Origin of the sequence: Achromobacter marplatensis (genome assembly GCF_002209535.1) — a bacterium.
Lineage (GTDB): Bacteria > Pseudomonadota > Gammaproteobacteria > Burkholderiales > Burkholderiaceae_B > Achromobacter > Achromobacter marplatensis.
In genome coordinates, this window is the sequence record NZ_NJIG01000007.1 from 1 (window position 1) to 57,454 (window position 57,454).

49 protein-coding genes and 1 pseudogene (1 of these 50 cut by a window edge) are annotated in these 57,454 nt (G+C 66.9%); 19 read left to right on the forward strand and 31 right to left on the reverse strand.

The window, feature by feature from the left end; all coding sequences use genetic code 11:
* Positions 1-285: 285 nt before the first annotated feature.
* The 3 genes from CEY09_RS17455 to CEY09_RS17465 are packed head-to-tail and all read right to left on the reverse strand — an operon-like array spanning position 286 to position 4,140.
* Positions 286-1,656, reverse strand: a complete 1,371-nt coding sequence (locus tag CEY09_RS17455) for an LLM class flavin-dependent oxidoreductase (RefSeq protein ID WP_088589638.1) — start codon at positions 1,654-1,656, stop codon at positions 286-288.
* A gap of 20 nt (positions 1,657-1,676) precedes the next feature.
* Positions 1,677-2,894 carry an SfnB family sulfur acquisition oxidoreductase gene (locus CEY09_RS17460; protein ID WP_088589639.1) on the reverse strand — a complete coding sequence of 406 codons (1,218 nt, stop codon included), beginning with the start codon at positions 2,892-2,894 and terminating at the stop codon, positions 1,677-1,679.
* A 4-nt stretch (positions 2,895-2,898) separates the two neighbouring features.
* Positions 2,899-4,140 carry an SfnB family sulfur acquisition oxidoreductase gene (locus CEY09_RS17465; protein ID WP_088589913.1) on the reverse strand — a complete coding sequence of 414 codons (1,242 nt, stop codon included), beginning with the start codon at positions 4,138-4,140 and terminating at the stop codon, positions 2,899-2,901.
* A gap of 222 nt (positions 4,141-4,362) precedes the next feature.
* Between CEY09_RS17465 and CEY09_RS17470 the strand changes: the two genes are divergently transcribed.
* The 6 genes from CEY09_RS17470 (at position 4,363) to CEY09_RS17495 (ending at position 11,055) form a co-directional block, all read left to right on the forward strand.
* Positions 4,363-5,199 (forward strand): hypothetical protein, encoded by an 837-nt coding sequence (locus CEY09_RS17470; protein ID WP_088589640.1) that lies wholly within the window; start codon positions 4,363-4,365, stop codon positions 5,197-5,199.
* 40 nt (positions 5,200-5,239) lie between these two features.
* Complete coding sequence (locus tag CEY09_RS17475; RefSeq protein WP_088589641.1) at positions 5,240-6,928, forward strand: ABC transporter substrate-binding protein; 1,689 nt, start codon at positions 5,240-5,242, stop codon at positions 6,926-6,928.
* Between the two features lie 19 nt (positions 6,929-6,947).
* Positions 6,948-7,919, forward strand: a complete 972-nt coding sequence (locus CEY09_RS17480; protein ID WP_088589642.1) for an ABC transporter permease — start codon at positions 6,948-6,950, stop codon at positions 7,917-7,919.
* Positions 7,916-8,788: an ABC transporter permease gene (locus CEY09_RS17485; protein ID WP_006226816.1), complete on the forward strand. Its 873-nt coding sequence runs from the start codon at positions 7,916-7,918 to the stop codon at positions 8,786-8,788. Before CEY09_RS17480 ends, CEY09_RS17485 begins: the two co-directional genes overlap by 4 nt.
* Positions 8,789-8,794: 6 nt before the next feature.
* The gene (locus CEY09_RS17490) at positions 8,795-10,501 is read left to right on the forward strand and encodes an ABC transporter ATP-binding protein (protein WP_088589643.1); all 1,707 of its coding nucleotides are present in this window, start codon (positions 8,795-8,797) and stop codon (positions 10,499-10,501) included.
* 116 nt (positions 10,502-10,617) lie between these two features.
* Entirely contained in the window at positions 10,618-11,055 is a 438-nt protein-coding gene (locus CEY09_RS17495) for a universal stress protein (RefSeq protein WP_006226814.1), read from the forward strand.
* Between the two features lie 34 nt (positions 11,056-11,089).
* Here CEY09_RS17495 and CEY09_RS17500 read toward each other — a convergent pair whose 3' ends face one another.
* From CEY09_RS17500 to CEY09_RS17515, 4 genes are all read right to left on the reverse strand, one after another.
* The gene (locus CEY09_RS17500) at positions 11,090-12,100 is read right to left on the reverse strand and encodes a 2Fe-2S iron-sulfur cluster-binding protein (RefSeq protein WP_088589644.1); all 1,011 of its coding nucleotides are present in this window, start codon (positions 12,098-12,100) and stop codon (positions 11,090-11,092) included.
* Positions 12,101-12,112: 12 nt separating this feature from the next.
* Positions 12,113-12,592, reverse strand: coding sequence for a GlcG/HbpS family heme-binding protein (locus tag CEY09_RS17505; protein ID WP_006226812.1), 480 nt, complete (start codon positions 12,590-12,592; stop codon positions 12,113-12,115).
* Positions 12,593-12,621: 29 nt separating this feature from the next.
* Positions 12,622-14,055, reverse strand: a complete 1,434-nt coding sequence (locus CEY09_RS17510) for an aldehyde dehydrogenase family protein (RefSeq protein ID WP_006226811.1) — start codon at positions 14,053-14,055, stop codon at positions 12,622-12,624.
* A gap of 197 nt (positions 14,056-14,252) precedes the next feature.
* On the reverse strand, positions 14,253-15,785 hold the full coding sequence (locus tag CEY09_RS17515; RefSeq protein WP_088589645.1) for a hypothetical protein: 1,533 nt from the start codon (positions 15,783-15,785) through the stop codon (positions 14,253-14,255).
* Positions 15,786-16,013: 228 nt separating this feature from the next.
* On the opposite strand from CEY09_RS17515, the gene CEY09_RS17520 reads away from it, so the two are divergent.
* Positions 16,014-16,757, forward strand: a complete 744-nt coding sequence (locus CEY09_RS17520; protein WP_006226809.1) for a sulfite exporter TauE/SafE family protein — start codon at positions 16,014-16,016, stop codon at positions 16,755-16,757.
* A 79-nt stretch (positions 16,758-16,836) separates the two neighbouring features.
* Complete coding sequence (locus CEY09_RS17525; protein WP_035213942.1) at positions 16,837-17,550, forward strand: GntR family transcriptional regulator; 714 nt, start codon at positions 16,837-16,839, stop codon at positions 17,548-17,550.
* A 36-nt stretch (positions 17,551-17,586) separates the two neighbouring features.
* Here the strand turns inward: CEY09_RS17525 and CEY09_RS17530 are convergent, their stop codons facing one another.
* From CEY09_RS17530 to CEY09_RS17545, 4 genes are all read right to left on the reverse strand, one after another.
* Positions 17,587-17,937: a 2Fe-2S iron-sulfur cluster-binding protein gene (locus CEY09_RS17530; RefSeq protein ID WP_006226807.1), complete on the reverse strand. Its 351-nt coding sequence runs from the start codon at positions 17,935-17,937 to the stop codon at positions 17,587-17,589.
* Positions 17,934-18,260, reverse strand: coding sequence for a hypothetical protein (locus CEY09_RS17535; protein ID WP_006226806.1), 327 nt, complete (start codon positions 18,258-18,260; stop codon positions 17,934-17,936). The genes CEY09_RS17530 and CEY09_RS17535 overlap by 4 nt, the downstream gene beginning before the upstream one ends.
* A gap of 5 nt (positions 18,261-18,265) precedes the next feature.
* Entirely contained in the window at positions 18,266-18,565 is a 300-nt protein-coding gene (locus CEY09_RS17540) for a 2Fe-2S iron-sulfur cluster-binding protein (protein WP_088589646.1), read from the reverse strand.
* Positions 18,566-18,636: 71 nt separating this feature from the next.
* Positions 18,637-19,368: an iron-containing redox enzyme family protein gene (locus CEY09_RS17545; protein ID WP_006226804.1), complete on the reverse strand. Its 732-nt coding sequence runs from the start codon at positions 19,366-19,368 to the stop codon at positions 18,637-18,639.
* A 247-nt stretch (positions 19,369-19,615) separates the two neighbouring features.
* Between CEY09_RS17545 and CEY09_RS17550 the strand changes: the two genes are divergently transcribed.
* Positions 19,616-19,828: a hypothetical protein gene (locus CEY09_RS17550; RefSeq protein WP_006226803.1), complete on the forward strand. Its 213-nt coding sequence runs from the start codon at positions 19,616-19,618 to the stop codon at positions 19,826-19,828.
* Positions 19,829-19,877: 49 nt separating this feature from the next.
* Here the strand turns inward: CEY09_RS17550 and CEY09_RS17555 are convergent, their stop codons facing one another.
* Positions 19,878-20,309 carry a ribosomal maturation YjgA family protein gene (locus CEY09_RS17555; RefSeq protein WP_052017925.1) on the reverse strand — a complete coding sequence of 144 codons (432 nt, stop codon included), beginning with the start codon at positions 20,307-20,309 and terminating at the stop codon, positions 19,878-19,880.
* 755 nt (positions 20,310-21,064) lie between these two features.
* Here CEY09_RS17555 and CEY09_RS17560 point away from each other — a divergent pair.
* Together CEY09_RS17560 and CEY09_RS17565 are read left to right on the forward strand one after the other, a co-directional pair.
* Positions 21,065-22,756, forward strand: a complete 1,692-nt coding sequence (locus CEY09_RS17560) for an MFS transporter (protein ID WP_035213917.1) — start codon at positions 21,065-21,067, stop codon at positions 22,754-22,756.
* 16 nt (positions 22,757-22,772) lie between these two features.
* Positions 22,773-24,878: a site-specific recombinase gene (locus CEY09_RS17565; RefSeq protein ID WP_088589647.1), complete on the forward strand. Its 2,106-nt coding sequence runs from the start codon at positions 22,773-22,775 to the stop codon at positions 24,876-24,878.
* Here CEY09_RS17565 and CEY09_RS17570 read toward each other — a convergent pair.
* From CEY09_RS17570 to CEY09_RS17580, 3 genes are read right to left on the reverse strand one after another with little or no spacing between them, the layout of a single operon-like run.
* Complete coding sequence (locus CEY09_RS17570; protein ID WP_088589648.1) at positions 24,875-25,612, reverse strand: phosphoribosyltransferase; 738 nt, start codon at positions 25,610-25,612, stop codon at positions 24,875-24,877. The genes CEY09_RS17565 and CEY09_RS17570 overlap by 4 nt on opposite strands.
* A gap of 19 nt (positions 25,613-25,631) precedes the next feature.
* Positions 25,632-26,831, reverse strand: coding sequence for a M20 aminoacylase family protein (locus CEY09_RS17575; RefSeq protein WP_234818336.1), 1,200 nt, complete (start codon positions 26,829-26,831; stop codon positions 25,632-25,634).
* 29 nt (positions 26,832-26,860) lie between these two features.
* Positions 26,861-27,844, reverse strand: coding sequence for a Bug family tripartite tricarboxylate transporter substrate binding protein (locus CEY09_RS17580; RefSeq protein WP_088589650.1), 984 nt, complete (start codon positions 27,842-27,844; stop codon positions 26,861-26,863).
* 125 nt (positions 27,845-27,969) lie between these two features.
* Here CEY09_RS17580 and CEY09_RS17585 point away from each other — a divergent pair, with 125 nt between their 5' ends.
* The 3 genes and pseudogenes from CEY09_RS17585 (at position 27,970) to CEY09_RS17595 (ending at position 32,125) form a co-directional block, all read left to right on the forward strand.
* Positions 27,970-28,911, forward strand: coding sequence for a LysR family transcriptional regulator (locus tag CEY09_RS17585; protein ID WP_088589651.1), 942 nt, complete (start codon positions 27,970-27,972; stop codon positions 28,909-28,911).
* An 85-nt stretch (positions 28,912-28,996) separates the two neighbouring features.
* Positions 28,997-30,375 (forward strand): annotated as a pseudogene (locus CEY09_RS17590) (MFS transporter).
* Between the two features lie 151 nt (positions 30,376-30,526).
* Positions 30,527-32,125 (forward strand): methyl-accepting chemotaxis protein, encoded by a 1,599-nt coding sequence (locus CEY09_RS17595; protein ID WP_088589652.1) that lies wholly within the window; start codon positions 30,527-30,529, stop codon positions 32,123-32,125.
* Between the two features lie 6 nt (positions 32,126-32,131).
* Here CEY09_RS17595 and CEY09_RS17600 read toward each other — a convergent pair whose 3' ends face one another.
* The 8 genes from CEY09_RS17600 to hutC all read right to left on the reverse strand — a co-directional run bounded on the left by CEY09_RS17600 (position 32,132) and on the right by hutC (position 42,169).
* Entirely contained in the window at positions 32,132-32,896 is a 765-nt protein-coding gene (locus tag CEY09_RS17600) for a carbon-nitrogen hydrolase family protein (protein WP_088589653.1), read from the reverse strand.
* A gap of 141 nt (positions 32,897-33,037) precedes the next feature.
* Positions 33,038-34,255: an imidazolonepropionase gene (hutI, locus tag CEY09_RS17605; RefSeq protein ID WP_006226787.1), complete on the reverse strand. Its 1,218-nt coding sequence runs from the start codon at positions 34,253-34,255 to the stop codon at positions 33,038-33,040.
* A gap of 22 nt (positions 34,256-34,277) precedes the next feature.
* Positions 34,278-35,708, reverse strand: a complete 1,431-nt coding sequence (locus CEY09_RS17610) for an amino acid permease (protein ID WP_088589654.1) — start codon at positions 35,706-35,708, stop codon at positions 34,278-34,280.
* Between the two features lie 121 nt (positions 35,709-35,829).
* Entirely contained in the window at positions 35,830-37,359 is a 1,530-nt protein-coding gene (gene hutH, locus CEY09_RS17615; RefSeq protein WP_088589655.1) for a histidine ammonia-lyase, read from the reverse strand.
* 44 nt (positions 37,360-37,403) lie between these two features.
* Positions 37,404-38,816: a purine-cytosine permease family protein gene (locus CEY09_RS17620; RefSeq protein ID WP_088589656.1), complete on the reverse strand. Its 1,413-nt coding sequence runs from the start codon at positions 38,814-38,816 to the stop codon at positions 37,404-37,406.
* Positions 38,817-38,934: 118 nt separating this feature from the next.
* Entirely contained in the window at positions 38,935-40,614 is a 1,680-nt protein-coding gene (hutU, locus tag CEY09_RS17625) for a urocanate hydratase (protein ID WP_088589657.1), read from the reverse strand.
* Between the two features lie 212 nt (positions 40,615-40,826).
* Entirely contained in the window at positions 40,827-41,429 is a 603-nt protein-coding gene (locus CEY09_RS17630; protein WP_088589658.1) for a HutD/Ves family protein, read from the reverse strand.
* Positions 41,426-42,169, reverse strand: coding sequence for a histidine utilization repressor (gene hutC, locus CEY09_RS17635; RefSeq protein ID WP_175216767.1), 744 nt, complete (start codon positions 42,167-42,169; stop codon positions 41,426-41,428). The genes CEY09_RS17630 and hutC overlap by 4 nt, the downstream gene beginning before the upstream one ends.
* A 162-nt stretch (positions 42,170-42,331) precedes the next feature.
* Here hutC and CEY09_RS17640 point away from each other — a divergent pair, with 162 nt between their 5' ends.
* The 4 genes from CEY09_RS17640 to CEY09_RS17655 all read left to right on the forward strand — a co-directional run bounded on the left by CEY09_RS17640 (position 42,332) and on the right by CEY09_RS17655 (position 46,451).
* Positions 42,332-42,622: a metal/formaldehyde-sensitive transcriptional repressor gene (locus CEY09_RS17640; protein WP_006226778.1), complete on the forward strand. Its 291-nt coding sequence runs from the start codon at positions 42,332-42,334 to the stop codon at positions 42,620-42,622.
* Between the two features lie 28 nt (positions 42,623-42,650).
* Entirely contained in the window at positions 42,651-43,760 is a 1,110-nt protein-coding gene (locus CEY09_RS17645; RefSeq protein ID WP_006226777.1) for an S-(hydroxymethyl)glutathione dehydrogenase/class III alcohol dehydrogenase, read from the forward strand.
* A gap of 172 nt (positions 43,761-43,932) precedes the next feature.
* Positions 43,933-45,870 carry a bifunctional metallophosphatase/5'-nucleotidase gene (locus CEY09_RS17650; protein WP_088589659.1) on the forward strand — a complete coding sequence of 646 codons (1,938 nt, stop codon included), beginning with the start codon at positions 43,933-43,935 and terminating at the stop codon, positions 45,868-45,870.
* Between the two features lie 98 nt (positions 45,871-45,968).
* Positions 45,969-46,451 carry a DUF2165 family protein gene (locus tag CEY09_RS17655; protein WP_088589660.1) on the forward strand — a complete coding sequence of 161 codons (483 nt, stop codon included), beginning with the start codon at positions 45,969-45,971 and terminating at the stop codon, positions 46,449-46,451.
* Positions 46,452-46,482: 31 nt separating this feature from the next.
* Here the strand turns inward: CEY09_RS17655 and CEY09_RS17660 are convergent, their stop codons facing one another.
* The 4 genes from CEY09_RS17660 to CEY09_RS17675 form a co-directional block, all read right to left on the reverse strand.
* Entirely contained in the window at positions 46,483-47,628 is a 1,146-nt protein-coding gene (locus tag CEY09_RS17660) for a glycosyltransferase (protein ID WP_088589661.1), read from the reverse strand.
* A complete protein-coding gene (locus tag CEY09_RS17665; protein WP_088589662.1) occupies positions 47,625-48,638 on the reverse strand; it encodes a hypothetical protein in 1,014 nt (337 codons plus the stop codon). The genes CEY09_RS17660 and CEY09_RS17665 overlap by 4 nt, the downstream gene beginning before the upstream one ends.
* A gap of 316 nt (positions 48,639-48,954) precedes the next feature.
* The gene (locus CEY09_RS17670; protein ID WP_088589663.1) at positions 48,955-49,788 is read right to left on the reverse strand and encodes a phytanoyl-CoA dioxygenase family protein; all 834 of its coding nucleotides are present in this window, start codon (positions 49,786-49,788) and stop codon (positions 48,955-48,957) included.
* A gap of 17 nt (positions 49,789-49,805) precedes the next feature.
* Entirely contained in the window at positions 49,806-51,209 is a 1,404-nt protein-coding gene (locus CEY09_RS17675) for an amino acid permease (protein ID WP_088589664.1), read from the reverse strand.
* A gap of 152 nt (positions 51,210-51,361) precedes the next feature.
* Here CEY09_RS17675 and CEY09_RS17680 point away from each other — a divergent pair, with 152 nt between their 5' ends.
* Entirely contained in the window at positions 51,362-52,471 is a 1,110-nt protein-coding gene (locus CEY09_RS17680) for a YcjF family protein (protein WP_006226770.1), read from the forward strand.
* Positions 52,472-52,484: 13 nt separating this feature from the next.
* Here the strand turns inward: CEY09_RS17680 and CEY09_RS17685 are convergent, their stop codons facing one another.
* The 4 genes in view from CEY09_RS17685 to CEY09_RS17700 are tightly spaced (at most 55 nt apart) and all read right to left on the reverse strand, a layout consistent with a single transcriptional unit that may run on beyond the window.
* Complete coding sequence (locus tag CEY09_RS17685) at positions 52,485-53,618, reverse strand: serine hydrolase domain-containing protein (protein ID WP_158218676.1); 1,134 nt, start codon at positions 53,616-53,618, stop codon at positions 52,485-52,487.
* 55 nt (positions 53,619-53,673) lie between these two features.
* The gene (locus CEY09_RS17690; RefSeq protein ID WP_337360719.1) at positions 53,674-55,485 is read right to left on the reverse strand and encodes an ABC transporter ATP-binding protein; all 1,812 of its coding nucleotides are present in this window, start codon (positions 55,483-55,485) and stop codon (positions 53,674-53,676) included.
* Positions 55,482-57,011 carry an aldehyde dehydrogenase family protein gene (locus CEY09_RS17695; protein ID WP_088589666.1) on the reverse strand — a complete coding sequence of 510 codons (1,530 nt, stop codon included), beginning with the start codon at positions 57,009-57,011 and terminating at the stop codon, positions 55,482-55,484. Before CEY09_RS17695 ends, CEY09_RS17690 begins: the two co-directional genes overlap by 4 nt.
* Before the next feature lie 14 nt (positions 57,012-57,025).
* Positions 57,026-57,454, reverse strand: partial view of an NAD(P)/FAD-dependent oxidoreductase gene (locus tag CEY09_RS17700; RefSeq protein ID WP_158218677.1) — the 3' end only. The gene runs 927 nt beyond the window's last position; the window shows 429 of its 1,356 coding nt (coding positions 928-1,356); its start codon lies beyond the right edge, outside the window — the gene reads right to left on this strand; the stop codon is at positions 57,026-57,028.

A 57,454-nucleotide genomic window follows, 5' to 3' on the forward strand; every position in this document is an offset into this window, starting at 1 on the left:
GGGATGCTCTCGTTGTGGCAGTCCGGCGCCTACCGGCTGATGGATGACGACGTCCCATACCCCAGCGCCCTCCCCACTGCAGAGGGCGCACCCTCACCATACAAGGATGACGACGGGGAAGTCCGGAGCGAAGGCTCCGGACCGCAATCGTGGGCGCGCGCCGTCACGCCGACAGCGCCGACGGGCGACCTACGAAGATCTGACAACGGCTAACCAACAAAGCCCTGCCCACTGCAAACCCACGAATACCAGCCGACGAACCCGCACAAAATCCCACCCGCACCGTTACAACGCACTAAGCACCCCTCTCCTCCCCACATGTTCCACCGGCAATTCCGCCCTCCCCGCCCCAAACAGCTTCTCCCGTAACGGGCCGTCGGCGTAGGCCGTCTTATAAGACCCGCGGCTCTGCAACTCCGGAATCACCAGGTCGATGAAGTCGCCATAGCATTCCGGCGTCACCGTCCTTGCCAGGTTGAAGCCGTCGATATCCGTTTCGGCCACCCACGACTCCAGCTCGTCCGCCACTTGCGCGGCGCTGCCCACCAGGGCGGGGTATCTGCCGCCCAGCGCCATGTCCGCCAGCAGGTCCGTCACGGTGCGATCCGTTCGTGACACCGTCAGGTTCTTCACCGCCGACTCGATCGCATTGTTCTTCACGTACCGGATCGGCTCGTTCGAGCCGTAGCGCGAAAAATCGATGCCGGTTGAGCTTGCGTAGTGCGCCAGCCCCGCTTCCGGGTTCGCGTAGCGCAAGTACTCCGCATGCTTGTCGCGCGCCTCGGCCTCCGTCCTGCCTACCACCGCCGTCACGCCCATGAAGAACTTGATGTCGCGTGGATTCCTGCCCTCGCGGGCGACGGACTCGCGCACCTCTGCCACCAGTTTGCGCAAGCCCTCTTTGGTCTGGCTCGACACGAACACGCATTCGGCGTGCCGCGCCGCGAAGGCCTGGCCGCGGCCCGACGAGCCGGCCTGGTACAGCACCGGTGTGCGCTGTGGCGACGGTTCCGACAGGTGGAAGCCCTGCACCTTGTAGTACTTGCCTTCGTGATCCACCCGGCGCACGGCCGCGGGGTCCGCATAGACGCGTGCGCGCTTGTCGGCCTTGACCGCATCGCGGTCCCAGCTTTCTTCCCACAGCTTGTAGGCCACCTCCAGGAACTCGTCGGCGCGGTCGTAACGTTCGTCATGCGCGATCTGTTCCGACAGCCCCATCGCGCGCGCCGCGCTTTCCAGGTAACCCGTCACGATGTTCCAGCCGACGCGGCCTTTGGTCAGATGGTCCAGCGTGGAAAAGCGCCGTGCCAGCAGATACGGCGCCTCGTAGGTCAGGTTGACCGTGACGCCGAACCCCAGGTGCCGGGTGGCGGCCGCCATGGCCGAAATCGTCAGCAGCGGATCGTTCACCGGCAATTGGATCGATTCGCGCAGCGTCAGGTCGGCCGAGTCCTGGTAGACGTCGTACACGCCCACGATGTCGGCCAGGAACAGGCCGTCGAACAGTCCGCGCTCCAGCAGCCGGGCCAGATCGGTCCAGTAGTCCAGCGTCTTGTACTGCGTGGACGTGTCGCGCGGATGGGTCCACAAGCCGTGGTTGATGTGCCCCACGCAATTCATGTTGAACGCGTTCAGGAGGATTTGCTTCTTCGCCATGATGTGCGGTTCCGTCAGGATCAGGTAGTGCCCACGCGGCCGGGCGCGATGTCGTTCAGGTAGTAGTTGCCCACGGCGTGCCGCTTCCAGCGCACCGGGTCGTGCAGCGTGTGCGTACGCGCATTACGCCAGTGGCGGTCCAGGTTCAGATGGTCCAGCGTGGATTGCGTGCCGGCCAGCTCGAACAGCTTGGTGCCGGCGGCAAGCGAGGCTTCGGTGGTCAGCGCGCGCGCTTCTGCCACCGCGATCGCGGCTGCCGCCACGTTGGCGGGCGTGCCGTCGGCGGTGGCCGTGTCCAGCAGGCGGCCCGCCCGCGCGACCAGTGCGCGCGCCGCGTCCAGGCGGATGGACAGGCGGCCGAACTCGCTGATCGTCAGCGGATCGTCCGCCGCGCGTTCGACATTGGCGTCGAGCCACGGCCGTGAACGGTCACGCACAAACACCACGGCATCCGCCAGCGCGGCTTGGCCGATGCCCAGGTCGATGGCCGCATGGATGATCTGCGCAAGCGGCTTGATCGTGTTGGGCGGCGCGGCAGGGTCGGCCAGCAGCAGGACGTCTTCGGCCGGCACCGCCACCTCCTTGAAATGCACCGTGCCGCTGCCCGTGACGCGCTGGCCAAAGCCCGACCAATCGTCGATGATCTCGACGCCCGGGCTGTCGCGGCGCACGATGGCCAGGCGCTGGATGCCGTCGTCATCCACCGTTGCCGTGGGAATCCATTGGGCGTAGAGCGCGCCCGTGCAATAGAACTTGCTGCCGTTGATGCGCCATCCGCCCTCGGGATCGGCGGTAAGGCGGGTGCGGCGTTCGGCGGCCGTGCGCGTGCCGGTCTCGGCCAACGCGTTGCCGAAGCGTTCTCCCGCCAGTGCGCGGGCATAGAAGTGGCGCTGCTGGTCCGCATTGCCGTTCACGCGCAGCACCTCCAGCGCGTAGTAATGGTTTTGCGGAATTTGGCCCAGCGAACCGTCGGCGGCCGAGATAATCGCCGTGACTTCCGCCAGCGTCACCCGCGACACCCCGGCGCCGCCGTGCTCACGCGGCACCGTAATACCCCACAGGCCGGACAGCGAATAGCGTTCCAGCTCCGGCAAGGGCAGCCGGCGTTCGCGGTCGCGCTGGGACGCTTCGCGGGCGAAGTCCTCGGCCAGGACGCGCGCGACTTCCAGCGCCTGGGCGTCGGTGTCGATGATCGCCGCACGGCGCTGCGCCAGGGACGAGATGTTGTTGGTCGGCATGGCCTCAGATCCAGGAATGTCGGTTGGGGCGCTGGCCGTTAAGCACGTAGTTGCCCACGGCGTGGTACTTCCAGCGCACGGGATCGTGCAGCGTATGCACGCGCGCATTGCGCCAATGGCGGTCCAGGCTGAATTCGGCCAGGGAGGCGCGCGCACCCGACAGTTCGAACAGCTTTTCGCTGGCCGCCAGCGCGACCTCGGTGGACACCGCCTTGGCGCGCGCCACCGCGATCGATGCCGCGGCAACGTCATCGGCGTCCAGCGTCCGGCCACGGGCGTCGTCCAGCACCTGGGCGGCCTCGGTCAACAGCGCCTGGGCGGCGTGCAGATCGATATAAAGCTGCCCGACGTCCGCGATCACGTAGGGATCCTGCGTGGCCCGTTCGACGTTGGCCTCGACCCAGGGGCGCGAGCGCTCCCGCAGGAAGGCCACGGCGTCCTCTAACGCGCCCTCGGCGATGCCGGCGTCGATCGCGGCCTGCATCAGCTGCGCGAACGGCCCCAGCAGAACGGGCGCTTGCTGCGCCAGCCAGGCGGGCAGGATGCTGTCGGCCTCCACCCGCACGTTGTCCAGCAGCACGGTGCCGCTGGCTGTGGTGCGCTGGCCGAAGCTGGACCAATCGTCCACGACGGACACGCCCGGCGCCCCGCGTTCCAGGACGACCGTGACCAGCCTGCCTTCGGCATCCAGCACCTTGGTCGGTATCCAGTGCGCGAACAGCGCGCCCGTCGAATAGAACTTGCGCCCACTGACCCGATAGCCGTCGCCGTCCGGCACGAGCCTCGCCTCGATGTCGCGGGTATGTCGGGTGTGGCGCTCGGGGCCGGCATTGCCCAGCCGGCGCCCGGCCAGCACGCCCTCGTAGTAGTGGCGCTGCTGCGCCGGCGTGCCAGTCAGGCGAAGCAGGTTCAGGAAGCCGAAATGGTTCTGCGGGATCTGGCCCAGCGACGGATCCGCCGCGCTGATGATGCGGAACACGTCGGCCAGCGTCACATGCGAGACATCCGCGCCACCGAATTCGCGCGGAACCGTGATGCCGCCCAGCCCGCTGGCCGAATAGCGTTCGATCTCGCGCCAGGGCAATCCGCGTTCCCGGTCGCGCTGGGCCGCGCCCAGTGCAAATTCGGCCGCCAACGCGTGGGCGGCCTCGATCGCATGGGCATCATCCCGGATGCGGGCGGCAGGGACCAGGCGCGGCGCCTCGTCCCCGTCCTGAATTGCGGTGGTGCTTGAAGCGTGCGGCATGTTGCGCCCCGGCATTGGGAAAACATGCAGCCTATCGGTGCCGCGCCGCACGCGGAAGGACGGAATTCTCATGCGGTTATGTGAAATCGGTATATGCCGGATGCACCCCGCTCGCCCACTGTTAGCAGCCATGCCGCGCATATAACGAAATCACCAAAGAATGTTTGCGGACGGCGTTGGCGCTTGCTTAGAGTCGAGACTTTTCCGCGTCTGCCACTCGCCATGCCTGAACTGGATTTCCCCCTGCCGCCCCTGACGCTGGATTACGACGGCGCGTTGGAAACAAGGTTGTTCGACGACATCCGCGTTATCGTCGCGCCGCACATCCCGGCCGCGCGCATTGACCCGCCGCGCGATCTGGCAGACGCCGATGAACGCCGCAACGCCGCCGAGTACGCGGTGTGGAACACGGTGCATGACCTCTTCATCACGCAAGTCGCAGCCCACGCGATTGCCGGCCTGTTCAAGGACGACACCGAATTCCAGTTTGCACTGGCCCGCCAGCTGGGCGACGACGCCGCCCATGCGGAATTCTCGCGTGGCCGTGCCGCGGCGCTGCTGGGCGCCGACCCGCTTGCGCAAGTCGAGCAAGGCGTGCAGGAATCCTGGGACCTGATCGGCCGCTTTGCGCTGCGCAACTGGCAGAACTTCCTGGCCTGGCAGTTCCATTACGAGCACTACATCCTGGCGCGCCTGTTCGTGAACCGGCGGACCGCGCGGGTACTGGACTTCGGCCATCGTGAATTCGGCGAAAACCGCATCCTTCCTGACGAGGAAGCGCACCGCATCCGCATCACGCGATGGTGGCTGAACAAGCTGGAACGCGCGGAACCCGCGCAGCGTGAAGACTGGGTGGCCGGCCTGATCCAGGCGGACGAGGACGTCCAACGCCGGCTTGGCCCCTATCTGCGCGATTCCTGGCAACTGAACCAGCGCGCCACCGGCCTGGACACGCGCGGCCACATCGCGCTGTACGACGCGTGGCGCCGCGAACTGCTGGCCACTCTGCTGCGCCGCGACCCCGACGATCTTCCCGCCCTGACCAGCCTGGCCGCCTGAAACAGCCGGCCGCCCCTCTCCAAGCAAGAAGGAAACCTTCATGACGCAGCAATTGCCCCCCGCCGGCGCGCCCGGCCACGACGACGAGCCTGCCAATCCCCTGCGTCGCTGGTTGATGAGCGCCGGCGCCTTGATGGGCGCCAGCGCGCTATTTCCGAACGTGATCTTCGCCCCCGCCTATGCCGACACCCAGAGCCTGCCGAACACGGTGGACGGCGCGGTGCGCGGCGGCGTGCTCAACGCGGTGGTGCATCCGGAGCCGCCGACGCTGGCCTTCTATCTGAATTCGTCCACGCCCACCGGCGCGGTCGTCAGCAAGATCTTCGACGGGCTGGTCGAGTACGGGCCCGATCTGAAGCCGCGCCCGGTCCTGGCCGAAAGCTGGAGCGTGTCCGACGACGGCAAGACCATTACCTTCAAACTGCGCCAGGGCGTGTTGTGGCATGACGGCAAGCCTTTCACCGCGGCCGACGTGAAATGGTCCGCCGAAGAGGTGTGGCTCAGGCATGCGCCGAGCGCGCGCCGGGTGTTCCAGTATCTGCAGAAGGTGGAAACGCCCGACGACCACACTGTCGTGCTGCACCTGTCGCAGCCCACTCCCGTGGCGCTGAACGCCATCGATTCGCTGGGTGCGCCCATCCTGCCGCGCCATCTGTTCGAAGGCACGGACATCCAGAACAATCCGTACAACAACAAGCCGATCGGCACCGGCCCCTTCGTGTTCAAGGAATGGAACCGGGGCAACTACATCGTGCTGGAGAAGAACGACAAGTATTGGCAGCCTGAACGCCCCTACCTGGACCGCATCGTCTGGAAGATCATTCCCGACGTGTCGGGACGCGCCACCGCGTTGGAGACAGGCGGTGTCGCCTACGGCGAGCGCAACCCCGTCGCCTTCACCGACGCCACGCGGCTGTCCAAGCTGCCCAAGCTGGCGGTGGACACCTCGGGCTACAACGGCTTTGCCGCCTGGCTCTGGCTGGAAGCCAACCTGCGCGATCCCATTTTGTCCAACTTGAAGGTCCGCCAGGCCATCGCGCACGCCGTCAACAAGCAAGTGCTGGTGAAGACGGTGTGGAACGGCTATGCCGAACCCTTCGTGAGCCCGGTTCCCTCGCTGGTGAAGCCCTATCACAACCCCAATGTGCAGCAGTACCCCTACGACCCTGCGCTGGCCGAAAAGCTGCTGGACGAAGCCGGCTACCCGCGCAAGGCCGACGGCTGGCGCTTTGCTTTGACGCACGACTACATCCCGTTTGGCGACGACTACCGCCGCACCGGCGAATTCGTGCGCCAGGCGCTGCGCAAGATCGGCATCGACGTGACGTTGCGCGGCCTGGACCTGGCCACGTGGACGCGCAATGTCTTCACCGACTACAACTTCCAGCTCATCAGCTCGTGGGGCACGGTGCTGATCGATCCGCAGCTGGGCGTGGAAACACGCTACTGGAGCAAGGCAGAGGCCAAGGGCACGCCCTGGTACAACGCGTCCGGCTACAGCAACCCCGACATGGACCGCGCCATCGAAGCCGCGCAGGTCGAGACGGATCCGAAAAAGCGCATCGACCAGTACAACGAGGTGCAGCGCCTGGCGCAGCGCGACCTGCCGCTGATCGGCCTGTTCGAGTTCCGCTGGTTTGGCGTCTGGGACAAGCAGGTGCGCAACGTGACCGACGCGTCCTCGCATTCGCGCAACAACTTCGCCAACGTCTGGCTGGGCAAGGCCTGACGGCCGCCGGGAACCTGCCATGCGCCTGCCCCGCACCGTCCGCTACCTGCTGCAAATCCTGTTCGTGGTGGGCGCGACCGCCATCGCCAACTTTTTCCTGCTGAAGTTGGTGCCTGGCGACCTGGTCGATGTGATCGCCTCGGAAAACAGCGGCATCACGCCGGAACACGTGGCGCAGCTGCGAGTGGCCTACGGGCTGGACCAGAGCGTGCTCGCGCAGCTGGGCTACTACCTGAAAAGCCTGCTGTCGCTGGACCTGGGATATTCGTTCCGTTATGGCGAACCCGTGGCCGACCTGATCTTCGGGCGGCTGCCGGCTACGCTGGCGCTAATTGGCACCGGGCTGGCGCTGTCGGTGGCGGTGGGCGTCCTGCTGGGCGTGCTGGCCGCGCGCCGGCCGCACGGCGTGCTGGACACTCTGCTGTCGGCGCTGGCCACGGCCGGCTATTCGGCGCCGATGTTCTGGACGGCGTTGATGCTGATCGTCGGCTTTGGCGTGCACCTGAACTGGCTGCCGGTCGGCGGAATCCGCGACGTGGGCGCGGCCTACCAGGGCTGGGCGCTGTGGGCCGACTACGCGCGGCACCTGGCGCTGCCGGTGGCGACGGTGGCGATCTACTACGTGGCCATCTATGCGCGGCTGTCACGCGCGTCAATGATCGAGACGCTGCAGGAAGACTACATCCGCACCGCCCGCGCGCGCGGCAACGGCGAAGCGCGGGTGATCTGGCGCCATGCGCTGAAGAACGCAATCCTGCCCGTCATCACGATGCTGGGCCTGCAAAGCAGCGCGCTGCTGGGCGGCAGCATCGTGGTGGAAACCGTGTTCGCGTGGCCGGGCCTGGGCCAGCTGTCGTTCGAGGCCATCGCCAGCCGCGACGTCAACCTGCTGCTGGGCATCCTGCTGATGAGCGCGGCGCTGGTGGCCTTGATGAATATCGCCGTGGATGCCTGCTACGGCCTGCTGGACCCTCGCGTGAGGAAGACATGAAACCGATTGCCCGCGCCGCGCTGCACCTGCTGCGCACGCCCTCGGCCGCCGTCGGCGCCGCCATCCTGCTGATCGTGCTGGCCGCCGCCGCCAGCGCCGCATGGCTGTTTCCTGATGACCCGCTGGAGATGGTCGGCGCGCCCTTCACCTGGCCGGGCGAGGACGCCAGCTTTCCCGCCGGCACCGACCTGATGGGCCGCGACATCCTGGCCGGGCTGTTTCACGGCGCCCGCGTGTCGCTGCTGGTGGGCGGCGCGTCGGCTGCCATCGCGCTGGCCATCGGCCTGTTGGTGGGCGCGTTCGCGGGCTATGCCGGCCCACGCACCGACGCCGTGCTGATGCGCATCACCGAACTGTTCCAGACCGTACCGTCCTTCCTGCTGGCGATCGTGCTGGTGGCGATCCTGGGGCCGTCGCTGTCGACCATCATCTTCGCGCTGGGCGTCACGTCATGGACCGGCATCGCGCGCCTGACCCGGGGCGAGTTCATTTCCCTGCGCGAACGCGAATTCGTGCGGGCCGCGCAGACGCTGGGCGCAGGCCACGCCCGCATCATTTTCCGCGAGATCCTGCCCAACGCCCTGCCCCCCATCATCGTGACCACCGCCGTGCTGGTCGCCCAGGCCATCCTGTCGGAGGCCGGCCTGTCGTTCCTGGGGCTGGGCGACCCCAACGTGGTCAGCTGGGGCAGCATGGTGGGCGCGGGGCGCGAAGCGTTGCGCACCGCCTGGTACATGACCGCCCTGCCCGGCCTGACCATCATGGCAACCGTGCTGGCCCTGAACCTGCTTAGCGACGCCATCAACGACGCGCTCAATCCCAAACTGCGCCGGCAGCGTGTGGCCGCCGCGCCCGCCGCCGCGCGCTAGGCGACCATGACTACGCTGATCGATATCCAAGGGCTGAATGTGGCCTTTCCCGGCCATCAGGCCGTGCACGGGCTGGACCTGCAATTGCGCGGCGGCGAAACGCTGGCGGTGGTCGGCGAATCCGGCTGCGGCAAGTCCACCACCGCGCTCGCCCTGCTGGGCCTGCTACCGCGGCATGCCCGCGTGTCGGGCCGCATCCTGTTCGAAGGCCAGGACCTGCTGGCGCTGTCGGAACGCCAGCGCTGCGCGCTGCGCGGCGACCGCATCGCCATGATCTTCCAGGAGCCGATGACGAGCCTGAATCCGGTGCTGACCCTGGGCGACCAGATCGGCGAGGCGCTGCGCCTGCATCGGGGCGCCAGCGCCCGCGCCGCCCGGGCGCGCGCCATTGAACTGCTGGACCTGGTGCGCGTGCCCGAGCCGCAGCGCCGCGTGGATGACTACCCCCACCTGCTGTCGGGCGGCCAGCGCCAGCGCGCCATGATCGCCGCCGCCATCGCCTGCCAGCCCGCGCTGCTGGTGGCCGACGAACCGACCACCGCACTTGACGTCACCGTCCAGGCGCAGATCCTGCAACTGCTGGACGACCTGCGGTCGCAATTGAACATGGGACTGCTGCTGATCACGCATGACCTGTCCGTGGTCGGGCAATGGGCGGACCGCGTCGCCGTGATGGTGCGCGGCGAGAAGGTCGAAGAAGGGCCCGCGGCGACGCTGCTCGCCCAGCCGCGCCACCCCTACACCCGGGGCCTGCTCGGGGCGTCGCTGCGCCTGGACGACGCAACCCACTACAGCACGTTGCGGCTGCCTGAAATCCGCACGCGCCTCGACCCCGCCTCGGGACGCCCGGTGTTCGGCCTTGTGACCCCTGACCGCGTGCCGGTTGCCGCCAACGACCCCATTCCCATCGGCGCGACGCCCTTGCTGCAAGTCGAAGACCTGCGCGTGCAGTACCCGACGGCCCATGGCGCAAGCACCGCGGTGGACGGCGTGTCGTTCCAGATCGCCCCCGGCGAAACCCTTGGGCTGGTCGGCGAATCCGGCTGCGGGAAATCCACGCTGTCCCGCACGCTGGTGCGCCTGCTTGCCCCGGCGTCCGGCCGGATCCTGCTGCGCGGCGAAGACACCGCCCAATTGGACCGGCACCGCCTGGCGGCCTACCGCCAGAGCGTGCAGATGATCTTCCAGGATCCCTATGCGTCGTTGAACCCGCGCCATACGGTCAACGACATCCTGGAGGCCGCCTTGCGCATCCACCGGGTGAAGGACCGCGAGGAACGCCGCCAGCGCATCGCCCGGATCCTGGACGCGGTGGGCCTGCCGCGCCAGGCGCTGGCGCGCTATCCCAGTGAATTCTCGGGCGGGCAACGCCAACGCATCGGCATCGCCCGCGCACTGGTGCTGCGCCCGGCGCTGGTGATCTGCGACGAACCCGTATCGGCGCTGGACGTGTCCGTGCAGGCGCAGATCCTGAACCTGCTGGTGGACCTAAAGGCCGAATTCCGCTTGTCGTACCTTTTCATCTCGCACGACCTGTCGGTGGTCCACTATCTGGCCGATCGGGTGCTGGTGATGAATGCGGGCCGGATCGTCGAAGAAGGCCCCAACGCCACCTTGTGGCGCAACGCGCTCCACCCCTATACGCGCAGCCTGATCGATGCGTTGCCCCAAGGGCTTTCCCCAGGTGGCGACGCGCTACGCCGGAGCGCCTGAGCCGGCGCGCCCGGGCGGGTCCGCCTCCTCCTTATGCGGGACTGGATTGCGGGCAACGGCAAGCCTATACTGAATTCGCCGTTGCTCGACATTCCTTTTCCTAAAGGAGAGGCAACATGTACAGGCACTTGCTCATCGCCGTGGATGGCTCCCTGCTGTCCGAATCGGCTTTCAAGCGCGCACTCGTTTTCGCCAAGGAAATGGGCGCCACCATCACCCTCATCCGCGCCATCCCGGAGGACCACCTGCTGGTCTATCAGGCCGAGATGCTGGGCACCACGCAGCCGCCACATACCGACCAGGCGCGCAAGAACGCGCAAGGCTATCTGGACGGGCTGGAAATGGAGGCCCGCCATGCGCTGGTGCCCTGCAACATCGTCGTGGTGGTCAACGACCATCCGCACGAGGCGATAGTCGAAACCGCGAAGAGCCAGGGGTGCGACCTGATCATCATGGGCTCGCACGGGCGCCACGGCATGACGGGGTTCCTGCTGGGCAGCGAGACGCAACGCGTGCTGGCCAAGACCCGCCTGCCCGTGCTGGTGTTCCGCTAGGACCCACCGCACGCCCGGACCGGGCGCCGCCGCGTCAGCCCGCGGCGGCCAGCGCGTGCTGGAAGGTGAAGCTGTCGGCGTACATGTGGTCCAGGCTGGCGCCGCGGCCGGCCAGCAGGTGCTTGGCCTGCTGGATCATGGCGGGCGCGCCGCACAGGTAGATGGCGTGCTCGGACAAGTCGTCGTGGTCTTCGAGGACGGCGTCCTGCACATGGCCGCGCCGGCCCTGCCAGCTTGCGCTAGCGCGCGACAGCACGGGCACGAAATTGAATTCGTACAGCCGCCCCGCCCAACCGGCGATCTCGTCTTTCAGATACAGGTCTTCCTCGGTGCGCATGCCCCAATACAGGCTGACGGGCGGGCAGTCCTCTTTATCCAGCAAGGATTCCAGGATCGCCTTGATCGGCGCGATGCCGGTGCCGGTCGCCATCATGATGAGCGGGCGCCAGTCTTCTTCGTGATAGCTGAATACGCCCAGCGGCGCTTCGATCGTGAGCGCCGCGCCGGCTTGCGCCTGCCCCAGCCAGTGGTCGGTATAGCGGCCGCCCGGAATGCGCCGCACATGGAAATCCACCTGCTGGCCAGCCGATGCCGACGCCATGGAAAAGCTGCGTGTCTCGCCATCGGGCAGCAGCACGTTCATGTACTGGCCCGGCACGAAGTCCAGCCCGGCATCCGGCAGCGCCAGCGTCAGATGAACGATGTCTTCGGTAACCGCTTCGATGCGCTGCACGGTGGCCGGCAGGCGGCGCGGTTCGGGAAACACCTGCCGGCTGCTTGCCACGCTAATGCACAGGTCGCTTTCGGGCCGCGCCTGGCAGGCCAGCGCATAGCCTTCAGCCGACTCTTCCGGCGTCAGCGCCATGGGGAATTCCTCATAGCGCACGGTGCCTGAGGCCAGCTTGATGCGGCAGGTGCCGCAGCCGCCGAAGGTGCACTCGTGCGGCAGCTTGACGTCTGCGCGCCCGGCGGCCTCCAGCACCGATTCGCCGGCATCCACCTCGAAGGCGGCACCGGTTTCCAGGATGTGCACGCGGTATGCCATGGCCGGCCTCGCTTATTTCTTGATGTCGGCCTGCACCAGCACTTTCATGCCGCGCGGCTCCAGCAGTTCGGCCAATGCCGCCAGCGCGGCGACGCCTGCCTGTGTGTCCTGTTCGCCGTTGCCGCCGCTCAGTCCGATACCGCCGATCACCTCGTCGTTCACCACGATGGGAAAGCCGCCGACGAACACGGCGAACTTGCCCTCGAAGCTCCACTGGATGCCGAAGGCTTCGTTACCGGGCAGCGCGGGGCCATTGGGCGGGGTGTTGAAAAGATGGGTCGATCGCTTGTGCCCCGCTGCGGTGAACGCCTTGTTCCAGGCGATCTGCGGGCCGGTGATGCGCGCGCCGTCCATGCGTTCCAGGGCGATGGGGTAGCCGCCGTCGTCCACGATGCAGATGGATTCCAGCACGCCGATCGCTTCCGACTTGGCGATGGCCGCCCGCACCATGACGCGCGCTTCTTCCAGTTCCAGGCGATAAATCTGTTTCATAGGGATAGCCTCTTCGGTTGTCCGCGGCCTTAGCCGGCGCGGTAGACGGTCTTGATCTGCGTGTAGAACTCCAGGCCCACGCGGCCGGACTCGCGGAACGTGGAGGTGCTGGAGTGCTTGAGCCCCCCGAAGGGCGCGTTGATCAGGTTGCCGGTGGTGGTGCGGTTGATCTTCACGGTGCCTGCCTGGATGTCGCGGGCGAAGCGGTGCGCATAGCGCGCATCCGTGGTGGCGATGGCGGCCGACAGGCCGTATTCGGTGTCATTGGCCTTGGCAATGGCGTCGTCATAACCGTCGACTTCGATCAGTGCGATGACGGGGCCGAAGATCTCTTCGCGCGCGATGCGCATCTGCTGCGTCACGTCGGTAAAGAGCGCGGGCGTGACGTAGTAGCCGCGCTCGAAACCCGGGCCGGTCAGCACGTCGCCGCCGCACAGGTGGGTGGCCTCTTCCTTGCCCACCGCCACGTAGCTCAGCACGTTGTCCAGCTGCTTGCGCGTGGCTAGCGGGCCCAGGTCGAAGTTGCCGTCCAGCCCGTTGCCGAGCGTAAGCGTCTTGACCCGCGCCACCAGCTTGTCGGTGAACGCCTGGCGCACCTTCGCGTCCACCAGCACGCGGCTGGTGCCCGTGCAGGCCTGGCCGCTGAGCGAAAAACCGCCCTTCACGGCTAGATCCACGGCGCGGTCCAGGTCGGCATCGGCCAGCACGATCAGCGGATTCTTGCCGCCCAGCTCCATCTGCGTGCGGGTGGTCAGGCCCGCGCCGCGGTGGATCTGTTCGCCTGCCGCGGTAGAGCCGGTAAAGGAGATCGCGCGCACCGCGCGCGCGGTGGTGATGGCGGGCCCAACGGCGGCGGCGGGGCCGACCACCAGGTTCAGCACCCCCGCAGGCAGCCCCGCCTGCACGAACGCCTCGGTCAGCCGGTAGCCAGACAGCGGCGCGTCGGACGACGGCTTGAACACCACGGTGTTGCCAGTGATCAGCGCTGGCGCGATCTTGCGCGCGGGGATCGAAATGGGGAAGTTCCACGGCGAGATCACCGTGACCACCCCCAGCGGTTCGCGCTGGCTGTAGACGACCATGTCGGGATCGTCGTTGACGAAGGTCTCGCCAGTGAAGCTCTGGCCTTCCACCGCATAGAAGCGGATCGTCTGCGCCGAGCGCAGCACTTCGTCTTTGGCGAGATTCAGGCCCTTGCCCTCCTCCCGGGTCAGTTCGCGCGCGAAGGCGTCGGCGTGGTCTTCCAGGTATTGGGCGGCGCGGAAAAGGATGGCGGCCCGCTTGGAGATCGGCGTGTCGCGCCAGGCGGCGAACGCGGCATCGGCCGCCTCGACCGCGCGCCGGGCGTCTTCGGCGTCCGACACCGGGAAAAGCCCCACCACGTCGGACGTATCCGCCGGGTTGAGGTTAGGGGCAGTCCGGCCGGTGGCGCTGGGCACCCAGGCGCCGCCGATGTGATTCATGAATGCTTGCTGCGAGAGGTCGTCCACGGGTGCGCGTCCTTTACCTGTGCGGGAATGGCCGGAAATCGGTCGTCTTAGATAGCTTCTGAACATTGTATACTTTAATCACTTCATGACGATACGTGGAAACCCCAGGCCTTCGGCGTGAAAAGGGGCCCCGCAGGGCCCCTTCCGCAGGGTCCGGACCCATCCGGGGATCAACTCCAGATCAATACGGCGCAGATGGTGGAGACGAAGAGCGCCAGCAGCACGGGCAGCAGCAGCGCGCGCACCAGCGACAGCACGTTCACTCGGGCAAACCCCGCCACCGCAATCAGCGACGACCACGCGATCAGGGTGCCGCCCCCGGTCCAGACCGCGCCCATCTGGCCCACGGCGGCCAAGGTTGCCGGGTCCACGCCCACCACCGGGCCCAGGGCGCCGGAGAGCGTGCCGGTCAGCGGCAGTCCGGCAAAGCCCGAACCGTCGATACCGGTGATCATGCCCACCAGCAGCACGCCGAACGCCACCAGGAAATGGTTTTCGGGAATCAGGTGCTGGCCGGCGGAGATCACTTCGAACAACAGGCCGGGCGCCTGCGCCTGGGGCACGCCCAGGATCTGCGCGGCGGTTTCATTGGCGCCCACGAAGAAGAAGCCGGCGATCGGCAGCACCGAACCCATGGCCTTGAAGGCGAAGACGAAGCCGTCCGTCACGTGCTCGGGGCACACGTCCAGCATCTTGCGCGGGCCTTCGGCGGCCAGCGTCACCAGCATCATCACCACGAAGGCCACGCCCCCGACCAGCGCCGCGGCGTCGCCGCCACGCAGGGCGGGCAACGACGGGAACAGGCGTGGCACCACCATCACGGCGATCACGGCCAGGAACGCCAGGGGCGTCACCACGGCAAACGTCTTGGACCAGCGCACGCGGCGGCGTTCTTCGTCGTCCAGCACGGGGCCTTGAGGCAGCGCCGGGTCCGCGCCCATGGTGCCGCGCGCCAGTTCCGCCTTGTCGAACGAGCCCGATTGTTCGATGCGCGCCAGGCTGCCGTCCTGGGCGCGGGCCTGCCACGCATCCAGCAACGCGGGGCTCGCGGGCACGATGTGCTTGCGGATCAGCAGGTAGGCCACCACCAGCGCCACGGCGCCGGTGATCAGCGACAGCACCAGCGCGCGGTCGGCCACCACGGCCGCGCTGACCGCCGCGCCCGCCGCCTTGGCGCTGATGCTGGGCGCCACGCCGATCACATAGTCCGACGACAGCGCCATGCCCTGGCCAGCGATGGCGATAGCCATGGCGCCGGCCAGCGGCGGCAGCCCGGCAGCGATGGCCGCGGGCAGCAGGATGGCCGACACCAGCGGCACGGCCGGCGTGGGCCAGAAGAACAGCGAAATGACATAGGTACAGAGGGCGATGATCACGAACGAGGAATGCCCGCCGCGCATCACCCGACGGAACGGCTGCACCATCCGCACGTCCGCCTGCAAGGTCTTCAAGGCGTTGAGCAGGGCCGTCATGAAGGTGATGACCAGGAAGATGTTGAACAGCTCTTTGGCTGCCACGAAGCTGGCCGAAAAGATGCCGATCAGCGCGCTGATCGGGTTGCCCGTGATGGCCAGCACCACGAGGAAAGTGCCGATTACCGATGGCACCACCACGTTGGCCCGCAAGATCATCGTCAGGATGATGGCGGCCACGCTGAGCAGGTACATCCAGTGAGCAGCGTTGAGCACGACGTCGGATTGCATGCGCGATTCCCCTTGTGACGTGGCTGTTAGGTCGCCACAATCGGTATACTATATTTCGTTGTGAGCCATACCAATCGAAATATGCACCGCCTAGGGAAACCGATAATTCTGAAAAACCCATGAATAACGGCGAAAAATCAGGGGTTTACCCTTGCATTTCCTGATTTCATCAGAACCATCGATTGTCACTGATTGACTATCGTATACATATTAGGCTACATACCCCCCATGCTGCCCACCCTGCCGTTTCCGGATCTCTGGCACTACGCCGCCATGGCGCTGGTGGTGTTCGGCGCCGCGCTGGCGCAAGGGGTGGGGGGCATCGGCTTCGCGATGTTCGCGGCCCCCGTGGCCGCCATGTTCTTCCCTCAGTTGGCGCCCGGGCCGCTGCTGACGCTGGGCGGCTTCATCTCGCTGTTGACCGCGCTGCGCGAGCGCGCCTTCATCGACTGGTCTGCCGTGTCGTACGCGCTGGCCGGCCGCGTGGTGGGCACGCTGATCGCCATCTACGCCATGGCGCGCTTTGCGCCGCAGGCGCTGGGCGTGCTGTTCGCCTGCCTGATCCTGGCGGCCGTCGCGCTCAGCGTGGCGGGCCTGCGCTTTACCGCCACGCCGGGCCGCGTGTCGGGCGCCGGCGTGGCTTCCGGCATCATGGGCACGATGACGTCCGTCGGCGCGCCACCCATCGCCATCGTGCTGCAGCACACCGCGCCGCCGCGCCTGCGCGCCACCCTGGGCGTGGTGCTGTTCCTGGGATCGATCTTCTCGCTGGCCATGCTGGCGCTGGCCAACCGGTATACGGCTTACCACGCCGGGCTGGCGCTTAGTCTTGCTCCTTTCCTGCTGGCCGGTTTTGCGGTCTCCAACCGGCTGCGCACCCTGTTGCCGCCGCATGCCGTGCGCAGCGTATTGCTGGCGGTGTGCGCACTCGGCGCGGTAGGGGTGCTGGTCAAAGCCTTCTGGGGCGCCTGATGCGGCGCCTTCGCAACGGCACGCGGCTACACCCGGTAATACAATGGAGACTGTATCCATTAATCCATACATGCTCGCCATGACCACTTCGCCCGTCAGCCCGCAAGCCGTAGAGACGCAGTCTTCCGCTCCGCTGAAGATCGGCGAGCAGCATCCGCAGTTGTTCGCCGTCATCCGCGATAAGTTGCGCGAACGCATCCTCAGCGGCGAGTTCACACCGGGCGACCGCCTGGTCGAAGGCCGGCTGTCCGAGGAAATGGGCGTGTCGCGCATCCCGGTGCGCGAGGCGCTACGCGCCCTGGCGGCCGAGGGGCTCGTCACCATCGAGCCGCGCCGCGGCGCCTCCGTGTCGGTGCTGTCCGACGCGGTGGCCTACGACATGGTGGAAGTGCGCGCCACGCTGGAAGGGCTGAACGCCAAGCTGGCGGCGCAACGGCGCGACGCGAAGACCGTCGAACGCCTGCAAGCCTTCCTGCGCGAAGGCACGGAAGCCGCACGCAGCGAACAGCTGGACAAGTTCCTGGCGTTGAATTCGCAGTTCCACGAAATGCTGGCCACCATCGGCGGCAACGTGGTGCTGACCGACCTGATGCGTTCGCTACGAGACCGCACGGCGCTGCTGTTCGCGCCCAGCAACATGCACCGCGCCAAGGCGAACTGGGACGAACATTCGCAGATCCTGAACGCCGTCATCGCCGGCAACGGCGACCTGGCCGCACTGCTGGCCAGCCAGCACGTGCACAACGCGGCCAAGGCCTATACCGACACCCAGCAGCACGCCTCGGCGGACTGACGCGGCAAAGGCCGGGCGGCATCGCCGCCCGCGCGCTCAGCCGGCGGCTTCGACGGGGTCGGACGCCGCACCCACCACCACGCCCTTGCCGTTCTGCACCACCCACGAGACTTTCACGTCGCCGTTCACGAACGTCTGGCACGCCATGCGGTAGCCGGCTTCGAAGTCTTCGGGACGCAGGTGCTTGCGCTCTTTCGGCTTGACCGCATCGGTGTTTTCAAGCCCTTCCTCGATGCGGCATTTGCAGGTGCCGCACAGGCCGCCCCCGCATTTGAACGGGATGCCGCCCTTTTCCTTCAGTGACACGCGCAGCAGATTGCTGTTCTCGGGCGCCGTCGCCACCTTGCCGCCGTTCGAGATGAAAGTGATCTGGACCATGTCGTTCAGTGCTCCGCCACTGCGGTATCGGCCCGCAGCGTCAACGTGGATTCCATGCTGCCGAAGCGCGTGAGGTGGGCCAGTTCCTTGCGGGCCGCCTCGACCGAGGCGAACTTCTCCAGGAACTTGGACGGCACACGGTTCACCACATAGGGCGGCGTCTCTTCCGTGACCACCAGCCGCGTGTCGCCATGCAGCCGGGCGATGCGAAACACCGCCAGCGCGCGCCCGTAGAACACGTAGTCATAGGTTTCGATGATGTCGACGTCCTTGCCCACTTCGGTGCGAAACACACCGGGCTTGGTCGTCAGGATGACGTATACGGAGTCCATGGCTGCTATGCCTCCATATCCTGAAGCAGTTCGATGTCGCTGCTCAACCACAACTGGCAGGCCAGCCGATAGCCTTGGTCGATGCGGTCGCCCAGCTGCTTTTTCTCTTTCCAGTTCACCGGCGGCAAATGCTCGGCGCCGGCCAGCACGCGGCACGCGCACCTGGCGCACTTGCCCATGCCGCATTCGTAGCGCAAGTGCGGATACGGAAACTGCTTGATGCCGGCCCGCACCACCAGATTGGTGTTGTCCTTCACCACGTCGGTGAAAGTCTGGCCGCCTTTATGGAATACAACGGTGGGCATGGGTCTGTCATCCAGAAGCTGCGGGCCGGCCGCGCCCGCCATGGCGCGCGGCCGGAAAAGCCGGGCAGGGGTCAGGCGGCCAGGCCGAGTTCGGGCAGCTTGATCTCGTGCTGCACGTAGTCGGTATAGAGCGCCGTGGTGTACAGCAGCCGCATCTGGGCGCCGATCTCGCAGATCTTCAGGCAGCGCTGCTGCAGCTCGACGGTGTTGGCATGCTCCAGCACGATCTGATAGCCGCGTTCGCCATGGATTTCGTCCGACACGATATGCAGGTCGAAGAATTCGACCTCTTCATCGGTAAATCCGTACTTCTCGCGCAGCGTCGGCGTCTGCTTGCGGTAGATGGACGGCACCTGCGATTCCAGGCCGACGACCAGGCCCGCGACCGCCACGATGGGGTCTTCGCGCATGGCCACGGCGTAACACCAGCTTTGCAGCGCGCGCGTCGTGGGCGACATGTTGTCGGGGTTGGTGACCCGTTCGCGGGTGGTGCCGCAGGCTTCGGCAAAGCGGATCAGCAGATCGGTGTGGCGATCGCCGCCGATTTCCTCTTCATACATGTTGGCCAGCAGGAAGTCCTTGGCCTCGGTATAGGTATCCGGCGTGCGGGCATACAGGTAGCCCAGGTAGTCGGCGAACGGACCCACATAGTGATAGTGGTTCTCGGCCCACCGCGACAGGTGCTCGCGGCTGAGCTTGCCTTCAGCCCAGGCGATGGAAAAGGGCGAAGCGTTGGCGCTCTTGCCCTTGATCGCGTTTTCCAACGCGGTACGGAATTCATCTCGGTTCATCAGTTCTGCCATGACGCGCTCCAGTCCAGTAGGGAGGGGATTCCAGGCTGGTCAGCCCGGCCATGAAGAACATTGTATACCGTCTACCGTTTTCAACTGCTAGGGCAATCCCGGAGAACCACGATCGCTCACTGCAAAAAGGGGCCGGACCCTTTCAGATCAAGCACTTGACCTGGCGCAACGCCGGCGCAGGGCAGGGTGGACGAGGAAGGGTCCGCCCAGTACAATGAATACACTTTCAATGCAATACGGAAATACCATGAATACCCGCCACCCCCTGGGAGACGCCCCGATCGGTCAGCAACTGCTGACGCATTACGCCCGCCGCGACGCGGTGCGCCACGCCACGCCCCTGTTCCCCTCGTCCTGGGCCGAACTGTTCGCCCCCTTCCGCAACGCCCGCCTGCAACCGCTGCGCGCAAGCGCCCCCGCGGTCCGTCGCAACGACGACGAACCGATCTGCCAAGCCTGATCCTTCGGAAGACGCCGGGGCGCTTGCCCCGGCCTGGACATCCCGCCGCTTAACGGCGGGCGCGCAGACTCGCCCGCGCCCGGGCATCCCGCAACGCGGCATTGCGCGCACGGTGCGCATTGGCCAACGCCAGCACCAGCACCACCGCGAACCCCACTGTGTACGCCACCACATCCCACCAGTCCGGCACGCTGCCCAGCACCACGCGCAGCACCGGCTGCTCGATCTGCCACCCGTACTGCCGCGCCAGATACTGGCCGAACTCCACCGCATACCCCGTCAACAGCGCCGCCACCGCCAGTACCCCGACGCTTGCACGGATGAAGGTCCGGTACACCAGGTACACCCAGCCAACAGCCACCACATCCCCCACGAATCCGCGCAAGAACGGATAGGGCGCGCCATACAGGGCAATCAGCGCCAACAGGGCGGTCACGGCAAGCAGGGCGGCAAACGCGCGCCCATTGAACGTCAGGGTCATGGCAACAAACAACAAAGAGTGAAGGGGCGGACGCGCCAGGCACGTCCATCAAGCCCACGACTCAGCACGGCCGGGGCAACGGGGCAGGGTACTAGAAATCCACGGGAAAACCCGATACCCCACGAGACACATGCGTCACCAAAGGTTATGCCCCCAAAAGTTATCCCACCTTATCCACCCGCTATCCACCGGCTATCCACCCCCAATCCACCGACTTACCCACACCCTTATCCACCGCAATACCCACGCGCCCTCCAACAGCGCGCAAGCGCACCCCCTCCCACCCAGCACCCCCATAAGCCAAAAAAGGCCGCCCGCGCGGCCGACTTTGGCGTCCCTGCACACGCCTTCCCACCCCACCACCGGACAGCAAAATGCCAAGCACACCACCCGCCCCGGCGATGCCCGATTCCGATGCACCGCAGCGCGGCGTGGCGGGGGCACGGGGTGCGCGGGGAGTCGATGCGCCCGAGGGAATCTGAAGGGAAGGCCGCAGGCCTGGACGAAGATGACGACGGGGCAAGTCCGGAGCGAAGGCTCCGGACCGCAATCGTTGACCCGCGCACCCCGTGCCCCCGCCACGCCGTGCGGCCCAAGAACCGCAATCGCCAGACATACCCAGCCCCGAATCATCAAATAAACCCAGCCCCACACAGACACTCCCCGCAACACAACCCGCCATCATTCAGGCGTACCATTACCCCACCCCAAACGCCCTCCCGGCGCCCCAAAAAAGACGCCCCAGAGCCCTCCGTATGCTCACCCCCGTCTCCCCCTCCGCCGACCTCCCACCCGGCGCCCCCGCTGCGCCCGCTGCCCCTCTTACCGTCAGCACGCTTTCCCCCTTATCCTTCCCCGCGTTCCGCATCATCTGGATCGCCAACCTGTTCGCGAACCTGGGCACCTGGGCGCAATCCGTCGCCGCCGCCTGGATCATCACCACCGAACAGAGCAGCCCCCTGATGGTCGCCATGATCCAGGTGGCCGCCGCCTTCCCGCTGGTGGCCCTGTCCATCCTGACCGGGGTGCTTGCCGACAACTATGACCGGCGCAAAGTGATGCTGACCGGCATGCTGCTGGAACTGACCGGCGGCGTCTTCATCACCATCCTGGCGTTCGCCGGCCTGCTGCACCCGATCACGCTGATCGCCTCCGTCTTCTGCATCGCCATCGGCAGCGCCATCGTCACCCCCGCCTGGCAGGCCGCCGTCGGCGAACAGGTCCCGCGCGCCCATGTCGGCAGCGCCGTCCTGCTCAACAGCGTCAACTACAACGTCGCCCGCGCCGTCGGCCCCGCCATCGGCGGCCTGCTGCTGGGCGCCATGGGCGCGCCCTGGGTCTTCCTGCTGAACTGCTTCTGCTATGGCGGGCTGATCTGGGCGATCTGGCGCTGGCAGCGCGACCTGCCCGAGCGTCGCCTGCCGCCCGAAGGCCTCTTCGAAGGCGTCGTTGCCGCGTTGCGCTATACCCAGCATTCCACCGTGACGCGCGTCGTCATGCTGCGCTCGTTCGCCTTCGGCCTGTCGGCCAGCGCCTTGTGGGCGCTGTTGCCGTTGCTGGCCCACGAGCAGGAGGAAGGCAGCGCCCTGCTGTACGGCTACATGCTGGGCGCGCTGGGGGTGGGCGCAATCCTGGGCAGCGCCTTCGTGCGCCGCGTGCAGGCCGCCTTGGGCGCAGGCGGGCTGGTCACCGTGGCCGCTGCGCTGCTGGCCGCCTGCCTGCTGGCGCTAGGCCTGACCAGCACTCTGTGGGTCGCGTTTCCGGCGCTGCTGATATCCGGTAGTTGCTGGATCGGCGTGCTGGCCACCTACAACACCACCGTCCAGATGCTGGTGCCCGATTGGGTCAAGGCGCGCGCGCTGGCGCTGTACCAGACCGCCATCTTCGGCGGCCTGGCGGCCGGTTCGTTCATGTGGGGCCACTTCGCCGGCACCATGGGCGTGTCCGGCGCGCTCAGCACCGCGGGCATCATGCTGGGCATCACCGTCGCCCTCTTGTACCGGTCGCGCCTGCCCGAACATGTGGACACCCAATCGCTCGCGCGCGTGGACAGCACCGAACCCGCGATGGCCGCCGCCGGTTTCAACACCCAGCACGGCTCGGTGCTGGTGGCCGTGGAATACCTGATTGAACGCGACAAGCTGTCGGCGCTGATCAGCGCCGCGCATCCGCTGCGGCTGCTGCGCCTGCGCAACGGCGCGCAGCAATGGCAGTTGTTCCGCGACCTGGAACGCGAAGGCGTGTGGCGCGAAGTGTTCCTGGTGGAAAGCTGGATGCAGTACCTGCGCATGATCGACCGCATGACGCTGGCCGACAAGATGGTGCTGGACGAAGTGCGCGCCCTGCACAGCGGCGACAAGCCGCCGGTGGTGTCGCGCAACGTCAGCTACCTGGCCATGAACGAAGCGCAAGGCTTCTCCCTGCGCCGAGACCCCGAATCCCTGTGACCCGCGAGGCCCGCCCATGCTTACCTCTCTTTGGCGCAAGTGGCGGGCCTCGCGGCATGGCGGCCCGCAGCTGGACGTCATCCTGGCGAGCGCCGATCCCGACGCCCCGCTAGCCGAGCGCAACCTGTGGATGGTGGACCTGAGCCGGTGGCTGGACCGCCCCGGCCGGCCCGCCACGCCCGCCGCATCCACCGCACCCGGCACCCCCGCCCCCGACGCGGACGCCGTCCGCCATCCGCAGCACGCCCGCCTGCGCTACCTGCTGCAGGTGCTGGAAAACAACCCTGACCGCGCGGCGCCCGTCGCCGCCACGCTGCGTTCGCTGGTGGCGGACAACGATCCCACCTCGCTGCTGTGCGACACCGGCGTGGCCTCGCACCCCGGCTTCTGGGGCGAATTCTGGGACCGCGCGCAGGCCCGGCTATTGCCGCCTCCGCCCAACCGCAGCGACATGTTCGGCCTGTTCTCGCTGATCTTCCGCCGGGCCGGCGACGCGCAGTGGATCGAATCGCTGGACGACGACACCCTGGCCCGCATGCGCGCGCTGTACCGCCAGGGCGACGGCCTTGCACGCCTGGACCCCACCGCCCCCGAACCGCCCGCGCCGCGACTGGAAGCGGCGCTGACCAGCAGCATCCAGGTGCTGGTCAGCCAGGTGCGCGCGACGGGACTCGCCCAAGACATCCGGTCGCGCCTGCCGGGCCGCGTAGAGGACTCGCCCTTCTTCGCGCTGGCCGGCGCCGCGGCCGAACTGTGCGACAGCGGGCCCGACACGCCGCGCGAAGTCTTCGGCCGCCGCCTGAACATGTTCCGCGCCCTGCTGGACGGCTGCCGCGCCGCCACCCAAGGCGTTTACGACGAACTGGAGAAGAACGGCGTATCGGTTGAAGTCGTGTTCCAGATCGAACGTATGAAGCTGCGCCTGGCCCGCATCGAACTGCTGCTGAGCGTCTGGGTGGATCCCACGCAGCGCCACAAGTACGTGCACCTGACGGCCGAACTGATCCGGTCCACCCAGGCCCGCAGCAGCATCCGGCACCTGGCGGCCTCGTCGTTCGCGCAGCTGGCGCGCCGGGTGATGGAACGCACCGCTGAAACCGGCGAACACTACATCGCGCGCGACGCCGCGGAATACCTGACGATGCTCAAGGCGTCGCTGGGTGGCGGCTTCATCATGGTGTTCACCGTCTACCTGAAATTCTTCATCGTCTCGCTGCACCTGGACAAGTTCATCGAAGGGCTGCTGGCCTCGCTGAACTACGCCGGCGGCTTCCTCGTGATCCACTTCGCGCACTTCACGCTGGCCACCAAGCAACCGGCCATGACGGGGCCGGCACTGGCCCATCGGCTGGACGACGCCTATACGCCGCAAGGCCGCGAGGCCTTCCTGGACGACACGCTGGCCATGATCCGTTCCAACGCGGCGGCCATCCTGGGCAATCTGGCGGTGGTCTTCCCCTTGGCGTGGGCCGTGCAATGGATCGCCCTGAACGGCCTGGACCGGCCGCTGATCAGCGCGGACAAGGCGCAGGAAACACTGGCCTCGTTCTCGGTCTGGGGGCCCACTCCCATCTACGCCGCAGCCACCGGCGTGTTGCTATGGCTGTCCAGCCTGATCGCCGGCTGGGCCGACAACTGGTTCGCGCTGCACCGCGTGCACGACGTGATGGCTTACAACCGGCGCGCTCGGCACCTGCTGGGCGAGCGCGGCGCAGTGCGCTGGGCCGGCTTCTGGCAGCGCAATATCTCGGGCATCGCGGGCAACGTGTCGCTGGGCCTGATGCTGGGCCTGGGCCCGGCCATCGTCAGCTTCTTCGGCCCGCATGTGGAAGTGCGCCACGTGACGCTCAGCGCCGGCCAGATCGGCACGGCGCTGGGCACGCTGGGATGGGAAGTCGTGCACACGCAAGCGTTCTGGATGGCCGTGGCCGGCACCGCGATAACGGGGCTGCTGAACGTGGGCGTGAGCTTCGCGCTGGCGTTCAATGTGGCGCTGCGCTCGCGCAACCTGCGCCGCGGCGACCGCGATTCGCTGTCGGCGGGCGTGCGCCAGCGAATCTGGCAGCGTCCGGCCACGCTGTTCTGGCCGGTCAAGCCCCGACCCGCGCCAGAGCGTCCTTAAGCGCCGGGCTCGGGCGCCCAGCCGTGCGCGACCCGCCGCAGGCGCGGCGACTCGAACGCGCAGGCCACTGGCAGCGGCACGCCTTGGGCGTCGACCAGCCGGCTGCGCCAGCGCGTGCCCTGGCACATGGCCACGACGATGCCCGCCACCTCGGCGCCGCAGCGCGCCAGCAATGTCAGCGCGGACACCATCGTCTGCCCGGTGCTGACGGCATCATCCACCACCAGCACGCGGCGACCGCGCAGGCTACCCGCCAGATTCGGGTCCACGTACAACAACTTTCCGGCCTCCGGCGTGGTCAGCGACTGCACCGGCACCGACAGGTTTTCGTCATACCAGTACTTGCGGGAATAACCGAAGGGCACGTAGCGCGTAAAGCCCAGCCCGCGCGCCACCAGCGGCGCGAACGCCAGGCCCAGCGTGGGCAGCCCCACGACCACGTCGGCCTGGAAGGCGCGCGCCCGGTCCGCCATGAACCCGGCTAGCGCCTCGACCACATCCAGGCTGGCATGGTTGGCGATCAGCGAGGCCACGCAACGGTCCGGATCCCCGGGCACGCCGCGCAGCGGCAGCACCAGGTAGCGGCCATCCGGCAAGCGTGCCGGATAACCGCGGGAATAGGGCGGTTCAACCGGCACGGGCAGCGCATCGGCGCTGACGATCTCTTGCCAGTAGCCAGTGGTGGCGTCGAAGGCTGATTCGTGAGCGGCGGGGGATACAGGGGAAGCAGTCATACGGAGCCTGAAGCGGCATTCAAAACGCAGGGGTATCGGCGGCCAGAAAGCGCTCGGCCAGTTTCACCCAGTAGCTGGCCGTGACCGGCAGGATGTCGTCGTTGAAATCGTAGTCGGGGTTGTGCACCATGCAGCCCCCTTCGCCCTCGCCATTGCCGACGATGAAGTAGCTGCCCGGCACGGCCTCCAGCATGAAGGCGAAGTCGTCGCTGGCCTGCAACGGCTGCAGGTCGGGGATCACCCGTTCCGCGCCCAGCCAGTCCTGCGCGACGGCGGCCGCGAATTGCGTCGCGCCGCGGTCGTTGACGACCGGCGGGTAGCGCCACCGGTAGTCGACGTGGACGGTGGCGCGGTGCACGGCGGCCTGCGCCGTGGCGATGGCGGTGATGCGTTCACGCAGCAGGGCGCGCGTTTCGGGGCGGCGGGCGCGCACGGTCAGGCGCAGTTCCACCGACTTCGGGATCACGTTGGGCGCATCGCCGCCATGGATGGCGCCGATGGTCACCACCGCCATGTCGTTGGGGTCCACTTCGCGCGACACGATGGTCTGCAGGGCCAGCACGATGCTGGCGGCCGCCACGATGGGGTCCACCGCCACGTGCGGCATCGCGCCATGGCCGCCCACGCCGCTGACCGTCAGCACCACGGTATCGGACGAGCTGTACATGACGCCGGCGCGGAACCCGAAATGACCGGCCGGATAGCCCGGTTCGTTATGGAAGCTGTAGACAGCGTCGCACGGGAACCGGTCGAACAAGCCGTCGGCGATCATCTTCTGCGCGCCGCCGTGGCCTTCTTCAGCCGGCTGGAAGATCAGATGCACGGTGCCGTCGAACTGGCCGCGCTGCGCCAGCGCATGGGCCGCGGCCAGCAGGGTGGCCGTATGCCCGTCGTGCCCGCAGGCGTGCATCTTGCCCGGGTGCTGGCTGGCGTAGGGCAAGCCGGTGGTTTCATGGATGGGCAGGGCGTCCATGTCGGCGCGCAGCCCCAGCCGGCGCGCGCCCGTCCCGCGGCGCAAGGTGCCGACCACGCCGGTCACGCCCAGGCCGCGGTGCACCTCATAGCCCCAGGCGGCCAGGCGTTCGGCCACGAGGTCGCCGGTGGCGATTTCCTGGTAGGCCAGTTCGGGATGCGCATGGATCTGATGGCGCAGCGCCACCATCTCTTGCTGAATGGCCTGGATTTCAGGCAGCACGGGGCCAAGCGCGAAAGCGTTCATGTCGTTGGGCATCCTTGAGGTCAGCAGCCTTATTCCTGCTGGATGTTGGCGCTTTTCACGATGTGCGCGTACACGGCCTTTTCCTTCTTCAGGAAGGCGGCGAAATCTTCCGGCGTGCCTTCGCCCGCGATCGCCCCGCCTTCGGCCAGGCGCTTTTGCACGTCGTCCAGCTTCAGCACGGCATTCAAGGCCTGGTTCAGCTGCCGCACCACTTGCGGGTCCGTGCCAGTCGGCGCAAACACGCCCATCCAGGTGTTCAGTTCAAACCCTTTGAGCTCGGCGGTTTCGGCAAAGGCCTGCACGCCCGGCAAGGTGGCGACGCGCTCCGCGGAGGTCACGCCCAGCGCGCGCAGCTTGTTCTGCTGCACCAGCGGCGTGGCGCTGGTGGTGACCAGCAGCCCCAGGTCCACCTGGCCGCCCATCACGTCGTTGGTGATCTGCGCGCCGCCCCGATAAGGCACGTGGACCAGTTTCACCTTGGCCTGGTCCTGCATTACTTCCATCGACAGGTGCAGCACCGTGCCGACGCCCGAGGACGCATACGTCAGCGTGTCCGGCTTGGCGCGGGCCAGCGCGATCAGCTCATCCATGTTGTTCACCGGCAGGCCAGGACGGGCCAGCAGCACGACCGGCGCGGTCGTCACCAGGGCCACCGGCGTCAGGTCCTTCTCGGCGTCGTACTTCACGGCCGAATTGATCAGGCGGGCCACGCTGATGGGGCCGTCAAAGCCCATCACCAGCGTATAGCCGTCGGGCGCGGCATGGGTGGCGCGGGCCACGCCCAGCACGCCGCCTGCGCCCGCCACGTTGTCCACGATGATCGATTGGTTCAACCGTTCGGACAGCTTCTGCGCTACCAAACGCGCCGTGGTGTCCACGTTGCCGCCCGGGCTGAACGGCACGATCAGGGTCAGCGGCTTCGCGCCCGGCCAAGGCGTTTTGGCACAGGCGGCAGGGGCGATGCACAGCGCGGCCGCCAGCGCGGACACGGACAGGAACAGGCGTTTGAACATGGTGAGGGGCGATCAGGGCGGATACGCGCCCAGGCAGGGGCGCGCAGGAGGGCGACGGCGCCATCCTACGCAGCTCCGGGTAATAACTGAAATGGTATATTTTTATAGATTCATCAGGTAAATCTATGACCAAGCGCCCCGAGCCGGACCGCCCGGCCACGCCGCCGCGCCAGCCCACCTTGCGCCAGTTGCGCGGTTTCAAGGAAGTGGCGCGCCATGCCAGCTTCAGCCGCGCCGCCCAGGCGCTGTCGCTGAGCCAGCCCGCGCTGTCATCCGCCATCCGTGAACTGGAAACGCTGATGGGCGTGGCGTTGTTCGAGCGCAGCACCCACCACGTGCGCCTGACCCCCGCGGGGCTTGCCGCCCGCGCCCAGATCGAATGGCTGCTCAACACCTACACCCAGGGCGCGGACGACCTGCAGCGCCTGCTGGATACGCAGGCCGCCACGGTGCGCATCGGCTGCATCCCGTCCACCATGCACCTGCTGGCGCCCGCCGTGGCGCAATGGCGCTTGCGCCATCCCGAAACCGTGCTGGTCTTGAGCGACCACCTGAACGACGAACTGATGGCCGCCCTGAACAACGGCGAACTGGACATCGGCCTGGGGCTGGATTTCGGCCTGGCGTCCGGCGTGGCCGCCGCCCTCGTGGCCGAAGACGAACTGGTCGCGGTGCTGGCCGACACGCACCGGCTGTCGCGCCGCGCCGCGGTCACGTGGCAGGACCTGAAGCACGAACCGCTGGCCGTGCTGTCGCGCGGCAGCACCTACGAGATGATCGTGTCCACGCTGCGCCAGCAGGGCGCGGATTTGGCCGCGACCGACACGCTGAACTACACCGATACGCTCTACAGCCTGGTGCGCGCCGGGCTGCGGGTGGGATTGATCTCGCGCTTGTACACCCAGGGCCAGCGCGGCGACGGCCTGGCCATCGTGCCCGTGCAACGCCCGCAAATGACGCGCCGCATCTGCCTGATGACCCGCGCCCCCGAAACGCAGGCACGCGCGGCCGTGCAGCGCTGCTATGCGGAACTGGCGGCCATGCTGCGGGGCCGCGCCCGTCCCTGACGAAGCGTTGAATCCCGATGCGGCATTAGAATCAGTCCTCCTGATTCCGGACGCTCCGCCCGGACGCCTCGCCCGCCGACGCCCCATGCTCTCGTTCTCCCGCAATACCGTCTATCCGGCCGGTGCCGGCTTGCCTGCTCCGAACGCCTGGGCGCACTACTGGCCGTGATGCTGGCGGTCTGCATGGCCAGCCTGGACACGGCCATCGCCAACACCGCGTTGCCCACCATCGCGCGCGATCTGCAGGCCAGCGACGCGGGGTCGATCTGGGTCATCAGCGGCTATCAGCTGGCCATGGTGGCGGGACTGCTGCCCGCGGCCGCGCTCGGCGAGATCCTGGGCCACCGGCGCGTCTATATCGTGGGGCTGGTGATGTTCGTCGTGTCGTCGCTGGCCTGCGGGCTGGCGCCGTCGCTGCCGGCGCTGGTGGTGGCGCGGATCCTGCAAGGCCTGGGCGCGGCCGGCGTGATGAGCGTGAACGGGGCGCTGCTGCGCTTCATCTATCCCTCGCACATGCTGGGCCGCGGGCTGGGCCTGAACGCGATGGTGGTCGGCCTGTCGTTTGCGGCCGGCCCCACGGCGGCGTCCGCCATCCTGCTGCTGGGGTCCTGGCACTGGTTGTTCCTGATCAACGTGCCCATCGGCATCGTGGCCGCGGTGCTGGCCCTGCGCGGCCTGCCCGAGACGGCGCGCGCCCCGCACGGTTTCGACGGCATCGCCGCCTTGCTGTGTGCGCTGACGCTGGGCCTGTTCGTGCTGGGGTCCAATGAACTGGCGCACGGCGCGCCCTGGCCGCGCGTCACGCTGGAGTGGGGCGGCGCCATCGCCAGCCTGTGGCTGCTGATGCGCCGCCAGGCCGGCCACCCCGCGCCGATCCTGGCCGTCGACCTGCTGCGCCGGCCCTTGTTCGCGCTGTCGGCCGCCACGGCGGTCTGCGCCTTCGCGGCGCAGGCGCTGGCGTTCGTGTCGCTGCCCTTCCTGTTCCAGTCCGTGCTGGGCTACAGCCAGGTGCACACGGGTTTCCTGATCACGCCCTGGCCGGTCGTGGTGGCCATCATGGCGCCCATCGCCGGGCGCATGTCCGACCACTATCCGGCCGGCATCCTCGGCGGCATCGGCCTGGCGCTGCTGGCCTTGGGGCTGGTGCTGCTGGCCCTGATGCCGGCCGCGCCGTCGGTGTGGGACATCTCGTGGCGCATGGCTATCTGCGGCGCGGGATTCGGCTTTTTCCAATCGCCCAACCTGCGCGCCATCATGACGTCGGCGCCCGCGTCGCGGGCCGGTGGCGCCAGCGGCATGATCGGCACCGTGCGCCTGTTGGGCCAGGCCAGCGGCGCGGCGCTGGTGGCCGCGTGCTTTCATGTGTCCTCGACGCATGGCGCAATCGCCGCCTTGTGGCTGGGCGGCTTGTGCGCCGGGCTGGCCTGCATCGCCAGCTTTTCCCGCTTGCGTTTCAACGCGTGAAAACGCTAACACGCAACATTGTTGCGTGATTTTTCGACATATTCTGCGATCGAGCCGATATATTCGTAAGTTGTGAAACAGCGGCTAAATATCGCCGAAGCCGGGTCGTTGTTGTCGATGCAGCACTCGCTGTATCAGGGATACGACTCGCATGACACAGTTCTTGAAAGACATCACCATCCGCCGCATGATCCTGTGCACCCTGCTCATGATCAGCGCCTTGCTCACCGGCCTGTCGGCCATCAGCGTCAACGGCCTGCACAGCGCAGGCGAAGCGCTCGCTGCCAGCAACGAACTCCTGCACGAAGTCTCCGCCCTGTCCCGGGTCAACGATCAGGTCATGCGCGCGCGGCTGCGGCTGTCGCGCCAGCTGGAATATGCAAGCGCAGGCCAGACCGCCCAGGCGGCGGAAGAAGGCCGCAGCATCGACGCCGCGCTGGACGAAGCCCGGCGGCAGCAAACGGCGTTTGTGGCGCTGGCGCGCAAGGATGCCCCGGCCGCCCTCCTGGAATCCATGCAGGCGGGCTTCGACGCCCTGGTCACGGGCGGCATCGCGGTGCAGCGCCAGCATCTGGAAACCGGTGACATTGCGCGCGCCCGCGCGCACGCCGCCAGCGCCGTCGTGACGGCGAGCCGCGCCTTCGGCAAGAGCATCGAGGACTACGAGGCCTACGCCAAGCAGCGTGAAACCCTGCTGTGGGACGACGCCGCCGCCAAGCGCCAGCATGCCTACATCGGCATGGGCATCGTGCTGGGCATCTGCCTGTTGCTGCTGGTGCTGGGCGACCGCTACGTCGTGACGTTCGTGCGGCAACCGCTGGAGACGATCAAGGACCATTTCCGCCGCATCGCCAGCGGCGACCTGACCACGCCCATCGCCTCCTATGGCCGCAACTGCGCCGGCCAACTCATTCCCTACCTGCAGGACATGCAAGCCAGCCTGGTACGTACGGTCCACGCGGTGCGCGACGGCGTGGTCGAGATCAATGCAGGATCCAGCGAGATTGCGGCCGGCAACCAGGACCTGTCCAGCCGCACCGAACAGCAGGCGGCGTCTCTGGAGCAGACCGCGGCCAGCATGGAGCAACTGCTGTCCACCGTAACCAGCAACGCCGAAAACGCCCGCCAGGCCAACCAGATGGCCGCCGTTGCCAGCGATGTGGTGCAGCGTGGTGGTCACGCGGTGAAAGAAGCGGTCAGCACCATGCGCGAGATCGCGCAGGACGCCGGCCGCATCGAAGACATCGTCAGCGTCATCGACGGCATCGCCTTCCAGACAAACATCCTGGCGCTGAACGCCGCGGTGGAAGCGGCCCGGGCCGGTGAAGAGGGCAAGGGCTTCGCGGTAGTGGCCGCCGAAGTCCGCTCGCTGGCGCAGCGCAGCGCGGGTGCGGCCAAAGAGATCAAGCAATTGCTCAGCGCATCGGGCGCCACCGTGCAGGCCGGGTCGGCCCAGGTCGAAGCCGCCGGCCGCACGATGGAGGAGATCCTGGCGACCATCGAACGCCTGACGCTGCTGGTCAGCGAGATCGCGACCGCGTCGCAGGAACAGGTGACCGGCATCGACCAGGTGAACACGGCGGTGAACCAGATGGACCAGGTGACGCAGCAGAACGCCGCGCTGGTCGAAGAGGCCGCCGCGGCCGCGTCCTCGTTGGAGACGCAGGCGCAGCGGCTGCAGGGCGCCGTCAGCGCGTTCCGGTTGCCCTCGTTGATCCAGGACCAGCGGGCGATCGCGATCGCAGCCTGAGCCGCGTCACTCCCGCACGTAGCACGGGTACAGCGCCTGCTGCGTCCGCGACCGGGCCGGATCCACGTCGATCACCACGATCGATTCGCTGTCGGTCGACTGCGCCAGCAGCTCGCCGTCGGGCTGGAAGGCGAAGGCGCGGCCGCCGAACACCTGTCCGTCGGCCGTGCGGCCCGCCCGGTTGGAACTGACCACATAGCAGCCCGACACCAGCGCCGCCATCGCGCCCGCCGTCATCCAGCGACCGATGGAGGCGCCGCTTGCGCGCGGCACCACGATCAGTTCAGCGCCGTCACGGCCGTAACGGCGCGCGCGCTCGTTGAACATCAGCTCGGTGCACAACTGCACGCCCAGGCGGATGCCGCCCACCTCGACAACGTCGAAGCCCGCCAGCGCAGGTTCAAACCACGTGGCTTCGAAAAAACCCGGTTCCTGCGGGAAGTACTGCTTGTGATGCAGCCGGGTGTAGCGTCCGCCCTGCAAGGCAAAGGCCTCGTTGGCCAGGCGGCCGCCGGCCGGCACCGGCCGCGAGGACACGACGGCGGGCACGTCCAACGCCGCCAACGCCGCCAGCCCGGCCTCGTGAATGCGCACCGATTCGGCGGCCAGCGCCGGGTCATAGTCGGGCAGCGCCGCCAGCCAGGGACCGAAGGGCATCTCGTTGGTGACCAGCAGGTCGGGCGCCAGTTCGCTGATGCGATCGGCGATACCCTCCCAGGTGGCGCCTTCCGGCGCCAGGTCTACCGGCCCCTCCATCATGCAGATCCGCATACGTGTTCCTCTACGCTGTCGTCTTCGCGCGTCCGCCATCGGACGGCTTCGCCCACATCGTAGAACGCCGCCACGCCAAACGGCGCCGCCGCATCGCATCTGGTCCGGATCGGACGCCTATTGGTCCGAATCCGCCGCCGCTCAAGACAACGCGGCCACATCCACCACGGCGCCGTGCCGGACGATGCGCTTGGGCAGGTCCCCGCCGATCCAATACGCCAGCTCCGATGGATGCGCGACCTCCCACGCCACGAAGTCCGCCACCTTGTCCACGGCCAGCACGCCGTGAGTGGCCTGCAACCCCAAGGCGCGGGCCGCATGCGTCGTGACGCCGGCCAGCGCCTCTTCGGGCGTCATCCGGAAGAGCGTGCAAGCCATGCTCAGCATCAGCCGCAGGGACAGCACGGGCGAGGTCCCTGGGTTCAGGTCGGTAGAGATCGCAATGGGCACGCCGTGACGGCGCAGCAGGTCCAGCGGCGGCAATTGCGTTTCACGCAAGGCGTAGAAAGCGCCCGGCAGCAGCACGGCCACCGTGCCGGCTCCGGCCATCGCCACCACGTCGCTTTCCGTGAGGTATTCCAGGTGGTCCGCCGACAGGGCGCCGTAGCGCGCCGCCAGCGTGGCCCCATGCAAGGAAGACAGTTGCTCGGCATGCAGCTTGACCGGCAGGTCCAGATGCGCCGCGGCCTTGAACACGCGCTCTACCTGTTCGGGCGAGAACGCCAGATGCTCGCAGAACGCGTCGACCGCATCGACCAGCCCTTCTGCGGCCAGCACCGGCAGCATGCGGCGCGCGACTTCGTCGATGTAGTCGTCGGCGCGCCCCGCGTACTCGGGCGGCAAGGCGTGCGCGGCCAGACACGTGGCCTGCACCGTCAGCGGCAGCGTCTGGCCCAGGCGCCGCGCCACCCGCAGCATCTTGCGTTCGTTGGGCAGGTCCAGCCCGTAGCCGGATTTAACCTCCAGCGTGGTGACGCCGTCCGCCAACAGGTGCAAGGCCCGCCGGCGCGCACTGACGTAAAGCGCGTCTTCGGAGGCGTCGCGCGTGGCGCGCACGGTGCTGGCGATGCCGCCGCCCTGCGCCGCGATCGTGGCGTAGTCCACGCCTTGCAGGCGCTGCTCGAACTCCAGGCTGCGGTTGCCGCCGAACACCAGGTGCGTGTGGCAGTCGATCAGGCCCGGCGTGACCCAAGCGCCGCCCAGGTCGTGCTCATGCGCGGCGTCGGCGGCAGGCAAGTCCGCCTCGGGGCCGATCCACTCAATGCGGTCGGCACGCGTCACGATGGCGGCCCGCTCGATCGCCGAGTAAGCGCCATCCGCCATCGTGGCGACATGGCAATTGCGCCAGACCTGTCTCATCCCATTCTCCTGAAAACCGTAATCAATCGGACCCCTGCGCCACCGGCACCGGGAGGCCGCCATCGGGGAGGTGGGGGTACACCCACATGCGGTACGCCACGCACAGCAACGCGATCCACACCACACCCACCGCCAGCGCCGCCTGCGTGCGGGGGAAGTAACCCAGCACCCCGAACACGAACAGCATGAACAAGATTGCCGCGATCGGCCCCGCCGGCCAGAACGGCACCGGGAATTTCAACGCGGCGACGGCCTCCGGACTCATCTTGCGCCGCATCGCCACTTGCGACAACAGGATCATCAACCAGACCCACACGGTGGCGAAGGTGGCGATCGAGGCGATCAGCATGAACACCCCCTCGGGGATCAGGTAGTTCAGCACCACGCCCAGCAGCAGCGCCACCGACATCACCACGACGGTCATCCAGGGCACGCCGTTGCGGGATACCGCCGCAAAGCCGCGCGGCGCCTGGCCCTGCTGCGCCATGCCATACAGCATGCGCCCCGCGCCGAAGATGTCGCTATTGATTGCCGACACCGCCGCCGAGATCACGACGATGTTGAGGATGGTGGCGGCCGAGCTGATGCCCAGGCTGTCGAAGATCTGCACGAACGGGCTGCCCTTGCTGCCGATCTGCGTCCAGGGGAAGATGGACATCAGCACGAACAGCGTCAGCACGTAGAACAGCAGGATGCGCAGGGGCACCGCATTGATGGCGCGCGGCAGGGTGCGGCCGGGATCTTTCGCTTCGCCTGCGGTGATGCCGATGATCTCGATGCCGCCGAATGCGAACACCACCACTGCCAGCGACGCGACCAGTCCGCCCACGCCGTTGGGCATGAAGCCGCCATGCGCCCACAGGTTATGCACACCCGTCGCCGCGCTGTCGGCGTTCAGCCCGAAGCCGAACAGCATGATGCCCAGCCCGCCGGCGATCATCGCGATGATGGCGCCCACCTTCAGCAGCGACAGCCAGAACTCCAGTTCGCCGAATACCTTGACCGAACACAGGTTGATCGCACCGATGAAGCACACGATGGACAGCACCCAGATCCAGCGCGGCACGTCGGGATACCAGAAGCCCATGTACAGCCCGAACGCGGTGATGTCGGCCAGGCAAACGATGATCATCTCGAAGGCATAGGTCCAGCCCGTGAGGAAGCCGGCGACGGGTCCCAGATAGCTGGTGGCGTACTGGCCGAACGACCCCGACACGGGGTTGTGCACCGCCATTTCGCCCAACGCGCGCATCACCATGTAGACGGCCGCGCCCGCAATCAGGTAGGCAAGCAGCACGGACGGGCCGGCTTCCTGGATGGCCTTGGCCGAACCGTAGAAAAGCCCCGTCCCGATCGCCGAGCCCAAGGCCATGAAGCGGATGTGCCGGGCATTGAGCCCGCGTTTAAGGTCCTGCGTCTTTACCTCGGGTTGTGCCTGTCTTTGTGCCTGCATTCCTGTCTCCGTACGCTTGTTATCCGCGAGCACCGTCAACCGCCCGGCGCGCGCCATCTGCGGGCGTCGTCACAAGGCGTGGATTCATCGCGGCCCCGGAAAGGGGCCGCATGATTCGAACTTAAAGGCTGGGCAAAAGGCCTGCCGGCATCAGGCCGTTCAGGACCTGCGCGGCGATCAGACCGCTGGCGGCGGCGATGTCCGGCGCGAAGAAGCGGTCTTCTTCGTAGTGCGGCACCTGTTCGCGCAAGGCGCGGCGCGCCTGCTCAAGCTGGGGCGAGGTCTTCAGTCCTTCCCGGAAGTCCAGGCCCTGGCATGCGCCCAGCCATTCGATGGCCAGGATGTCGCGCACGTTCTCCGCCATGGCCCAGAGCCGCTTGCCGGCGTTGGGCGCCATGGACACGTGGTCTTCCTGGTTGGCCGAAGTGGGCATGCTGTCGACGCTGGCGGGATGTGCCAGCGCCTTGTTGTCGCTGGCCAGCGCCGCCGCGGTCACCTGCGCGATCATGAAGCCGGAGTTCACGCCGCCCTTGGCGACCAGGAACGGCGGCAGCTGCGACATGTGCTTGTCCATCATCAGCGCAACGCGGCGTTCCGACAGCGCGCCGATCTCGGCCAGCGCCAGCGCCAGGTTGTCCGCCACCATCGCCACGGGCTCGGCATGGAAGTTGCCGCCCGAGATCACGTCGCCCTGGTCCACGAACACCAGCGGGTTGTCCGATACGGCGTTGGATTCGATCTGCAGCACCTCTGCGGCATGGCGGATCTGCGTCAGGCAGGCGCCCATCACCTGGGGCTGGCAGCGCAGGGAATAGGGGTCCTGCACCTTCTCGCAGTCCGCGTGCGAGTGGCCGACCTCGCTGTCGTTGCCCAGCAGCTCGCGGTACACCGCGGCCACGTCGATCTGCCCGATCTGGCCCCGCGCGGCATGGATGCGGGCGTCGAACGGCACGCGCGAGCCCAGCATCGCTTCCACGCTGAGGCTGCCGCACACGAGACCGGCGGCCATCATGTCTTCGGCTTCGAACAGGCCGCGCAAGGCGTAGGCGGTGGACACCTGCGTCCCGTTCAAGAGCGCCAGGCCTTCCTTGGCGGCCAGGGTCAGCGGCGCCAGGCCCGCGTGGGCCAGCGCCTCTTTCGCGGGCAGCCATTCGCCCTGGTGGCGGGCGCGGCTTTCGCCCAGCAGCAACATCGACATATGGGCCAGCGGCGCCAGGTCGCCGGAGGCGCCTACCGAGCCCTTTAGCGGAATGTGCGGATAGACGCCGGCGTTCACCAGCGCGATCAGGCTGTCGATGACGTGACGGCGGATGCCGGAGTAACCGCGCGCCAGGCTGTTGATCTTCAGCACCATGATCAGGCGGACCATGGCGTCGTCCAGTGCCGCGCCTACGCCGGCGGCATGCGAACGCACCAGAGAGCTTTGCAGCGCCTCGAGGTCTTCGCGGGCAATCTTGGTGGACGCCAGCAACCCGAAACCCGTGTTGATGCCATAGACCGTGCGGCCTTCCGCGATGATGCGCTCGACCGTGGCCACGCTGGCATCGATGGCGCCGCCGGCGGCAGGGTCCAGCGTCACGCGGACCGGCTGCTGGTACACGCGCCGCAGATCCGACAAGGTCAACTGGCCGGGTTTCAAATGCAAATCCATTCTGGGTCTCCTGTGCCGGTTGCCGGCGTCATGCAAATTCGTTGTCACGCCGGCTTTCGCACCGGATCGTGGAGGGCGGGCCGCGTACCGCGGCGCGCGAACAGGTAGTAAAGGATGCTGGGGACGATCAGGCCGATGATCCACGAGATATCCACGCCGCCCAGCCGTTCGACCATCGGCCCCGTATAGAGTTTGGTCGAGATGAAGGGCATCTGCACCAGCACGCCGAAGGCGTAGACGAGGATGCCGGGCATGTTCCAGCGACCGTAGCGCCCGTTCGGATCCGACAGCGCCGCCACGTCATACTGGCCGCGGTTCACGAAGTAGTAGTCCACCAGGTTTACCGCGCTCCAGGGCACGAAGAACGCCAGCAGGAAAAGGATGAACGACTTGAACGCGTTCAGGAAAGAATGCTGGCCGATCAACGCCACGGCCGTCGCCGCCGCCACGATCAGCACCACGGCCACCGCCCGCTGCCGGTGCGTGATCTGCACCTGGCCCCGGAAGCCACTGGCGATCGTGGCGATGCACATGAAGCTGCCGTAGGAATTCAACGTGGAGATCGTGATCTTGCCGAAGGCGATGCTGAAGTACAGCAGCGCCGCCATCGTGCCGGTGCGGCCCAGGCCCACGATGTAGGCGACTTCGCGCCCCGCGAACTGGCCGGCGGCCATGGCGGCGGCCAGCACCCCCAGCACCATCGCGATTTGTGCGCCCACCACCGACCCCAGCCCCACTGCCAGGAACGTCTTCGTGGAAGACGTGGCGCTGGGCAGATAGCGCGAGTAGTCCGCCACGTAGGGGCCATAGGCGATCTGCCACGACGCCGCCAGCGACACCGCCAGCAGGAACGAGCTCCAGCTGAAATGCCGGATCTGCAACAGCTGGCCCACGTCGCCCACCGCCATCACGCGGCTGAACAGATACACGAACGCGATGATGCCCAGGATTGTGGCGACCCGTCCGATGATGTGGATCACGCGGTAGCCGAACAGGGTGGCGGCGATGATCACCGCCGCGAAGATCAGGATGCCCGTGGTGTCGCTGACGCCGAACAGCTGGCCCAGCGCCTGGCCCGACAGCACGGTGCCGGTGGCCGTGAAGCCCAGGTACATCAGGCACACCAGCACGATGGGAATCGCCGCGCCGTAGACGCCGAACTGCACCCGGCTGGAGATCATTTGCGGCAAGCCCAGCTTGGGGCCCTGCGCTGCATGCAGCGCCATCACCCCGCCGCCCAGGACCTGGCCCGCGAACAATCCGATCAGCGACCAGAACACGTCGCCGCCCAGCACAACGGCCAAGGCGCCGGTGACGATGGCGGTGATCTGCAGGTTGGCGCCCATCCACAGCGTGAACTGGCTATACAGCTTGCCATGCCGTTCGGATTCGGGGATGTAGTCGATCGAACGCCGCTCGATCAGCGGCGCCGATACTGCTTCACTGTCCTGAGCCATCGCATTGCCTCGAAGGTGGCGGGAAGCGGCGTCATGCCGCCGCGATTCCCGCGTGAAAGTATTGATTGGCGACATGCGGGCAGCGAGAACAGCCCTGCCTGCATGCCGGGTTACCGACCTAACGCTTGCCGGTCACCATCGGCAGGTTCAGGCCCTGTTCCTTCGCGCATTCAATCGCGATCTCGTAGCCGGCATCCGCATGGCGCATGACGCCCGTGCCGGGGTCATTGGCCAGCACGCGGGCAATGCGCTCGGCGGCTTCGTCCGTGCCGTCGCACACGATGACCATGCCGGAATGCTGCGAGAAGCCCATGCCCACGCCGCCGCCGTGGTGCAGCGACACCCACGTCGCGCCGCTGGCAGTGTTCAGCAACGCGTTCAGCAACGGCCAGTCGGACACGGCGTCCGAACCGTCTCGCATGGATTCGGTTTCGCGGTTGGGGCTGGCGACGGACCCGGAATCCAGGTGGTCGCGGCCGATGACGATGGGCGCCGACAGTTCGCCGGAACGGACCATTTCATTGAACGCCAGGCCCAGCTTGGCACGCTGGCCCAGGCCCACCCAGCAGATGCGCGCCGGCAAGCCCTGGAAGCTGATACGTTCGCGCGCCATGCTCAACCAGTGGTGCAGGTGCGCGTCGTCCGGGATCAGTTCCTTGACCTTGGCATCGGTCTTGTAGATGTCTTGCGGGTCGCCCGACAGCGCGGCCCAGCGGAACGGGCCCACGCCGCGGCAGAACAGCGGCCGGATGTAGGCGGGCACGAAGCCGGGGAAGTCGAACGCGTCCGCCACGCCTTCTTCCTTGGCCATCTGGCGGATGTTGTTGCCGTAGTCGAAGGTGGGGATGCCCTGGCGCTGGAACGCCAGCATGGCTTGCACGTGCACGGCCATCGATTGCTTGGCGGCCTTGATGACGGCAACCGGTTCGCGCTTGGCGCGTTCGCGGTAGTCCTGCCAGGTCCAGCCCGACGGCAGGTAGCCGTTCAGGGGGTCGTGCGCGCTGGTCTGGTCGGTGACCATGTCCGGGCGCACGCCGCGGCGCACCAGTTCGGGCAGGACATCAGCGGCATTGCCGCACAGCGCGATGGAAACGGCGCGACCTTCCTTCGTGTACTTGGCGATGCGCGCCAGCGCGTCGTCCAGGTTGTCGGCCTGCTCATCCACGTAGCGGGTGCGCAAGCGGAAATCGATGCTGGCCTGCTGGCATTCGATGTTCAGCGACGAAGCGCCTGCCAGCGTGGCGGCCAGCGGCTGCGCGCCGCCCATGCCGCCCAGGCCCGCGGTCAACACCCAGCGGCCCGTGAGGTTACCGCCGTAGTGCTGGCGGCCGGCTTCGACGAAGGTTTCATACGTGCCTTGCACGATGCCCTGGCTGCCGATGTAGATCCAGCTGCCGGCGGTCATCTGCCCGTACATGGCAAGACCCTTGGCGTCCAGTTCGTTGAAGTGTTCCCACGTGGCCCAGTGCGGTACCAGGTTCGAGTTGGCGATCAACACGCGTGGGGCGTTGGCATGGGTCTTGAACACGCCGACCGGCTTGCCCGATTGCACCAGCAGGGTCTCGTCGTCGTTCAGGTTGGTGAGCGACTCCACGATCTTGTCATAGCAGTCCCAATTGCGGGCGGCGCGACCGATGCCGCCGTAGACCACCAGTTCCTTGGGGTTCTCGGCCACGTCCGGGTCAAGGTTGTTCATCAGCATGCGCAAGGGGGCTTCGGTCAGCCAGCTCTTGGCCGTCAGTTTGTTGCCGCGCGGGGCACGGATGACGACATCGCGGTATCGGTTCGATTGGTCCAAGAGACTCTCCTTGATCGGTTCAGCTGCGCGCGTATCGAATGCGCGCCGGTTGCCTGCATCATAGGATGCCTATGCTTGTATATACAAGATAGGTAGACCAGAATTTGGGTCAGGGATTTCCCTAGAGATGGAACGAAAATGGCAAGCACCTGGCTGCGGACGGATGGCGAAAAAAAGGGCCGCTCAAGGCGGCCTCAGATAGATCAGGGAGCTCAGGCCCTTCGCGGCGACAGCTCGATCACGCAGGCGTCCAGGGGGGCCGCGCCTTCCAGCCGATATTCGGCCAGGCCTTCCTGCCCCTCGACGTGCAGGCAGTCGTAGCGCGACGGCAGCGTGTGCACCGCAGCATCGATGCCTACCGTGAGCGCCGCGCCGGCGTTCAGCACCAGCACGCTGCGCGCGGCGCTATGGAAGGTCCACGGGCCAGCGCCCGTCACCCATTGCAGCCGGGCGTAGTAGCGTGCCGGCGCGTAGATCAGGTTGAAATCCCGGATCGGGCCGTCCAGCAAGCGGCACTGCACGTGCGCGTCGCCCGAAAACGCATAGGCCTGGCGCGGCGCCAGCGGCGCCTGTTCGCGGCCATCCACGGTCAGCTGGATCCCCCGGCCTTCCAGCACGGTGATGATGCGCTGCAAGCCAGTGAAGGCTGAAAAGCCGCCGTCCTGCGCCACGTCGGCGATGGATAGCCGCCAGTCGAAGGCGGCGGCGCTGCCGCCGGGATTGCAGGCGACTTCCTGCGTGGTGCCGGCGCCGTTGCGCCACGGCATGCGCGGATAGTCGGCGGCGCGGTAGAGATGGACTTCGGCTGGCTTCATGTCGTGAACTTGCCTTCCAGACGGTGACGCGAACCCGGGTGGATCAGACGGGCGAGCGTGACGGCGCGATCGCCGGACCAGGTGCGGCGGCTGATCAGCAGACAGGGTTCCTCGCGCTCGATCTGCAGCAGCTGGCACTCGCGGGGCTTGGCCAGGATGGCCTCGACCACGTGTTCGCCTTCGCTCAGCGGGGCCACGCGCGTCAGGTATTCGTACGGCGTGCTTTGCGTGAAATCCTGCTTCAGATAGTCGGGCGCCAGGCCCACATTCACATAGCGGTCTTCCAACTGGATGGGGACGTCGTCTTCGTAATGCACGATGACCGAGTGATAGACCGGTTGGCCCGCGCGGATCTCCAGCGCCTGCGCCTGCTCGGCGCCGGCCGGCTCTTCGGCCAGGCGCACCACGCGGCTGTGATGGCGATGGTTGCGCGCCGCGATCTCGTCGGCGATGTTGTTGACGGCAAAGAGCGCCGAGCGCGCCTTGGGCTGCGCCACGAAGGTGCCCACGCCCTGCATGCGTACCAGCAAGCCTTCGGAAGTCAGCTCGCGCAGCGCGCGGTTGATGGTCATGCGGCTGAACCCAAGTTCATCGACCAGCTCGCTTTCCGAGGGCACCCGGTAGTGCGCGGGCCACGCGCCGCTGCGGATCTGCTGCGCGATCATCTGCTTGACCTGCGCGTACAGCGGGGCGGGCAGGGCATTGGCCTGGACGGGCAATCTGGGAGGGGAAGAGGCCACGGGGAAATCCTGTTGGGCGCCGAAAGAATTCGCAAATCGTTCGGCATCAAGTATAGACAGGTACAGATGTCTTGCGAACCGCAGCAGTGCGTGGCCCCCGCGCTGGACGGCGGGCCGCCGCCTCATCTATACTCCCCCCCTGTATCGCTCTCGGAGCCTGCCGTGCCGCATTCGCCGGAAGAAAAAAAACGTGTCGTTACCCGCCTGCGCCGCATCCAGGGGCAGGCGTTAGCATTGGAACGCGCGGTGAACGTTGGCACGGAGTGCGGCGCGTTGCTGCAACAGCTGGCCGCCTTGCGCGGCGCCGCCACCGGCCTGATGGCCGAAGTGCTGGAAAGCCATCTTCGGGAAACCTTTCTGCAATCCGCCCAGGGCGGGCCGCAAAACGCCGCGATCGACGCCGAGGCCGAAGTCGACCAGCTGATGCGCATCGTCCGTTCCTATCTGAAATAACCCCAGCCGACATTCGTGGAGTAAAGCTATGAAATCACGCGCAGCAGTCGCATTCGGACCCGGCAAGCCGCTGGAAATCGTTGAAATCGACGTCGCGCCGCCGCAGCGCGGCGAGGTGCTGGTGCAGATCACGCACACCGGCGTCTGCCACACCGACGCCTTCACCCTCAGCGGCGACGACCCCGAAGGCCTGTTCCCGGCCGTGCTGGGCCACGAAGGCGCAGGTATCGTGGTGGAAGTCGGCGAGGGCGTCACGTCGCTCAAGCCGGGCGACCACGTCATCCCGCTCTACACGGCCGAATGCCGCGAGTGCAAGTTCTGCCTGTCCGGCAAGACCAACCTCTGCCAGAAGGTGCGCGCCACCCAGGGCAAGGGCGTCATGCCCGACGGCACGTCGCGCTTCAGCTACGAAGGCAAGCCGCTGTACCACTACATGGGCTGCTCGACGTTCAGCGAATACTCCGTGGTCAACGAGATCTCGCTGGCCAAGATCAACCCGGCCGCCCCCCACGAAAAGGTCTGCCTGCTGGGCTGCGGCGTGACGACCGGCCTGGGCGCCGTGCACAACACCGCCAAGGTCAAGGAAGGCGACACCGTCGCCGTGTTCGGTTTGGGCGGCATCGGCCTGGCCGTGATCCAGGGCGCAGTGCAGGCCAAGGCTGGCCGCATCATCGCCGTGGACACCAACCCGAACAAGTTCGTGCTGGCCAGCGCCATGGGCGCCACCGACTGCATCAACCCCAAGGATCACGACAAACCGATCCAGGACGTCATCGTCGAACTGACCGACGGCGGCGTGGACTTCTCGTTCGAGTGCATCGGCAATGTGCACGTGATGCGCGCCGCGCTGGAATGCTGCCACAAGGGCTGGGGCGAAAGCATCATCATCGGCGTGGCCGGCGCCGGCCAGGAGATCAGCACCCGCCCGTTCCAGCTGGTCACCGGCCGCGTCTGGCGCGGTTCGGCCTTCGGCGGCGTCAAGGGCCGCACGCAATTGCCGGGCATGGTGGAAGACGCCATGAGCGGCAAGATCGACCTGGATCCGTTCGTGACGCACACGCTGCCGCTGGAACGCATAAACGAAGCCTTCGACCTGATGCATGAAGGCAAGTCGATCCGCACCGTGATCCACTTCTAAGCCTTTCCCCCCTCGGCAGTCACTTGCAGGCCCGGCGCATCAAGCGCCGGGCCTGCCTGTTTTCATGACATCGGCAAGACAGCGCCACGCGCGTTGATGACAGCCTTGTCATTCATCTTCACGTCATCTTCGGCCGCAACCATTCGCCCTTCATAAATGAGGGATCACACGAATGATTACGTGGAAGAGGAATGCGGGCGCCGCGATGCTGAGCGCCTTGTTGCTGGCCGGTTGCGGCGGCAGCGATGACGACGACAACGATACGTCCGCCCCGGCGCCGGAACAGCCCGCGCCGGAGCAGCCGGCGGCCAGCCGGCCGATGGAGCTGACGATCCTGCACATCAACGATCATCACTCCAATCTGGACAGCAGGAAGAAAGACCTGAAACTCAAGAACGCTGCCGGCACGGCGGTGGCGGTGAACGTGGAAGTCGGCGGCTTTCCACGCGTGACCGGCGCCTTCAACGCGCTGTCGGCGCAGTCGGCCAACGTGCTGAAACTGCACGCAGGCGACGCCAACACCGGCACGCTGTACTTCAACCGCGCCGGTGAAGCCGGCGAGGCCGATGCGGCCATGATGAACACGGTCTGCTTTGACGCGATGACGCTCGGCAACCACGAGTTCGACAAGGGCGACAGCGGCCTGAAGCGCTTTATCGACCTGCTGCATGCCGGTGCGTGCCAGACCCCGCTGCTGAGCGCCAACGTCACGTTTGCCGCCGCCTCGGCGCTGAACCCGTCGCGCGCGCCCGGCCTCGTCAAGCCGTCCATCGTGCTGCAACGCGACGGCCAGCCCATCGGCATCGTCGGCCTGACGATCGCCAACAAGACGCAGCAATCGTCCAGCCCGGATGTCGGCACGCTGTTCTCTGACGAGACGGCGGCGGCGCAGTCGCAGATCGATGCGCTGCGCGCGCAGGGCGTTAACAAGATCGTGGTGATGAGCCATATCGGCTACGACTACGACAAGCAGATCATCCCCAATCTGAGCGGCGTCGACGTGGTGGTGGGCGGTGATTCGCACACCTTGCTGGGCCCGGACACGATGACGGCCTACGGCGTGGGTTCGCCCGCGGGCGCCTACCCGACCGTGTTGCAGAACAAGGACGGCAAGCGCGTCTGCCTCGTCCAAGCCTGGGAATACTCGCAAGTGGTCGGCGAACTGAAGGTCAGCTTCGACGCCAATGGCGACGTGACGGCTTGCGCCGGGACGCCGCACGTGCTGATGGGCGACGCGTTCACTGTGGCCGGCGCCGCGCCCGCCCCCGCGGACAAGACCGCCATCCTGGCCGATGTGGCTGCCAGCGGCTTCCTGCGCATCCAGCAACCGGACGCACAAGCCACAAGCGTGCTGCAGCCGTTCAAGGCAAAGGTCGACGCCTTCAGCGCCAGCCTGGTCGCCTCGGTGCCGCAGGAACTGTGCTCGCGCCGCGTGCCGGGCGGCCCGGGTTCGCGCGACTACAGCCGTTCGAGCGCGGCGTGCAACACGCTGGGCAGCGTCAGCCTGCGCGGCGGCGACATCCAGCAGCTGGTGGCGCAGGCCTATCTGGACGTGGCCAACGCCAACTACGGCGGCGCGGACATCTCGCTGCAAAGCGGCGGCGGCGTGCGCATGCCCCTGCTGGGCAACGTGACGGCGGCCAACGTGATCGAAGTGGTTCCGTTCGGCAACATGCTCTGGCGCCTGGAGGTCACGGGCGCCGAGGTCAAGAGCATGCTGGAAGACGGCATGCAGGCCGTCTACGGCCCCGGCGGCTCGACGGGCCCGTACCCGTACGCCGGCGGCCTGCGCTGGGACGTGAACGCCGCGCAAGCCCAGGGCAGCCGCGTGACGAACATCGAAGTGCGTGACGCCGCCAGCGGCAACTGGCTGCCGCTGGACGCTGCGCGCACGTACAAGCTGTTCGTGTTGAGCTTCAACGCCACCGGCGGCGACGGCTACAAGACGCTGGCCAACGTCCCCGCCGCGCGTCGCCAGGACATCGGTGTGCTGGACGCCGACGTGCTGCAAAGCTATATCGACAAGCAGGCCAAGGACCCCGTGTCCGGCCTGCCGGTGCTGAACCTGCTGCCCGTCAGCCTGTACAGCACCAAGACGTACAGCGAGTAAGCGCACTGGCCCTGACCTGGCGGCAGGGTCTTTATTGCATGAACCGGACGGCCCTCATATTATGCAAGACACTTCTTGCATAATATGAGGGCCGTCTTTTGAGTCCATCTACTGCCGTCTGGCTGTTCCTGTCCGTCCAGGCCCTCGGGCTGGCCCTGTGGCTGACGCTTGCCGCGCTGAACAACCGGCGGGATTTCGCCGGAGCCGCCGCTGCGGTCGGCGCCACCATGGCAATGCTGCCGCTGACGCAGGAACCCCGCATCCCCACTCCCTTGCTCAGCCGTGCCCAGCGTTCGCCCGGCCTGCACCGCGCAGCCCTGGCCGTCGTACTGCTGCTTCAGGCGGCGGGCGCCGCCTTGGCGTGGGCAGGGTGCTACGCGCTGCTGATCCAGGGCGACCTGGCCGCGGCCAGGCCTTGGCTGAACGGCGCGCTGGCCGCCCTGTCCGCCTGCCTGCTGGCCATGCACCTGAGCGGCCTGTGGTTCGGGTATTGGATACGCCAGGACACGCTGCAACTGACTCACATCGCCTTGCTGCTGTGGTCGTGCCTGATGTTCCTGGCCTTCAATCTGGTGGCGTGATCACCCGGCGGGGCCAGCGACGCCGGCCGCGCTACGACATCAGCCGCAGGTGGCCGCCCGTACCCAGGCGGCGTTCCAGGTAGACCTCTTCCGTGCGGCCCACGAACTGCGCCAGCGAAAATTCCCGCTTCGCCGTGTTGCGCGCGTCGATACCCATCTGTGCCACCGCGTCGCGGTTCTTCAGGATCTCGCTGACAACCTTAACCACGCTGCTGACGGACCCCGGGGGCACCACCCAGCCATTGCGGCCATCCGTGACGTTCTCGGTCAGGCCCCCAATCTTGCTGACGATGACCGGCTTGCCGGACGCCATCATTTCGCGGCACGCAAACGAGATCGTTTCCAACCGCGACGACAGCACGAAACCCACGTCCAGCGCGGCCAGGAAAGGGCCGACGTCTTCCAGCAGACCGGTGAACACCACCTGATCGGCCATGCCCAGATCGGTCACGCGCTGGCGCTGCTCGTCGTCGGGCTCCTTGCCGGCGATCATGATTACGACCTGATCGCGCAGATAGTCGGGCAGCAGCGACACGGCCGTGACCATGTCCAGCCAATTCTTGTAGCTGGCCGTGCCAGCATTGCTGCCGATCACGAGCCGGCGTTGCAGGGCGGCAGGCAGCAGGGCGACACGCGCCTGCGCCGCATCCTGGGCACTGGCCGGCCGGAACTGCGCGGTGTCGACACCGTTGTGCACCACCCGCAAGTCTTCGTTGCGGAAGACGGAATCCTTCATGCGGCGGAAGGTGTGGCCGCAGACGCAGATGACGCGGTTGGTGCCCCATTTGGCGCGCATGCGCACGCCCAGGCTGTTGGCGGTGCGGTCGGTGTGCTGCGTATAGACGATGAACGGGCGCTTGGCGCCCATGCCCATCGTGGCCAGCATGCAAAGGCGATGGTCCGCCGACCCGTTCACATGGATGACGTCGAAATGTTCCTTGCGCAGCAGCGCGCGCAAGCGGCGCAACGCGCTCAGTTGCTGGAACGGCCGCCCCTTGAATTCCAGGTCGATCGACTGCACGCCGGGCAAGGCGTCAGCCTCGGCCAGCAGGCGGCTGCTGCGCGGCGCCGCAACGGTGATCTGGGCGCGCTGGCGCAGCATGCGCGCCAGCGACATGACGTAGGTGGTATGCCCGCCGCCGTCGCCTTGGTGAAAGTTGGTGTAGAGGATCTTCATGATGTCAGGCCCGAGAGCGGATGCGGGGAAGGCGGGGATTCCCCTTGATTGAGCAAACAGCTCCAATGGCATTTTTCGAACACGTCGTCGCCCAGGCGACTGCCGGCAGACAAGTTGTAGACCTTGACGCCGCGCGCGCTCAGCAGCCGGCTGGCCTGGCGGAACGCGGGTTCGATGTGGCCCGCGAATTGGCGGTCCAGCGCGGTGGCAAGCTGGGCGCCCGCGCTTTCGTAGAAACGCGGCCCGGCGCTGGCCGTCAGATCCAGTCCGTGCAGATACAGGGTGCGGGCGCCCATCCAGGCCAGCAACTGCAAGCCGGTATAGGCGACGGTTCCGCCGCCGAACAGTCCGCGGGCGGGATTCAGGCTGAAGCCGTGCGCGTGCTGTGGATTGCGCGCGTCGAACAGCACCAGTTCCGGGTCATTCGCCAACTGCGCTTCAAGCGCTTCAGGCGTGGCGCGCGCCTGCAGCGCACGCTGATGCACTTCTTCAAACAGAACAATGCGGCAGCGGATGTCGTCCGCGGCGAACAGGAACGCGATCCAGCGGTACACCTCGGGCGTCACGAACAGCAGCAGATCCTGCGACAGCACCTCGGCCACCAGGTCACGCCGGCGTTTGACGAATCCGGCATCCAGCATCGCGTAGTAGTCAAAGCGCAGGGTGGGATGCTGGCGGCGCAGCGCGATGGAACCGTTGACGCCCATGACAGCGCCAAGCCGGCATTGCGCGTAGTCGATCTGCGCGACCGACGGCCCGCTCAGGATCAGGTGCGCGTCACCGGCGATGTCGCGCGGCACGTCGTCCATCGGCACCGTGCCGGGACCTTTCACTCCCACCAGATCGCATGCCACCAGCCGTTCGCTGCCCTCGCGCCGAACCTTCACCAAGGGCCACAGCGTCTCGTTGTGCCGATAGGCCCCGGCGCGCGTATAGCGGTAAAGATATCGGAAGCCCTTGGTCAAGGGACGCGAACAAAGCAAGCGGGGAACAAGGGCAAAACGGGGCATGAACAGTGCCGCTGAAAGCGCGGCGAAACCTTACGAGCGGCTGATTCTACTCATGCGTTTTCGCCAAAAGCGCGTTCGAAACATTTGAGATGTAACAGCAATGGGGGGAGCTGTTCCCGCCCCTTTTTTGCCTGTTTACCCCCCGCAAACAGGCGGCATCCCACATTCCGGAATAAAGCAGATCGACGCCCCGGAATCTGCACCATTACCGTGCAGAAGCACCGGTTACCAGGCACCTCTGGTACGAGCGCAGCGCAAGCCGCGCTCGTACGTTCCATTACCTTTTGCGCTAAAGCGACAGGATATTGAAAGTGAATCAGGCAACGCGGCGGGGCCAAAGCTCCGGAAACAATGGATGCGCCAAGGGCGCGCCGGCCGGCAAGGCGTCGGCCAGGCCCGGAAACTCCGGCGACGTCCGCCACGGGCGCGGTGCGTGCCGCATGTCTTCACCCAGGAAGCGCAGCGAAAACGCCCGCCGACGCCGGTTGCCGCCTACGCCGCCCGCGGCGTGCAGGGTCAGCATATGAAAGAACACCGCGTCGCCCGGTTGCAGCTCCCAACCCAGGATGTTCCAGGCCGAGCGGTCTGATTCTATGTCCGGCAGATCCGCCAGGCTGCCTTCGGGAAACCACCTTGCCTGGCTGTCCAGGAACGTGCGCGGCATCAGCCACGGCCCCCGATGCGATCCGGCCACGAACTCCAGCGTGGACTCGCGTGCCACGGGATCCACCGGCATCCACATGCTGCAGTTCTGCTGGCCTTCCACGTTGTAGTAGGGCTGGTCCTGATGCCACGGCGTCGGCTGGCGCGTGTTGGGCTCCTTGACCAGCAGGTGGTCGTGGTACAGGCGTGCGCTTGGGCAGCCCATCAACTGCGCGGCGACCGACCCGACACTGCTGTCGAAGATGAATCGGCGGTAGTCTTCGTTCTCGGTCCAGTTGCAGAAATCCTCGAAGAACCAGCCGGGGTCGTCTGCCGTGCTGGCAACCTTGGCCCGCGGGCTGGGCGCAGCAAGATTAGATTCGATGCCGCGCGTCAACAGCGCGACTTCGTCAGGCGTGAACAACTGGCGCACGCAGACGGCGCCATCTTCCTGAAAGGCCTCGATCATCGAGGCGGGAAGTTCGAATTCATGACGGTTCGACAACATGGGTTCCTCCTGGAAAATCACGAATGCTGGAATGACGGCGGTTGGCCGCGGGAACGGCCAGGCCGCCCCCACAACCAGTACGCCGCGCTCAGCAGGGCCAACCAGCCCAGGCCGACAAAGAGCGCCAGGCGGGTTTCGGGAAACACACCCAACACGATGAATATGAAGAGCATGAAGACGATGGCAAAGGCCTGCCCGTAAGGCCAGAACGGCACCGGGAAATGCAGCGCGGCGGCTTCGGGCCCGCTCAGGCTGCGCCGCATGGCCACCTGCGACAGCAGGATCATCAACCACACCCACACGACCGAAAACGTGACCATCGATGCGAAGGCCATGAACAGCTTGTCGGGCAACAGATAGTTCAGCACCACCCCGCCCAGCAACGCCACGCCCATCATCACCACCGTCATCCACGGCACGCCAAAGCGCGACAAGCGCGAGAACACCATGGGCGCCTGACCGTTGGCGGCCATGCCGTACAGCATGCGCCCCGTGGAGAAGATGTCGCTGTTGATGGCCGATATCACGGCCGATATGACAACCAGGTTCAACACCGACGCCGCGGACGCCATTCCCAGCCCGCTGAAAATCTGCACGAAGGGGCTGCTGTCGCCAGTGATGCCGGGCCACGGGAAAATGGCCATCAGTACCGTCAAGGTCAGCACATAGAACAACAAGATGCGCAGCGGAACCGAGTTGATGGCCCGGGGGATCATGCGTTGGGGATCGCGGGCCTCGCCGGCTGTCATGCCGATGACTTCGATACCGCCGAAGGCGAACATCACCACCGAAAACGACGCGATCATGCCCTGCACGCCGTTCGGGAAGAAGCCGCCATGCCGCCACAGGTTGGAGAAACCGGAGGCGTCCGCCGCCGTGGCGCCGCCCGTCTGAATGCCCGCCAGCAGCACGCCCAGCCCCGCCGCAATCATGGCGACGATGGCCACGACCTTCAGCAGCGACAGCCAGAACTCCAGTTCGCCGAACACCTTGACCGAACACAGGTTGATCGCGCCGATCAAGCACACGATCGACAGCACCCAGATCCAGCGCGGGGTGTCCGGGAACCAGAAGCTCATGTACAGGCCGAACACGGTGACGTCGGCCAGGCACACCATCAGCATCGAGAACGCGTAGCTCCAGCCGGTCAGGAAACCCAGGTAGGGGCCCAGATAGCGCGTGGCGTAGTGCCCGAACGACCCCGAAACCGGCGTCCTGACGGCCATCTCGCCTAACGCGCGCATCGTCAGGAAGATGGCGACGCCGCCGATCAGATAGGCCAGCAGCACCGAAGGGCCCGCGCGCTGGATCGCTCCCGCCGACCCGTAGAACAGCCCGGTGCCGATCGCCGACCCCAGTGCCATGAAACGAATATGCCGCTCGTTCAAACCGCGCCGCAATGGCGAAGTCTCCTGGTTCATATGCCCCCCGCTTTATCGTGTTTTGGACAACCTTGGCATCGATGTGCACAGGAATCTTCTCCCAGGCCGCGCCCGAAATTCGATAAGCACGCGCAAATCGGACGCATCTGATATCGTTGCCCCGTAACCTCCCAGGCTCGCGCATCCCACTGATGAACCCCTTTCGCCCCGACTCTCCCGCCCTGCAGGACGCCATCGCCGATGCCATCAGCACCGCGACCCGTGGCGCCGGCCGCGTGAACATCCTGATCGCCGGCAAGACGGGCGTGGGCAAAAGCACGCTGATCAATGCGGTGTTCCGCGGCGAACTGGCCAAGACCGGCGCGGGCAAACCCGTCACCCAGTCCACCCAGGCCTACACCAAGCCCGGCCATCCGCTCACCATCATCGACACCCGCGGCCTGGAGGTCGGCGACTACGCGCGTTCGCGCCAGCAACTGACCGACCTGATCCAGGAACGCGCCGCGTCCGACGACCAGGACAAGCACCTGCACGTGGCCTGGCTCTGCATCCAGGACAGCAGCCATCGGGTGGAAGACGCCGAGATCGAGCTGTGCGACATGCTGGCCAACGCCGGCATTCCCGTCATCGCGGTGCTGACCAAGGCCCGCAAGAACAGCCCCTTCGTGGACGAAGCGCGCAAGCTGCTGCCGCGCGCCAAGGACGTCGTCGCGGTGCGCGCGCTGCCGGAATGGATCGAAGAGCTGGATGCCGAACTGCCGCCGATGGGGCTGGATGCGCTGATCGGGGTCACCGCCGAACTCATCCCCGAAGGCCAGCAGCGCGCCTACGCCAATGCCTTGTCCACCCGCAACAAGAAGGCCCTGGAAGTAAAAAAAAAGCGGGCTGAGATAGAGGTGAACATTGCAGCGGGCCTGGCCGCATCAGCCGCCGCCGCCCCCATCCCGTTCTCGGACGCGTTCGCGCTGGTGCCCATCCAGGTGGGAATGATCGCCAAGATCGGCATTACCTTCGGCATGGAGCTGGACACCACCGCGATCACGACGCTCGTCACGTCCACGCTGGGCGCATCGGCGGCCACGCTGATCGGCCGCTCGCTGGTGTCGGGCATGCTGAAATTCATCCCCGGCGCAGGCAGCGCGGTGGGCGGCACCATCGCCGCCACCACCGCAGGCGCCATCACCAAGCTGCTGGGCAACGCCTACGTGGCGGTGCTGTACGACTTCTGCCAGAAGAACCCCGGCAAGGACATCGATATCGGGATGATCGCGCAGGCGCTCAAGCAGCGCGTGAAGCTGTAAGGCGACCCTGCGGTCAGAACGCCCTGGCCAGTGCGGCGAAGAAGGCGTCGTCGTTGATCTCGACACGTTTCTTGTAGCTGGGCTTGCCGCGCGCGCTCAGCACCACCGCGACGAGCTTATGCGCCGGATTGATGTGGATGAACTGGCCGTAGATGCCTTCGGCCTGGAAGGCGCCCGCCAAGGCGGGATCCTTCAGTTCCGGCACCCACCACATGTAGCCATACGGAATCTCGGTGTCGCCGATGCGGTACGGGGCCCCTGCCTGCGCCACCCAGTCATCCGGCAGCAGGCGTTCGCCGTCCAACTGCCCGCCTTCCAGCACGAATTGCCCGAAGCGCGCGTAGTCGCGCATCGTGGCGTTCATGCCGCTGCCCGAAATCGTCATGCCCCCGGGGCATTCCGCCCACCAGGTCGCGTCGGATTCCATGCCGATGCGCGACCACAGCCGCGAATGCAGATAGTCGGCCAGACGCTGGCCGGTTGCTCCTTCCATCACCGCGCTCAGCAGATAGGATTCACCCGTGTTGTACGCCCAGGCCTGGCCTGCCGGCTGCCGCGCCGGCAACTGCTTCATGAAGTCGCGGATGCCACCCGGCTGCCAGCGGGTCTGGATATCCAGCAACTGGCGGCGCTCGGAAGCCGGATCGCCGTAGTCTTCATTCCACTGCACGCCCGAACACATGCGCAACATCTGGCGCAATGAAACCTCGCGGTAGACGCCGCCCAGGTCCGCGTACTTCGTCACCGGATCGTCCAGCGAATCGATCAGGCCTTCCTTCAGCGCCACGCCCACCAGCGTGGCCGCCACCGACTTGGCGAGCGAACACGAGTTCCACCGGGTTTCAGGCGAGATGCCGCGCTGGTAGGTTTCGAACGCGACCTGCCCGTCCTTCATCACCATCAGGCCGGCCACGCCATTGGCCGCCAGGTAGTCGTACAGGTCGAAGACGCGTCCCTGGTCCTGGATGCGCAAGCCCGGCAGCCCGCCGGGCCGCAGCGGCAGGTCGCGTACGCGCTGGCCGCGCGCCACCGTGTCTGAGGCGAACCAGCCTGGGTCGCTCGACAGCGCCAGCGTCAGTTCGTCGGGAAGCAGGGTGCCGTCGTAGAACCGCATCAGGTGCGATTTCAAGGCGGGAGTCATGGGCATGGCAGATTCCGGTTTCGAATTCATAGGGTGGGAGACGGGTGTACGCTGTGCGGCGTCAGTCGTCCCGCATCACAAAATGTCCTGGCGCGACCTCTTGGTAGCGCCGTCGGGGCGGCGTGTAGCCGGGCGGGCGCAACGTGTGCCGGATCTCGTCCTGGGCAAGGTTGCGCGGCGCCCGCGGCGCGCCCGGGTCAGCCACCGGGACGGCCTCCAGCAGGCGCCGGGTATAGGGGTGCCGGGGGTCGTAGAGCACAGCGGCACGCGAGCCGATCTCGACGATTTCGCCCATGTACATCACCGCCACGCGATGGCTGACGCGTTCCACCACGGCCATGTCGTGCGAGATGAACAGATACGCCAGCCCCATGTCCTGCTGCAGCTTCAGCATCAGGTTGATGACCTGCGCCTTGATGGATACGTCCAGCGCGGACACGGCTTCGTCAGCCACCAGCAGCGACGGACCCAGCGCCAGGCTGCGCGCAATGCAGATGCGCTGGCGCTGCCCGCCAGAGAACTCCTGCGGATACCGGTTGCCCGCGGCGCTGTCCAGCCCCACGCAGGCCAGCAATTCGGCCACGCGGGCGCGCAGGGCCTCGCCCTTGCAGACCTTGTTCACGATCAAGGGGCTGGCCACGGCCGCCGCGACAGTCTTGCGCGGGTTCAGGCTGGAGAACGGGTCCTGGAACACCATCTGCACATGGCGCGCCATGGCGCCGCGGTCCCGGCCGCTGGCGGCATGGATATCCTGCCCGTTGACCCGCACATGGCCCGACGTTGGCGTCAGCAGGTTCATGATGCTGCGGCCGATCGTGGACTTGCCGCAGCCAGACTCGCCAACCAGCGCCAGGGTTTCGCCGGGCTGCACACTGAACGACACATTCTCTACCGCATGCACCATCCCGCGATCCCGCGCCAGGAAACCCGACCCCATGCGGTAGCGCATCGTCAGCCCCTGCACTTCCAGCGCAGGCGGGGCGTCCGCACGGACGGTGTCGGCGGCTTCGGCCGCCGGTGTCCTGGCGCCGGTCTGCCGGTCGATGGCCGGGAACGGCAGCGGCCGCGCCACGGTCTTCATGGCGCCCAGGCGCGGCACCGCAGCCAGCAGGGCCCGCGTATAGGGCTCGGCGGGCGCCTCGAAAATGCGGGCGGTCTCGCCGCATTCGATCTGCTCTCCGCCGCACATCACCACCATCCGGTCGGCGACTTCCGCCACCACGCCCATGTCATGCGTGATGAACAGCACCGACATGCCGTCTTCCTGCTGCAGCTCGCGGATCAACGCCAGGATCTGCGCCTGGATGGTGACGTCCAGCGCCGTGGTCGGCTCATCGGCGATCAGCAGCCGGGGCCGGCACGCGAGCGCCATGGCGATCATGACGCGCTGGCGCATGCCCCCCGACAGGTGAAACGGATAATCCTTCAAGCGCGTCGCCGCCGCCGGGATGCGCACCTTCTCCAGCAGACGCAGCGCCTCGGCCTGGGCCGCGGCCCAGTCCAGGCCGCGGTGCAACATCAGCGATTCGGCTACCTGGAATCCGATCGTGCGCACCGGGTTCAGGCTGGTCATTGGCTCCTGGAAGATCATGGCGATATCCGCGCCGCGGATCTTGCGCATCTCGCTTTCGGGCAGGGCCAGCAGGTCGCGGCCGTCCAGCAGCACGCTGCCCGACAGCTGCGTGTCGCGCGGGTTGAGCAGGCGCATGATGGACATGGCCGTGACGCTTTTGCCCGATCCGGACTCCCCCACGACGGCCAGCGTCTCGCGCGGCGCGACCTCGAAGTCCAGCCCGTTGACGACCGTCTTCCAGCCGTCCGGCACCCGGAAGCGGGTGTGCAGGCCGGCGACGCGAAGCACGGGCGCGTTCACGCGTTCAGCCCCATCGCGGACAGGCGCAGCCAGATGGTCTTGATCTGCTGGTATTGCGCCATGGCCTCCAAGCCCTTGTCGCGGGCGAGCGAACCTGAACGGCGGTAGCCGCCGAAAGGGGTCTTGATGTCGCCTTCCGTGAACCCGTTGACCGCGACCGTGCCGCACTCCAGGCGGCGCGCGAAGTACATGGCGCGATCCAGGTCGCGGGTGTAGACGGTGGCATGCAGGCCGTAGTCGGTGCCATTGGCGATCTGCAGCGCCTGGTCCATGCTGTCCACGGGCAATACACCCAGCACCGGTCCGAAGATCTCCTCGCGCGCGATGGTCATCTCGGGACGCAGGTCGGCGAAGACCGTGGGACCAAGGTAATGGCCCCGGCCGACCGGTGCGCCGCCGGCGTCCAGCACGCGGCGCGCGCCTTCCTCGACGCCCTTGGCCACATAGGACAGCACGCGGTTGCGCTGGCCCGCGGAAATCAGCGGCCCCATGTCGGTTGCCGGATTCAGGGGATCGCCGATCACGATCTGCTTGGTGCGGGCGATGATCTTCTCCACGTAGGCGTCCTGCCGCGACCGCGCCACCAGTTGGCGCATGTTGGCCGAGCAGTTCTGGCCGCCGTTCCAGAACGCGGCCATCACGGCATTGTCGATCAGATCTTCGGTCAGGTCCGCGTCATCGAGCACGATGAAGGGACTTTTTCCGCCCATCTCCAGGCCGACGGTCTTCAGGTTGCTGGACCCCGCGTATTGCAGGAACAGCCGGCCCACGTCCGTGGACCCGGTGAACGACACGGAATCGATGTCGGGATGCTGGCCGATCAGCCGCCCCGTCGTCTCGCCCGGCCCGGTCAGCACGTTCAGCACGCCCGCCGGTATCCCGGCTTCGATCGCCAGCGCGGCCAGCGACAACGCGGTCAGCGAGGTCTCTTCGGCCGGTTTGACGATGACGGAGCAACCGCTGGCCAGCGCCGGCGCCAGCTTCCACGTGGCCATCAGCAGGGGGAAGTTCCAGGGCAGCACGGCCGCCACGACGCCGATGGGTTCGCGCACGACCATCGCGCAGTCTTCCTGGCCGGTCGGCGCCACGTGGCCGTAGCTCTTGTCGACCAGTTCGCCGTACCACTGGAAGATGGCCGGGACTTCCTGCGTGATCTCGCGCAGGCAATCGCGGATGGGCTTGCCGCTTTCCAGGCTTTCCATGACCGCCAGCCTGACCCCGTCGCGCCGGATCAGCGCCGCCAGCTTCAGCAGCGCTTCCTTGCGCTTTTCGGGCGCGCAGCGCGACCAGGCGCCGCTGCGGAACGACCAACGGGCGGCCGCGACCGCGCGGTCCACGTCCTTCTGGCCGCAATGCGCCAACGTGCTCAGCACGGCGCCGGTGGCGGGGTTGCTGGTCTCGATCAGGGCCCCGTTGTCGGACGCCGACCAGTCGCCGTCGATGAAAACGCGGTCGGGTAGGCGCAAGCCGGCGGCGACGCGCAGCAGTTCTGCATGGCTGGGGTTGGGCAGGGCGGTATCGGACATCATTGCTCCGGGTATCAGATGGCCGCGTAGGGGCGCGAGTACGCCCCCCGCAGGTAACGGTCGGCCGAGAACGGCGCCAGGTCGGTCTTGGGTTCGGCGCCGCGGGCCAGGGCGGCAAGCGTGCTTCCCACGGCGGGGCCCAGCCCGAAGCCGTGCCCGGAAAAGCCCGTGGCGATGATCAGGCCGCGGGCGGGCCAGGCCGCATCGATCACCGGCAAGGCGTCCGGCATCACATCGATGTTTCCTGCCCAGGACTTCACGATCTCGACGGGCGGCATGCCCGCGAACAGGTCCGCGAATCGCTTGCGGTTGTCGCGCACGCGATGCGTGTTGGGCGCAATGTCCGGATCGCGGGGCTTGATCGCCCAATCCGACTTCGGCACCGACAGCCGGGTATGCAGGTCATTGATGAAGGGTTTGCCCAGGCGGAACGAAAAACCCTT

Excerpts from the sequence above, each read along its gene's own strand:
- CEY09_RS17455 (WP_088589638.1), bottom strand. The coding sequence starts at position 1,656 with ATGGCGAAGAAGCAAATCCTCCTGAACGCGTTCAACATGAATTGCGTG.
- CEY09_RS17460 (WP_088589639.1), bottom strand. The coding sequence starts at position 2,894 with ATGCCGACCAACAACATCTCGTCCCTGGCGCAGCGCCGTGCGGCGATC.
- CEY09_RS17465 (WP_088589913.1), bottom strand. The coding sequence starts at position 4,140 with ATGCCGCACGCTTCAAGCACCACCGCAATTCAGGACGGGGACGAGGCG.
- CEY09_RS17470 (WP_088589640.1), top strand. The coding sequence starts at position 4,363 with ATGCCTGAACTGGATTTCCCCCTGCCGCCCCTGACGCTGGATTACGAC.
- CEY09_RS17475 (WP_088589641.1), top strand. The coding sequence starts at position 5,240 with ATGACGCAGCAATTGCCCCCCGCCGGCGCGCCCGGCCACGACGACGAG.
- CEY09_RS17480 (WP_088589642.1), top strand. The coding sequence starts at position 6,948 with ATGCGCCTGCCCCGCACCGTCCGCTACCTGCTGCAAATCCTGTTCGTG.
- CEY09_RS17485 (WP_006226816.1), top strand. The coding sequence starts at position 7,916 with ATGAAACCGATTGCCCGCGCCGCGCTGCACCTGCTGCGCACGCCCTCG.
- CEY09_RS17490 (WP_088589643.1), top strand. The coding sequence starts at position 8,795 with ATGACTACGCTGATCGATATCCAAGGGCTGAATGTGGCCTTTCCCGGC.
- CEY09_RS17495 (WP_006226814.1), top strand. The coding sequence starts at position 10,618 with ATGTACAGGCACTTGCTCATCGCCGTGGATGGCTCCCTGCTGTCCGAA.
- CEY09_RS17500 (WP_088589644.1), bottom strand. The coding sequence starts at position 12,100 with ATGGCATACCGCGTGCACATCCTGGAAACCGGTGCCGCCTTCGAGGTG.
- CEY09_RS17505 (WP_006226812.1), bottom strand. The coding sequence starts at position 12,592 with ATGAAACAGATTTATCGCCTGGAACTGGAAGAAGCGCGCGTCATGGTG.
- CEY09_RS17510 (WP_006226811.1), bottom strand. The coding sequence starts at position 14,055 with ATGAATCACATCGGCGGCGCCTGGGTGCCCAGCGCCACCGGCCGGACT.
- CEY09_RS17515 (WP_088589645.1), bottom strand. The coding sequence starts at position 15,785 with ATGCAATCCGACGTCGTGCTCAACGCTGCTCACTGGATGTACCTGCTC.
- CEY09_RS17520 (WP_006226809.1), top strand. The coding sequence starts at position 16,014 with ATGCTGCCCACCCTGCCGTTTCCGGATCTCTGGCACTACGCCGCCATG.
- CEY09_RS17525 (WP_035213942.1), top strand. The coding sequence starts at position 16,837 with ATGACCACTTCGCCCGTCAGCCCGCAAGCCGTAGAGACGCAGTCTTCC.
- CEY09_RS17535 (WP_006226806.1), bottom strand. The coding sequence starts at position 18,260 with ATGGACTCCGTATACGTCATCCTGACGACCAAGCCCGGTGTGTTTCGC.
- CEY09_RS17540 (WP_088589646.1), bottom strand. The coding sequence starts at position 18,565 with ATGCCCACCGTTGTATTCCATAAAGGCGGCCAGACTTTCACCGACGTG.
- CEY09_RS17545 (WP_006226804.1), bottom strand. The coding sequence starts at position 19,368 with ATGGCAGAACTGATGAACCGAGATGAATTCCGTACCGCGTTGGAAAAC.
- CEY09_RS17550 (WP_006226803.1), top strand. The coding sequence starts at position 19,616 with ATGAATACCCGCCACCCCCTGGGAGACGCCCCGATCGGTCAGCAACTG.
- CEY09_RS17555 (WP_052017925.1), bottom strand. The coding sequence starts at position 20,309 with ATGACCCTGACGTTCAATGGGCGCGCGTTTGCCGCCCTGCTTGCCGTG.
- CEY09_RS17560 (WP_035213917.1), top strand. The coding sequence starts at position 21,065 with ATGCTCACCCCCGTCTCCCCCTCCGCCGACCTCCCACCCGGCGCCCCC.
- CEY09_RS17565 (WP_088589647.1), top strand. The coding sequence starts at position 22,773 with ATGCTTACCTCTCTTTGGCGCAAGTGGCGGGCCTCGCGGCATGGCGGC.
- CEY09_RS17570 (WP_088589648.1), bottom strand. The coding sequence starts at position 25,612 with ATGACTGCTTCCCCTGTATCCCCCGCCGCTCACGAATCAGCCTTCGAC.
- CEY09_RS17575 (WP_234818336.1), bottom strand. The coding sequence starts at position 26,831 with ATGAACGCTTTCGCGCTTGGCCCCGTGCTGCCTGAAATCCAGGCCATT.
- CEY09_RS17580 (WP_088589650.1), bottom strand. The coding sequence starts at position 27,844 with ATGTTCAAACGCCTGTTCCTGTCCGTGTCCGCGCTGGCGGCCGCGCTG.
- CEY09_RS17585 (WP_088589651.1), top strand. The coding sequence starts at position 27,970 with ATGACCAAGCGCCCCGAGCCGGACCGCCCGGCCACGCCGCCGCGCCAG.
- CEY09_RS17595 (WP_088589652.1), top strand. The coding sequence starts at position 30,527 with ATGACACAGTTCTTGAAAGACATCACCATCCGCCGCATGATCCTGTGC.
- CEY09_RS17600 (WP_088589653.1), bottom strand. The coding sequence starts at position 32,896 with ATGCGGATCTGCATGATGGAGGGGCCGGTAGACCTGGCGCCGGAAGGC.
- hutI (WP_006226787.1), bottom strand. The coding sequence starts at position 34,255 with ATGAGACAGGTCTGGCGCAATTGCCATGTCGCCACGATGGCGGATGGC.
- CEY09_RS17610 (WP_088589654.1), bottom strand. The coding sequence starts at position 35,708 with ATGCAGGCACAAAGACAGGCACAACCCGAGGTAAAGACGCAGGACCTT.
- hutH (WP_088589655.1), bottom strand. The coding sequence starts at position 37,359 with ATGGATTTGCATTTGAAACCCGGCCAGTTGACCTTGTCGGATCTGCGG.
- CEY09_RS17620 (WP_088589656.1), bottom strand. The coding sequence starts at position 38,816 with ATGGCTCAGGACAGTGAAGCAGTATCGGCGCCGCTGATCGAGCGGCGT.
- CEY09_RS17630 (WP_088589658.1), bottom strand. The coding sequence starts at position 41,429 with ATGAAGCCAGCCGAAGTCCATCTCTACCGCGCCGCCGACTATCCGCGC.
- CEY09_RS17645 (WP_006226777.1), top strand. The coding sequence starts at position 42,651 with ATGAAATCACGCGCAGCAGTCGCATTCGGACCCGGCAAGCCGCTGGAA.
- CEY09_RS17650 (WP_088589659.1), top strand. The coding sequence starts at position 43,933 with ATGATTACGTGGAAGAGGAATGCGGGCGCCGCGATGCTGAGCGCCTTG.
- CEY09_RS17660 (WP_088589661.1), bottom strand. The coding sequence starts at position 47,628 with ATGAAGATCCTCTACACCAACTTTCACCAAGGCGACGGCGGCGGGCAT.
- CEY09_RS17665 (WP_088589662.1), bottom strand. The coding sequence starts at position 48,638 with ATGCCCCGTTTTGCCCTTGTTCCCCGCTTGCTTTGTTCGCGTCCCTTG.
- CEY09_RS17670 (WP_088589663.1), bottom strand. The coding sequence starts at position 49,788 with ATGTTGTCGAACCGTCATGAATTCGAACTTCCCGCCTCGATGATCGAG.
- CEY09_RS17675 (WP_088589664.1), bottom strand. The coding sequence starts at position 51,209 with ATGAACCAGGAGACTTCGCCATTGCGGCGCGGTTTGAACGAGCGGCAT.
- CEY09_RS17680 (WP_006226770.1), top strand. The coding sequence starts at position 51,362 with ATGAACCCCTTTCGCCCCGACTCTCCCGCCCTGCAGGACGCCATCGCC.
- CEY09_RS17685 (WP_158218676.1), bottom strand. The coding sequence starts at position 53,618 with ATGCCCATGACTCCCGCCTTGAAATCGCACCTGATGCGGTTCTACGAC.
- CEY09_RS17695 (WP_088589666.1), bottom strand. The coding sequence starts at position 57,011 with ATGTCCGATACCGCCCTGCCCAACCCCAGCCATGCAGAACTGCTGCGC.